Source organism: Aeromonas enterica, assembly GCF_054052465.1.
Window position 1 is genome coordinate 57,672 of sequence record NZ_JBSTYL010000010.1, and the last position, 57,671, is coordinate 115,342.

Sequence of the window (57,671 nt, forward strand, 5' to 3'; positions counted from 1 at the left end):
CAACGAGCTGACCATAGAGCACCTTGATCCGGTCTCCTACACCCCCGAGTACAAGTACTGCGCGGTGAAGATTGAGCGCATCGAGGATCAGCCTGAGGCGGAAGTGTACGTCCAGACTGAATACAGCGCGCTCAAGGCGAAATTGCGCAGCGCCGCCAAAGGGTAATCGTCGTTAAATAAAGTGGATCCAGGCTCTGTTCACAGGGCCCGGATCCCCTCATCCTTTTTTCAGCTGGCAGGTGTCCTTCATGAAAAATGAATTAACTCTCTCATTCGGGATCTTTTATGTTTCCGCTTATTTTCTGGTGATGTTATTGGGGCTGGTCTGCTTCTGGTGGCACGACGAGTTGATATTTCTGCTGGGGTTCGGTTTCTTCGGCTGTTTCATCGCCGCGCGCATCGCCATGGGCGCCGTGCTGGCGGCGCTGAGCGTGCAGGCGGCCTGGCTGATAGCCTTTATCTCCACCACCCTGGTCAACGGCCTGCTGATGGGGTTGCTGGCGCTGGTGATCCTGCTCACCCATCAGGCGGTGTCTGCAGAAATAGCCGACAATATCAGTGGGTTATTGATTGCATTCCAACTGCTGTCGGCTGGCTTCATCCTGGGTGGGCTCAAGCTCTACAACTACCAGATCATCTCCTCCTGATATGCGACAACGGACCTGCGCGGAAAAGGAGGCTATCCGGTCATTATGTGCCGTGAACCACGGCTATATTGGCGATATATTTCTATATGCTGGGAAATAGGTTTTGACGGGCAATGAATATTGCATGGCGCCGCTCTGGTTGTAATGGGGGTAGGGCTACCTTATTATGCGACGGGTAGTGATAGGCTATTTCAACGCATGTTAGTTTTTATAATTAAGCGTTAAGTTTTTAAAAATTAATTATAACATCTGACGGTTCTGGCTGACCTGTTGTCTACCGTCGTTGCTGACCGCAATGTGCCTGCAATCTTTTGCCCATATAGATGTAACGTGAGGCCAGAATGCTGAATGTGAGTGCCATCCCTCTGGACGAGATCTCTCCCATCTGGGATGACGGTTTCCTCCTGCTCTCCAAATCCCTGCTGTCGGCCGTGACACTCGATGATTTTATCCACAAACTCAACAAGATAGATGCCAGCTTTGGCGGGGTGACCCGGGTCAACCTGATCCTCAACATGGGGGCGGACGAAGAGGCCATCTTCTACTTCATGGGCGCGATCGGCCCAAAGCACTTGGTCTGCCCCAAGGCAGAGCTTCACTTTTCCCCTCGTCCCACCAGAGAAACCCAGGAACAGGCCATCATTCTCTCTGCCGCCCGCTTTGAGAATCGTTGCCCGGCCCTTGATAGCGAAGGGGTCTACGCGGGGTTGCGCTCCTACTGTCAGCTGCCCATCACCACAGCCCGCAGCCATCTTGGTGGGGTCGAATTTATCAACACCCAGCTCGACAGCTTCACCATGGAGACCCTGGCCAAGCTGACCCAGCTGGCAGCCATCGTCGCCATCGCGCTCGAAAACGTGCTCGACAAGGAGCGCACCCTGGAGCAGGCCAACTCCCTGCGTCTGGAGCGCGACAGCTGCAAGATCCTGGTGGATGTCACCAATGCGGTGATTAAATTGGTGCGCATCGCCGAGCTGCCGAGGAGCCTTTTCTCCATACTGCAGCACCACTTCTCCATCAGCAGTCTGTGTCTGGCGGAGTACAACGCCACCTCCGACAGCTTCAAGAGCTATCTGGTCAATCAGCAGGAGTGCGATCAGCCCGGCATCATCAACCACTCCTGTTTCGAGAAGAACTGTCTGCAGGGGGCGCTCGGTCACAGCGAGCCCTTCTTCATCTATCGGGAACAGGGTCACGGCTGCAATTCGAGCTGCCGCTTCAGCTCCCAGATACTGCCGGCCGATGCGGACAGCTCCTGCATACTGCCGCTGCGCTATCGGGGTAATCTGCTGGGGGTCTTGATCCTCTCCCACCCGCATGCCGACTTTTTTGCCGACATCGATATTTCCCTGCTGGAGCAGGTGGCGGCCCGCACCGCCATTGCCATGAACAATGTGCAGGCGCAGCAGGAGATCTCCAACACCACGGGTGCCCGCGAGAAGACCATTCGCATCAACGAGCCGCAGATGCAGGGGGAGTTCCCCCACATCATCTACCAGAGCGCGGTGATGGAGAGCGTGCTGGAGAAGGTGCGGCTGGTGGCCGAGAGCGACAGTACCGTGCTGATCCTGGGGGAAACCGGCACTGGCAAGGAGCTGATCGCCCAGGCCATTCATCAACTCAGCATGCGCAGCGACCACGAGATGGTGAAGGTGAACTGCGCCGCCATTCCCACCGGCCTCATCGAGAGCGATCTGTTCGGCCATGAGAAGGGGGCCTTCACCGGTGCCCTGGCCCAGCGCATCGGTCGCTTCGAGCGGGCCCACAAGGGCACATTGTTTCTGGACGAGGTGGGGGACATGCCGCTGGACCTGCAGCCCAAGCTATTGCGGGTATTGCAGGAACATGAGCTGGAGCGGGTGGGCAACAGCAACCCCATCGCCATCGACGTGCGGCTGGTGGCGGCCACCAACTGCGATCTGCTCTCCATGGTCAAGAACAAGCGCTTTAGAAGCGACCTCTACTACCGGCTCAACGTCTTTCCCATCGAGTTGCCGCCCCTGCGCGAGCGGCGCGAGGATATCCCGCTCCTGGTCAACTTCTTCATCAAGAAGATCGCCAAGCGGATGCGCCGCAACATCACCTCGATCCCGGCCGATGCCATGAAGATGCTGGTGTCGCTGCCCTGGTACGGCAACATCCGCGAGCTGGAAAACATCATAGAGCGCGCCGTGGTGATGACCCGGGGCCATGTACTCAACCTCTCGCCGGACGAGCTGATGCCGCTCAAGGGCTATCACAAGATAGAGACCCTGGTCTATGACGAGCCCGAGCAGGCCTTGTTCAAGGGGGGCGACGGCCAGAGCGGCGCGGTGGAGGACGAGCGCCAGACCATCATAGACACCTTGCGCGAATGCAACGGCATAGTCGCGGGGGATCGGGGCGCCGCCAACCGGCTCGGCATGAAACGCACCACCCTGTTGTCGAAGATGAAACGGCTCGGTATTTCGGCGAAAGCCCCCCAGACCCTCAATTAAGGGCTCCAAGATGTTGCTCGAACTCGATAGCGATACCCCGCAGGCGCTTAGCGCCCACCGGGAGGTGGTCCATTACCAGCGCGACGGCGTCACCACGGATAGCGCCATGCAGCTGCCCTGCGAAACCCCGGTGGCGCTGGTCTATAACGGCATAGCCCATAGCGTCATGATGTGTTCGGCCGCCGATCTGGAGGACTTTGCCATCGGCTTCTCGCTTTCCGAGGGGATCATCGATGCCCTGCGGGACATCCACGATATCGAGCAGGTCGATGGCTGTCAGGGCATAGAGCTGCATATCACCCTGGCCAATCGCTGCGTCCATCGCCTGAAAGAGAAGCGGCGTACCCTGGCGGGGCGCACGGGGTGCGGCATCTGCGGCAGCGAGAGCCTGGAGCAGGTGGTGCGCACTTTGCCCCGGCTGCCGGACAGCCAGCGCTTCGAGGTGATCCTGATCGACAAGGTGCTGGCGGCGCTGCGACCCTTGCAGTTGCTGGGGCAGAGCACGGGCGCCACCCATGCCGCCGTCCATGTGGATGGTGCGGGCAACATCCTGGCCATTCGCGAGGACGTGGGGCGCCATATCGCGCTCGACAAGTTGGTGGGCCATCTGCAGCGCAGCGGTCGGCGCGACGGTGCCATTCTGGTGACCAGCCGCGCCAGTTTCGAGATGGTACAAAAGTGCGCCAGCGCCGGCGTGGAGATCCTGCTCGCCATCTCGGCCGCCACCGAACTGGCGGTCGAGCAGGCGGAGCAGACCGGGCTCACCCTGGTGGGCTTTTGCCGCCCGGGCCGCGCCGAGATCTACAGCGGTCGTCAGCGCATCCTGCTGGGGTAGCGTAGCCTTGGTCACACCCTGATCCGATCGGCGATGTCATCGTGCCGGCAGGCACAAGGTCATTGGCGGACGGGGGGCGGCTCGGGTATAGTCCTGCGCCAACAAGATTGGTTCGGCCGGGCGAAGAGCAACCCGCACCCGCAAGGGCTGCCTGAGGTCGCCGTCCGCCGACACAGCGTCAAAGGATACTTAGCCCATGAAATTCAGCCCCTTGCTGGATGAGATGATGAAGGCCCTGCAGGTGCTGCCGGGGGTTGGTCCCAAGTCGGCCCAGCGCATGGCGTTCACCCTGCTCGAGCGCGAGCGCAGCGGCGGCTTGCGTCTGGCCCAGCTGCTCAACCGGGCGCTGACCGAGATAGGTCACTGCAGCCACTGCCGTACCTTCACCGAGAACACGCTTTGCGAGATCTGCGCCAATCCCAAGCGCGAAGAGAGCGGCCTGCTGTGCGTGGTGGAGAGTCCGGCGGATGTGGCCGCCATCGAGCACACGGGCCAGTTTTCCGGCCGTTACTTCGTGCTGATGGGGCACCTGTCACCCCTCGATGGCATAGGGCCGGAAGAGCTGGGGCTGGAGATACTGGAGCGACGGTTGAAAGACGAGGCGATCAGCGAGCTTATTCTGGCTACCAACCCCACCATCGAGGGGGATGCCACCGCTTGGTACATCGCCGACATGGCCCGCGCCGCCGGCGTCAAGGTGAGCCGGATTGCCCACGGGGTGCCGGTGGGTGGCGAGCTGGAGCTGGTGGACGGCACCACGCTCTCCCACTCCCTGATGGGGCGTCAGCCCCTGAATTGAGTCAGCGCCAGCCCCTCAATTGGGCCTGCGCTAGCAACTGAACTGAATCTGCGTCACAACTCAGCAGCAATACCAGAACCCGCCTCGGCGGGTTTTTGTTTGAGCGATGGGCGGTGCCTGGCTGAGTGCTGGCGCAAAAATCGCCATTCGCACCGTCAGCAGACTTTTCCCCCTTGAAATGGGGATCCCAGGCCCCATCTTGTATCAGGAATGTGTTCAACCCGAATCGCCTGAGGATAGTGTCGATGACCCAAAGCGTTCATGCCGAAACCCACGGGTTTCAGACTGAAGTCAAACAACTGCTGAGCCTGATGGCCCACAGCCTCTACTCCAACAAAGAAGTGTTCCTGCGCGAGCTGATCTCCAACGCCTCTGATGCGGCGGACAAGCTGCGCTTCAAGGCGCTTTCCGATGCCTCTTTGTTCGAAAACGACGGCCAGTTGCGCGTTCGCCTGGTGGTTGATAAAGAGAATCGGACCCTGACCATCTCTGACAACGGGATCGGTATGACCCGGGATCAGGTGATCGAGCATCTGGGCACCATCGCCAAGTCCGGCACTGCCGAGTTCTTCAAGAACTTGTCAGGTGATCAGGGCCGCGACTCCCAGCTGATCGGTCAGTTCGGGGTCGGTTTCTACTCCGCCTTCATCGTCGCCGACAAGGTGACTGTGGTTTCCCGCGCCGCCGGTACCACACCAGATCAGGGCGTGCAGTGGGAATCGGAAGGGGAAGGCTCCTTCACCGTGGCCGATGTGACCAAAGAGGGGCGTGGTACCGACGTCATCTTGCACCTGCGTGCGGAAGAGGAAGAGTTCCTTGATGACTGGCGCCTGCGCGCCGTGGTCGCCAAGTATTCCGACCACATCAGCGTGCCGGTGGAGATGTTCAAAGAGGGCACCCCGGATCGCGAAGAAGATGGCGAGACCGTCGTCGGCACGCCGGGCGAGTGGGAGCAGGTCAACCGCGCCACTGCGCTGTGGACCCGCAATCCGAAAGAGATCAAGGACGAGGAGTATCAGGAGTTCTACAAGCACGTCGCCCACGACTTCGAAGATCCGCTGCTCTGGGGTCACAACCGGGTGGAAGGGGCGCAGGAGTACACCAGCCTGCTCTACGTGCCGGCCCGCGCCCCCTTCGATCTCTACAACCGGGATCAGAAACACGGCCTCAAGCTCTACGTGCAGCGCGTCTTCATCATGGACGACGCCGAGCAGTTCATGCCGGCCTACCTGCGCTTCGTGAAAGGGGTGCTGGACTCCAACGATTTGCCGCTCAACGTCAGCCGTGAAATCCTGCAAGACAACAAGGTGACCGTCTCCCTGCGCAAGGCCTGCTCCAAGCGGGTGCTGACCATGCTGGCCAAGCTGGCCAAGGATGACAGCGAGAAGTACGCCAAGTTCTGGAGCGAATTCGGCAACGTGCTGAAAGAAGGCCCGGCCGAGGATCACGCCAACCGCGAAGAGATCGCCAAGCTGCTGCGCTTTGCCAGCACGGCGGGCGAGGGCGAAGCCCAGACCGTCTCTCTCGAGGATTACGTTGGCCGCATGAAGGAAGGCCAGCAGAAGATTTACTACATCACCGCCGACAGCTTTGCCGCCGCCAAGAACAGTCCGCACCTCGAGATCTTCCGCAAGAAGGGCGTCGAAGTGCTGCTGATGTGGGAGCGGGTGGACGAGTGGCTGATGAGCCACCTGACCGAGTTCGACGGCAAGCAACTGGTCTCGGTGACCCGTGGCGAGCTGGATCTCGGCGATCTGGAAGACGAAGCGTCCAAGCAGGCGCAAGAAGAGGCTGAAAAAGCCAACGCCGGTCTGGTGGAGCGAGTCAAGCAGAGCCTGGCCGATGCGGTGAAAGAGGTGCGTGTTACCCACCGTCTGACCGATTCACCGTCCTGCATCGTCACCGACGACCACGGCATGAGCACCCAGATGATCAAGCTGATGCGTGCCGCCGGCCAGCCGGTGCCGGAGCAGAAGTACATTCTGGAGCTCAACCCCGACCACGCGCTGGTGAAGAAGCTCGACACCATCGAAGACGAGGCACTGTTTGGCGAGTGGGTCACCCTGCTGCACGAACAGGCCCAGCTGGCAGAACAGGGCGGGCTGAATGATCCGGCGAGCTTCGTCTCCCGTATCAACCGTCTGTTACTCCAGGCATGATGTTTGGGCCCACTGCATGCAGTGGGCCTCTTTTATGTGGCGCTTGTCCTAAATAGGGGCAGGCGCCTCTCTTTGTTATTGGGGGGCGCTGCATTTTCACTCATTTTTCCAGGGTAGCGTTGCGGCTTGAGCCGCCTCGCCGCTGCGGGAATATGGTGAAAAATAAGCCACTCACACGGGGCAAGCTTGTGAAAATGAGCGAAACCGTGTAGTTTTTTGCCTTCTCAAGAATTGAATATCCAATCAATAGGAGCGTGTATGCGCATTGTTCTGTTGGGGGCTCCGGGTGCCGGCAAAGGTACTCAGGCTCAGTTCATCATGGAAAAACACGGTATTCCGCAGATCTCCACCGGCGACATGCTGCGTGCGGCGATCAAGGCGGGCACCGAGCTGGGCCTCAAGGCCAAAGCCGTGATGGACGCAGGTCAGCTCGTCTCTGACGACATCATCATCGGCCTGGTCAAAGAGCGTATCGCCCAACCGGATTGCGCCAACGGCTTCCTGCTGGATGGTTTCCCGCGCACCATTCCCCAGGCGCAAGCCATGAAGGATGCAGGTGTTGTAGTCGACTTCGTGCTGGAGTTCGACGTGCCGGACGAAGAGATCGTCAAGCGCATGAGCGGTCGTCGCGTTCACTCCGGCTCCGGCCGTACCTACCACGTGGTGTTCAACCCGCCGAAAGTGGAAGGCAAAGATGACGTGACCGGTGAAGATCTGGTGATCCGTGCCGACGACGAAGAGACCACAGTGCGCAAGCGTCTGGATGTGTACCATCAGCAGACTGCACCGCTCATCGGTTTCTACGGTAAAGAGGCGGAGGCGGGCAACACCCGTTACGTCAAGATCGACGGTACTCAGCCGGTGGATCTGGTCAGCAAGCAGCTGGCAACCATACTGGGCTAAGCCCGCCATTGGCCTTGCCGACGGCAATGGGCAATGCGCTTGAGACAAGGGCCCGGCATGGGCCCTTTCTTGCATTCAGACATAACAACAGAACGACAGGAAGCATACGTGACCACGAAAACCGGGATCTTGCTGGTCAATCTGGGTACCCCAGCCGCGCCCACCACGGCCGCCGTCAAGGCGTTTCTCTGCCAGTTTTTGCACGACCCGCGGGTTGTCGACCTGCCGCGCTACCTCTGGTGTCCACTGCTCCACTTCATCATCCTGCCGACGCGCTCCCCCAAGGTGGCCAAGCTCTATCAGCAGGTGTGGACCGAACAGGGCTCGCCGCTGATGGTGATCAGCAAACAGCAGCGTGCGGCGCTGGAGCAGGAACTCAAGCGGGAAGGAGTCGAGGTGCCGGTGGAGCTGGCCATGACCTATGGTTCGCCCTCCATGGACGATGGTTGGCAGGCGCTCAAGGCCAAGGGGGTCAACCGGGTCATCCTGCTGCCGCTCTATCCGCAATATTCGGTCAGCACCACGGCCTCCGTGTTCGATGCCTGGGCCAAGGCGATGAAGAAAGAGCGCAACCTGCCGGTGGTGCGGCTTATTCGTGATTACCATGCCCATCCCGAATACATTCAGGCGCTGGCCATGAGCGTGCGTCGCCATTGGGAGCAGCACGGTCAGGGCGAACACCTGCTGATGTCGTTTCACGGCATTCCGGAACGTTATGAGAGCGAAGGCGATCCCTATGGTCATCAGTGTCGGCGCACCGCCGCCCTGCTGGCCGAGGCGCTCGGGCTGGATGCCGGCCAGTGGACCGCCAGCTTCCAGTCCCGCTTTGGCAAGGAGGAGTGGCTCAAGCCCTACACGGACTTGACCATCGCCGGATTGCCGGCGACCGGCATCAAGCGGCTCGACGTGGTCTGCCCGGCCTTTGCCGCCGATTGCCTCGAAACCCTGGAAGAGATCGAAGTGCAAAACCGGGAGATCTTCATGGAGGCCGGTGGCGAGCAGTTTGAATACATACCGGCGCTCAACAGCGATCAGGCCCACATCCGCATGATGGTGTCCCTCATCTGCCGCGAGCTGGCATAAGGGTCTCTTTTCATTCGGCGCGTTGGTATGATGGTGTCTTTCATCTGCCGCGAACCGGCTTGCGCTTTCCCGCGTTCAAGATTCAAGGATAAGGAGTGTCATGATGATGCATATCACGCTGATTTACGCCGGCCTGCTGGGGCTTTTGTTCCTGCTGCTCTCCTTCTGGGTGGTCAAGCGCCGTGCCCAGTTCAAGGTGATGATAGGTGAAGGGGAGGCACCCGAGATGCGCTCCGCGATCCGCGCCCACGGCAACTTCGCCGAGTACGTGCCGCTGACCCTGCTGCTGATGGCCCTGTGTGAACTGGCGGGGGTCGGTGCCCTCTGGCTGCATCTTGGCGGTCTCTGCCTGTTGGTGGGCCGCATACTGCACGCCATCGGCATCCAGATCCCCAGGGCCCCCAACATACCACGGCTGTTTGGTACCCTGCTGTTCTGGCTGGCACTGGGACTCTTCTCCGTGCTGGCGCTGGTGCAGGGGCTCTCGTTCGGCTGATCTCATTGTCTTTGCTGACTGAAAAACCACCTCCCGGCGAGGTGGTTTTTTTATGAGTGCGGGATAAACGTTTTCCTCTGCAGCCCTTGTCTATACTGACGCCATATTTTAATCAGGCGACTTTTCGGCGCGGCGGATTGTGCTAAAATCCCGCCCCTCTTTCCCCCAGAGCACAGAACATTGCCATGAAATTTCCCGGTCAGCGCAAGTCCAAACACTACTTCCCGGTCGACAGGCGTGATCCCCTGATCCCGCAAAATCCCCTGCTTACCGAACTTGGCAAAGCCTATGTGGTGGGAATCGATCAGACCCTGGTGGACATCGAAGCCCATGTGGATGAGGACTTCCTGAACCGTTATGGCCTGAGCAAGGGCCACTCCGTGGTGATCAGTGACGACGTGGCCGAACGGGTCTACGAAGAGCTCAAGACCAACAACATGGTGGTGAGCGAGTTCGCCGGTGGCACCATAGGCAACACTATGCACAACTACTCGGTGCTGGCGGATTCCCACTCCATCCTGCTTGGTGTCATGAGCCAGGACATTCGCATCGGCAGCTACGCCTACCGCTATCTGTGCAATACCTCTTCCCGTGTCAACCTTGACTACCTGCAGCCGGTCAACGGCCCGGTCGGTCGCTGCTTCACCTTCATCACAGAGTGCGGCGAGCGCAGCTTTGGCATCAACGCCGGCAAGATGAACCAGCTGGATGTGCACCATGTGCCGGAAGAGGTGATCAAGGGGGCTTCCGCCCTGGTGATTACCGCCTATCTGGTGCGCGGTGACGATGGCGATCCCATGAAAGAGGCCGCCATGGCTGCCGTGCGTTACGCTCGCGAGGCCGGCGTGCCCGTGGTGCTGACCCTGGGTACTCGCTTCGTCATTGCCGAGAACCCCCAGTGGTGGCGTGACTTCATCGCCGAGAACGTGACTGTGCTGGCGATGAATGAAGATGAGGCCGAGGCCCTGACCGGCATCGCCGATCCCCTCGGCGCCGCCGACAAGGCGCTGGACTGGGCCGACATGGTGCTCTGCACTGCCGGCCCCATCGGTCTCTACATGGCGAGTTACACGGAGGAAGACTACAAGCGCGAGACCACTCATACCCTGCTGCCCGGTGTCATCCCCGAGTTCAACATGTATGAGTTCAGTCGCCCCATGGCTCGCGCCAAGTGCCGCAAGCCTGCACGGATCTACTCCCACATCTCTCCTTACATGGGTGGCCCCGAGAAGATCAAGAACACCAACGGGGCAGGGGATGGCGCGCTTTCTGCCGTGTTGCACGACATGGTGGCCAACGCCTATCACCGCATGAATGTGCCGAACTCCGCCAAGCACATGTCCGAGTTCCTGACCTATTCCTCCCTGGCCCAGGTGTGCAAGTACGCCAACCGGGTCAGCTATGAGGTGCTGGCCCAGAGCAGCCCGCGTCTCTCTCGCGGCCTGCCCGAGAAGGAAGACAGCCTGGAAGAGGTTTACTGGGAGCGTTGATCCAGGCCATGACAAACGCCTCCTTCGGGAGGCGTTTTATCAGGCAAAACACGGCATTGGGCAGTTTTTTATGCGAATAACCCCAAGATGCTTGAGTCCATGTCACTTTTGCGACACCATTTGGCCACCGCATTGCCACTCGGCACTGCCGTGGCCGCAGCACCCGATAAAGAGAGAGCCCCATGAGTAAGTTAACTGACAATCTTGACGCCAATTTCCAACTGTTCATCGAAGAAGTCCGCGAGTCGGGTCAGGTGTGGGGCTTGCGTTACGGTGAAGACTGGGTCGTCTGCCGCTCTGCCGAATTTGAAGATGCCGATGTGATGCCGCTCTGGTCAGCCGAGGGCGATGCCCGCCTGCATTGCGTGGACGAATGGGCCGACTACGAGCCGGAAGTGATCGAGCTGGAAGAGTTCCTCGATATCTGGATCAACGATCTGGACGAGGATGATGTGCTGATCGGCCCGAACTGGAATGCCGATCTGGAAGGCCAGGAGCTCGAGCCCATCGAGCTGGCCAAGGCACTGGTCGAACTGGACGCCTGAACCGTTCTGCATTGATGGCCACGGCCATCGGATGCCTGAAGAACCGATATCCGCGAGGATGTCGGTTTTTTTATGTCCAGCTTGCAGAATACTGAATGAAAAGGCGATTTGGCTTTGCACCTGTGGAGGGGATGGTCCATCATCAACCTTTTGCCGAGCGGGAGGCGCCATGTTTGTATTCGACGTAACCGGCATTGCTGGGGAGCGCGCCGAGATCCGGATCCAGGCGCTGGACTGGGGACAGACAGGCCCCGTCACCTTCAGCTGTGATGACGATCAACTGGCCGTGCTGCTGTTGACCGAGTGTCGCTGCGATGCGGTGGGTTTTTTCAATCTGCTGGCGGGTAGCAAGCCGCTCTATCTGGAGCAGTGGCTCTCCTATTTGCAGGAGACTGGCCGCATCGCCAAACAGAGCAGCCAGCTGGAGAGCCCGGCCCAAAGCGATTATCTCGCCAAAGCGGGCTTCGAGCATGAAGAGCTCAATGCCCTGCTGGGTCAGATCTATCAGGTGGCGGGGTTCAATCGCCTGCAGATCAACCGTTACCTCAAGAATCGCCACAATCCCACCACCCTGGCGACCCGTTACGATCAGAAGGAGCTGGAACGTTATCGCCAGCTCAACGACATCATTCTGACTCTGCTGAAGTTGAAGCGTCCCCAGTAAACAGGCCAAGCTGGCTGATATCCGGCCGCAACTGCTGGGGCTTGGCGATGAGATAGCCCTGCAACCCGTCCACGTACATCCCCTGCAGCAGCTGTTTCTGGCCAAGCTGCTCCACCCCCTCCGCTATCACCTGGCAGCCCATGCGGTGTGATACGTCCACTATCATCCGCACAAACTGCTGGTTGGTCAGATCCTGTTCCAGCCCTGTGATAAGGGCGGGATCCAGCTTGATGTAGTCGGGTTTTAGCTCGCGAAACAGGTTGAATGACCCTATCCCCTTGCCGAATTTGCAGATGGCGGAGCGACTGCCGTTGCGCCTGAGCAGCTCGAACACCCGTTTGGCCCCCGTCATGTTGCGCTCCAGATGCTCCTCATCCAGTTCGAACACCAGGTTGGCGCTGGTGTTGGGATCCTTGAGCAATTGTCGGTCGAGCCAGATCAGAAAAGTGCTGTTTTGCAACAGGTTGCTGGAGAGGTTGATGCCCCAGCGACTCTGGTTGGAGCCAAAGGCCCGGTACTGGCGCATGACATGAATGACCAGCATCTGCTCCAGCCGCATCACCATGTCCAGCCGCTGGGCCATGGCAAACAGGGTGTCGGTTGGCAGCACTGTGCCGTCGGCACCGCTAAAACGGGTGTAGATCTCGTTGTAGGCCAGCATGCTGCGGTGCATGGGCTGGATGGGTTGATAGGTAAAGCTGATGCGCTCCTGTTCCAGCAGATCATTGAGCACCAGCTTCCAGTGGTGCTGGCCCTGCAGTTCTACTACGTCATCGTCTTGTTGAATGGCCCAGCCGTTGACCGTCTCGGTCTGGGCGCGGGCCAGCGCCAGATCCGCCCGCGACAGAATCGCCTCTATCTTCTGCCCGCTGCTCAGGCGCGTCAGACCCGAGTAGGCGGCGCTCTCCAGCTCGTGTTGTTGTTGATAGTGATCGAAGGCGATTTTCAGATCCCGGCCGAGCAGGGGCGGCGGTATGTTGGCCACCGGCTGCACCAGCACGGCGAAGTCGGCCCCCGAGATGCGATAGATTTGATGACCCGGGAAGCGGCTGACCACCCGGGTGATGAGATTGGCGATATCCTTGATGTAGGCGTCCCCCGACTGGAAGCCGCGCTGGGCGTTGAGCTTGCCAAGTTCGGTGGCGCGGATCAGCACCAGGGTGGCGGTCTGGGTGTCCTGATCCCGCTGCAGCAGCTCCGTCATGTCGCGCCGGAACGCGTGGCGGTTCTGCAACTGGGTCAGTTCATCCTGGGTCGCCTGATTGTGCAGCTCGCTGATCTGGCGATGGGCGTCGAGCTCGGCTTCATTGAACCGGGTCAGCAGTTGTTGCAATGCTTCCTGGGCTGCCGGGCTCTCCAGACAGGCGGGATCGCGCAGTCGCAGTGCCTTGAGCCAGACTTGTTCCTGCTGTTCACGCTCGGCGTTGCGGGTGCGATAGGCCAGTGTGAACAGCAGGCCAAAGCCGAGCAGGGTAGTGCCGACGATGAGGATCAGGGTGAAGGGGGTTGCCTGTACGGCGAGCCAGATGCCTTGTAACAACAGCAGAGGAGCACAGGTGACGGCTGCGATCAGTAACAGGTTACTCCCGAGCTTGTTCAACATCTTGTCATCCTTGATGATGCGTGTGATGTTGAAATTCTAACCAAGCTCGGGATGTAAAGCATGGGATCCCGCTCAACTCCTGGAAAAGGGCCAATTGAAATCGGTTAAATGTGAGTGAAACCACTTTCATGGGCACTTAAAAAGGCGAAGATGGGTTGAAAATAGATCAAACAAGGCAGAGGTAAATCATGTTGTTAGAACCCGTAAATACTGCCAAAGCACGGCAATTATTGAATCAGAGTATGGCCTTGGTGCTCGCGGGGGGACGGGGCAGCCGCCTGAAGCAGTTGACAGACAACCGCGCCAAGCCTGCCGTCCATTTCGGCGGCAAGTTCCGCATCATCGACTTCGTGCTCTCCAACTGCATCAACTCGGGCATTCGCCGGGTGGGGGTGGTGACCCAGTACAAGTCCCACAGTCTGTTGCGCCACCTGCAATCGGGCTGGTCCTTCCTGCGCTACCAGATGAACGAATTCATCGACCTGTTGCCCGCCCAGCAAAGGGTGGACGAGGTGCACTGGTATCGCGGCACCGCCGATGCCATCTATCAGAACGTCGACATCATTCGCGACTACGGCCCCAAATACATAGTGGTGCTGGCGGGGGATCACATCTACAAGATGGATTACGCCGCCATGCTGCTCGATCACGTGCGTCTCGGTGCCAAGGTGACGGTGGCCTGCATCGAGGTGCCACGGGCGGAGGCCTCTGCCTTCGGGGTCATGGACATAGACGAGCAGCGCAAGATCCGCGCCTTCGTCGAAAAACCGGCCAACCCGCCGGCCATGCCGGGCCATGAGGACAGATCCCTGGCCTCCATGGGCATCTACATCTTCGAGGCGGAGTATCTCTATCAGCTGCTGGAAGAGGACATCCACAATCAGGAGTCCAAGCACGACTTCGGCATGGACGTGATCCCGCGCATCGTGGGAGAGGGCAAAGCCTTTGCCCATCCCTTCACCATGTCCTGTGTCGGTGCCAAGGAGGGGCAGAAACCCTACTGGCGCGACGTGGGGACCCTGGATTCGTTCTGGGAAGCCAACATGGATCTCGCCTCCGTGGTGCCCGAGCTCGACATCTATGACGAGAACTGGCCCATCTGGACCAGCCAGACCATGACGCCGCCTGCCAAGTTCGTGCAGGACAGAAACGGTCAGCACGGCATGACCATCAACTCCATGTTCGCGGGGGGATCCATCGTCAGCGGCTCCTTCGTGCTCAACTCTGTGCTGTTTACCCATGTGCGGGTGCACTCCTTCTGTACCCTGGATCAGGCCATCATATTCCCCGGGGTCGAGATAGGTGCCGGCTGTCGTCTGCGCCGGGTGGTGGTGGACAAGGGCTGCGTGCTGCCCGATGGATTGGTGGTGGGGGAGAACGCGGACGAGGATAGCCGCCGCTTCTATCGCTCCGAACAGGGGATCGTGCTGGTGACCAAGGAGATGCTGGCCAAGCTGGCGTGAGAGATAAGCGTGAAACTGTGTCAGACGTTGTAATGCAAAGGGAGCCGAATCGGCTCCCTTTCTTTATGGTGTGTCGTTGGATTTATCCGCTGACTCATTTCTCGCTGACGATGGCCTTGGCGGCCATCACCATGGCGGTGCCATGTTTGCCACCGGCGGCGGTGACTTGCGGCACGCCGTCTTCGTCCGTGTCGCCACCGGCTCCTTCGATGACGTTCTCACCGGAGTCGCCGATCCACTCGGCCATCTGCATGCCGCCATTGACCGTGCCACGGAACCAGCTCACGTAGCGCTGGGTCAGCTGGGCCAGTTCCAGCGCAGGGGCTTTCTCTGTCCCCTCGTTGCGCAGGTTCAGCATGGCGGAGCGCAGGGCACCAGAGATGGCGGCCTGGGTCCAGGGGGTGTATTCGCCCTGCTTGGCCGCAAGCCAGGTACCGGCCTTGGCATTGAAGTAGGCCTTGTCGGTGGCGATGAAGAGCTCGCGCGCGGCAGTGCGGTACTTGGCATCCGAGGTCGCCAGGAAGGCGGCCGTCAGACCCCGCACGGCGGCAAATTGCGCGTCGATGGACTGACCGGCATCCAGCTTGCCACCCAGGGTCAAACCGTCATGCACCAGACCGTTCTTGCCCTTGAGCTTGCCGAGGATGAAGTCGGCCTGCTGGCGAATGAGCACCAGTGCCTGCTGGCCTTGTGCGGTTTTCAGGTTCAGCTCGCCGTTGTCACCGGCGGCGTAGCCGACCGGCAGTGCATCCTGGGCACGCTGGAAGATCTGCAGGGCGACCAGGGCGTAAGCGGCGTCGAAGGTGGTGACGTGCTTGCCTTGTTTGCCTGCCTGCCAGCTGTCGACCAAAGTGCCGGCCTTGGGTTCGAAGTGCAGGGCGTTGAGGTTCTTGAACACCATGCCGGAGAGGTTCAGGGCCAGGGAGAAGGCGTCGTCGCCGACCACCTGCTTGGCGCTCTGACCCTGGGTGTTGGCGGCCGGGGCGGCAGCAAACGGGGCACCGTCAAACACGGCGTGGAAGGCCGGGTTCTGGTTGGTGTTGGCCGTGCGTTGATCGCTGAAGGCGTAGAACTCGGAGAGCGGCCACAGCATCATCCAGGCGTCGCGCAGCTGGGCTGAGCCATCCACCACCTCGAGCTTGCCGATGGCGCCCACCTCATTCTTGCTGGTTTCGGTCACTTTCACCTGATGGGGGAAGTAGACGATACCCTTGGACGGATCGTATTGCGGTGTGATCTTGGCACCCAGCTGCTTGCCATCGAAACCGAGCTGGCCCTGCATGATGGCCAGCTTGTCGATGGACTGCTCTGTCAGCATCATGCCGTTGAAGCCGTCGGCGGCAGAGACGCCCAGCTTGTGCTTGCCATCCTGATCCATGGTGGCGGACGCGGCTTCCACCTCTTCATCGCTCTCGGCCACGTGCATGCCGCCGAGGAAGTCCTGGGACCACATCACCTCTTTGAGCAGTATGCCGCCCACGGCTGCCGGGTTCAGCAGGTTGTCGGCACCGCTCCAGCGCAGGGTGGCGTAGTCGCGGAAGTAGGCCGGTACCTGGGTCTTGACGGTTTTCTCTGTGCCCTTGGCGGTCTTGATGGTGATCTGATCGCCGTTGACCGGGGTGGTGTTCACCGCTTGTGCAAACTCCGGATTGGCGGAGGCGTAGGGCAGGGAGAGGGGATACATGCCTTGCGGCACTTCATCGGCCGGGAAGCCGACGGCCTCGGCCATGGCCAGCACCCGCTTGCCGAGGTCGGCCAAGGTGCCACCGCGGGCCAGGTTTTGCGGCCCGTTCACCAGATGGGGGCCCATGCCGGATTGATAGTTGAGGGCGTACATGGCCTCTTCGGAATACTCATAGGATTCGATGCCGGCGGCGAAGTCGAACGGGGTCGGCTCATCGGCGCGGTTGGCGTCCAGCACATCCAGATCCAGTCCCAGCGCTTCAGCCAGCGGCTCGCCGGAGAGCTCGAACTCGGTATAGGCCAGCATGTTGGCGGCGGTGTTGAATGTCTTGTCTTCCACCTTGACGGCAGCCTGTACGGCGCCACTGAGCAGTGCGCAGGCGATCGCCTGGACCAGTACGGTTTTTCTCATGTCCCTTCTCACCATATGTTTGATTTTATTATGACGCTTCTCATGAATCTAAATGAGAATGGTGTGCATTATGAGGCAAAGGGAGGAGCTTGAGAAGAAAAAACCGTGCCCCTCGGGTTGAAGAGAAGAGGGGCGCGGTTGGGGGTCAGAGCAGCTTGAAGGGGATGACCAGCCGGCCGGGTTCCACCTTGAGGGCTTCCACCTTCTCCTTGATCCTGGCTTCGTTCTTGCGACTGCCGTCGAGCCGATAGACGGGGGTCTGGGAGAGGAAGAGGGAGAGCGACTGGTTGAAGGTGGGCAGCAGCGGGGTGAGGGCGGTGCCCACGTCGGCCGGCTCGGTCTTGACCGAGATGAGCTCGAGATCGCGCAGGTAGATGGCGCCCTGCTCGGCCACGTAGTCGGGGCGGGCGCTGAGGGAGAGGCGGATCTTCATCTGCTGGCTGCCAAGGGGGCTGCTGACCTGCAAATCACCGGCAGCATCCAGCTCGACCCGATCGGCGCGGGCGCGGCCAATGCGGCTCTGCATCTCGTCCAGGCGGATCTTGCTCGACATGATGCCGGGGATCCCCAGCTGTTTCTCGAAGGCGACCCTCTCTTTGAGGTATTGGTTGATTTCGCCTTCGCTGACGTTGTACTGGGTGAGCGAACAGGCTGCCAGCAGCAGACTGAGGGGGAGCAGAAGCAGGTGCTTTAACATCGACAGTTCCGTGAGTGAGATAAGTGACCAGAAAGATGGCGCCATCTTAGGGGGAAATGCCCCTGGCTGCCAGTTTGGGCACACAGTTCCCGTTTTTGTCGCAGCCTCATATGGGGTGTGGGCGGCGTCTTCATACGAGTAACCCCTTCGGTGCCTGGCATGGCAGGCCGCCAGTGGCGCGGCTTGCCCAATATCCACAGATAAGTTCCAGTTTTATCGGCATAAAAATCCCATTGACCGGGGGATTTCAAAGCGAGTATTTTACCGCCGCACAAATACAAATTGATAATCATTATCATTTTGAATCATATTTGAGGGTGTAACGTGGATACTCTTGTGATGGAAAATAGCGCGCCTGCCCAGGCTGCGTCTTCGCCCGAATTCTTGTTTACCTCGGGTCAGGGCACGCTCAGTGCCACTGACCTGGGCCTGCCTATCACCACCCCCGCCTGTGAATGGCCTTTGCTAGAACAACAGATTGCCGACGCGCTGGCAGCGGCCAGCGCTGCCGGCCAGAGCAACCCCCTGCTTATCGGTGCCTTCGCGTTCGACCCGGCGGAGGCCTCCTGCCTCTATGTGCCCGGCCGCTATGAGCGGGGCGATCGCCCTGTCCCGCTGGCACAGGCGCCGGCGACAGAGGCGATGGCAGGGCAGGCCGTCGAGGCCAACCGGGTCATCTCGGTGCAGAACACCCCGCCGGCTAGCGAATTCCAGGCCTCGGTCAGCGCGGCGCTGGATGCGTTTGCCGAGGGCCGGCTCGCCAAGGTGGTGCTGTCGCGCAAACTCACCCTTACCCTGCACCAGCCTGCCGATCCTAAGCAGGTGATGGCCCGTTTGATGGCCCAGAATCCCCACGCCTTCCACTTCTCCCTGCCGCTCGGCCAGGGCCGCCGCCTGCTTGGCGCCAGCCCGGAGCTGCTGCTGAGGGTCAGTGGGGGAGAGGTGTTCACCCATCCCTTGGCGGGCTCTGCCAAGCGCGGCGGCGAGCCGGCGCAGGACCGGCAGGTGGCCCGGGATCTGCTGGCCTCTCGCAAGGATCAGCATGAGCACCGCCTGGTGATCGACGAGATCCGCCGGGTGCTGACGCCCCACTGCCGCGAGCTGGCGATCCCCTCTCATCCCTCGCTGATGAGCACGGATACCCTTTGGCATCTGGGTACCCCCATCGCCGGCCGGCTGCACGGCGGCAAGGCATCGGTACTCTCCTTGGCCTGCCAGCTTCATCCCACTCCGGCCCTGTGCGGCTATCCCACCGATCTGGCTCGTCAGTTCATCCGCGAGCAGGAGCCCTTCCGGCGAGCCCTGTTCAGCGGCATCGTTGGCTGGTGCGACAGCCAGGGCAACGGCGAGTGGGCCGTGGTGATCCGCTGCGGCGTGCTCGATGGTAATCAGGTGGAGCTGTTTGCCGGCGCCGGTATCGTCGCTGGCTCGGATCCCGCCATGGAGTGGGTCGAGACCGGTACCAAGCTGGGGACCATGCTCAAAGCCCTGGGCCTGAGTCCGGAGGTGGCGCAATGACGCAGCCCAACCGCTTCCTGCCCTATACCCGCTGGCCCGACGCCTTGGCCCAGCTGTACCGCGCCAAGGGCTATTGGCGCGGCGAGCCGCTGACCGCCATGCTGGCGCGTCAGTGCGAGTTGGCCCCCGACGCCGAGGCGATCCTCTGCGGCGAGCGCCGCTTCAGCTATCGTGAGCTGGACGCCGCCTCGAGCCGGCTGGCCAGGCGTCTGGCCCACCACGACCTGGGGGGGGGCGATACCGCGCTGGTGCAGCTCCCCAACGTGGCTGAGTTCTATCTGGTGTTCTTCGCCCTGCTCAAGGCCGGCATCGCGCCGGTCAATGCGCTCTTTAGCCACAACCGGCTGGAGCTCCTCTCTTATGCCGAGCAGATCACACCCCGCCTCTTTATCGGCTCGCTGACCCATCCGCTGTTTGCGAGCAAGGATCGCGAGAGCGAGTTGCTGACAACCATCGGCGCCGAGCTGGTGCTGCTCGATGGCGACGCAGGAGAGCTGGGGCTGACCCGCTGGTTGGCGAAGGGGGCTGAGAGTGAGCTGGTGAAATCTGGCCCGACCCCGGCGGACGAGGTGGCCTTCTTCCAGCTCTCCGGTGGCAGCACCGGCACCCCCAAGCTCATTCCCCGCACCCATGACGATTACCTGTACAGCGTGCGCCGCAGCAATGAAATCTGTGAATTGGGGCCCCACACCCGCTATCTGTGTGCCCTGCCGGCACCCCACAACTTCCCCCTGAGCTCCCCTGGCGCCCTGGGGGTGTTCGAGGCGGGCGGTACCGTGGTGCTGGCGCCGGATCCCAGCCCCATCAGCTGTTTCCCGCTGATTGCCCGCCACCAGGCCAATCTCACCTCGCTGGTGCCGCCGGCGGTCTCGCTCTGGCTGCAGGCAGCGGAAGCGGATCCCGCTGCGCGCACTCAGCTCGAGAGTCTCGACTTGCTGCAAGTGGGCGGCGCCAAGCTGGGGGAGGCGGTGGCCAGCAAGATTGGGCCGCTGCTCGGCTGCCGGCTGCAGCAGGTGTTCGGCATGGCGGAGGGGCTGGTGAACTACACCCGGCTGGACGACCCCGACGAGAAGGTCATTCACACCCAGGGCCGCCCCATGAGCCCGGACGACGAGGTGCGCATCCTCGATGAGGCGGGCAACCCGGTCGCCCCCGGCGAGCCTGGCGCCCTGCACACCCGCGGCCCCTATACCTTCCGCGGCTACTACCAGAGCCCGGCCCACAACGCCCGGGTGTTCGATGCCGAGGGCTTCTACTGCTCCGGCGATCTGGTGGTCCAGGATGCCGATGGTTACCTCACTGTGGTGGGGCGGCAGAAGGATCAGATCAACCGGGGCGGCGAGAAGATCGCGGCGGAAGAGGTGGAAAACCAGCTGCTGCATCACCCGGCCATCACCCATGCGGCCCTGGTCTCCATGCCAGACAGCGCCATGGGGGAGAAGAGCTGCGCTTTCATCGTCAGCACGGATCCCGCCTTGAAGCCGCTGGCCTTGCGCAAGTTTCTGCGCGAGCGCGGGGTGGCGGACTTCAAGCTACCCGACCGTTTCGAAACCCTGGACGCCCTGCCCATGACGGCGGTGGGCAAGATTGACAAGCAGGGGCTGCGGGCGCGCATTGCGCACGCCATCGCCGCCAACCGGCCTCTACAGCATAAAAAATATTAAGGAATCATGACGTTATGGCTATCCCAACCCTGAACAATTACGCCATGCCCAGCCAGTGGAAGGCCAACAAGGTCGACTGGACCCTGGATCCCAAACGCGCAGCCCTGCTGATCCACGACATGCAGGAGTATTTCACCGCCTTCTACGGCGAAAACAGCCCTCTCATTGGCGAGCTTGTCGAGCGTCTGGCCGCGGTACGCAAACAGTGCAAGGCCCTCGGCATTCCGGTCTTCTACACCGCCCAGCCCAAGGATCAATCCCCCGAAGATCGCGCCCTGCTCAACGACATGTGGGGCCCGGGTCTGAACAAGAGTCCCGAGTTGCAACAGGTGGTGGCAGCGCTTCGCCCAGAGCGTGACGATATTGTGCTGGTCAAGTGGCGCTACAGCGCCTTCCAGCGCTCCGAGCTCGAGCAGATGCTCAAAGCGCTGGGGCGGGATCAGCTGATCATAGGCGGCATCTACGGCCATATCGGTTGCATGATGACCGCCTGCGACGCCTTCATGCGCGACATCCAGCCCTTCTTCCTGGCGGACGGGGTGGCAGACTTCTCCCTGGCCGACCACCAGATGGCGCTGGACTACGTGGCGACCCGCTGCGGCAAGGTGATCCCCTGCGAGGAGGTGCTGGCGCTCGCCCCGGCCTCCGCTTCTGCCGCCCAGACCAGTCCGCTTCTGACCAATCCGTTGCTGACGTATGAGGGGCTCAAGGCGCGGCTGCTGAGCCATATCGACGAGGACGAAGGGGAGTTTGACCCCGACGAGAACCTCATCGACTACGGCCTGGATTCGGTGCGGATCATGGCCCTGCTCACCGAGTGGCGCGCCGCCGGGGTGGAGCTCGGCTTCGTGGATCTCGCCAAGCTGCCGACCCTCAACGGTTGGTGGCGCCTCATCGAGGCCAAGCTGGCAGCCCAGGCGCTGGAGGTGACCCCATGAACCGCTTCCCCTTGACCATCCCCCAGAAGGGGCTCTGGTCCGGTCATCTGCTCAACGACGACAAGGCGATGTTCAACACCGCCGAGTGCATCGCCTTCGATGGCAAGGTCGAGGCAGCCGTACTGGTGGCCGCGCTCATCCGGGCTGTGGGTGAGTGCGAGGCGCTCAAGGGCCACTTCGAAGAGGATAAGGAGGCGGTCTGCTTCGTCTCGCATGAGCTGCCCCTGGCCTATGAAGAGGTCTCCCTCGAGCGCGATGACGAGGCGCTGGCCCGCGCCTGGGCCCGGGCCGATCTGCGCCGCCCGTTCGAGCTGACCCAAGAAGCGCCCTGCCGCTTTGCCCTGCTGCGCGGCCCCGGCCGCGATTACCTCTACAGCTGCGTGCACCACATCACCCTCGATGGCTTTGGCACCACCCTGCTGTTCCAGCGCATAGCCGAGCTGTATGCAGAGGGGCTGGCCGGTGAGATGGACTCCCCATCCCCCTTCGGCTCTCTGGCTGAGGTGCTGGCCGAAGAGGCGAGCCGCGAGCAGAGCGGCAAGAACGCCGCCGCCCGCGCCTTCTGGCAGGAGCAGCTGCAAGGCTGGCCCGAGGTGACATCCTTTGGCTCGTTACGGGCGCCGATTGCCGCCGACTTTATCCGCGAGAGCCGTCCGCTGCCGGCGGCGCTCTGGCAATCCCTGACCGGCTTTGCCGACGAGCACAAGCTGGGCTGGCCCGATCTGCTGCTGGCCGGCCTCTCTGCCCAACTGTCGCTTTCGAGCGGCCAGCGCCAGACTCTGCTCGGCCTGATGATGATGAACCGCATCGGCTCGGCGTCGCTGACCGTGCCCTGCATGCAGATGAACATCACCCCCCTTGCTCTGGAGCTTGAAGAGGGGCTGGATCTGGCGGGGGCGGCCAGCGCCGTGGCCAAGGCCAAGCGCGGGGTGCGCAAGCACCAGCACTACCGCTACGAGCTGCTGCGCCGCGACCTTGGCCTGGTGGGGGGAGACAAGCGGCTGTTCGGCCCGCTGGTCAACATCATGCCGTTCGATCATGCCCGCCGGTTTGGCCCCCTCGATGCCCATATCCTCAACATCAGCGCCGGGCCGGTGGAGGATCTCACCATCGAGGTGCAGGTCGGCGTCGATGGCCAGCCCAGACTGGATCTGGACGCCAACCCCGGCTGTTACCGGCAGGGGGATCTGGCAGCCATCGCCGATACCCTGTTTGCCCTGCTGGGGCGCTGGATGGCCGAGCCCGACCAGACCCTGGGGGCGCTCAAGGCCGACTGGCTGGCCGAGCAGCGGCTGGATGCGCTGATCACAGGACTCGCCCACGAAATGATCAAGGTGCGGCCGGTGCTGGATGCGCTCTGCCACTTCGCTGCCCAGACCCCGGACAAGGTTGCGCTGGAGCAGGGAGAGGCCCGCTTCAGCTACGAGGCGCTGCTGGCCAGATCCGAACAGATGGCAGCTGCCCTGCAGGCCGCAGGCGTCGCCCCCGGCGACAAGGTGGGGGTCATGCTGGCCCGCACCCCCCAGGCCATCTTCGCCCAGCTGGCGGTGCTGCTGGCGGGCGCCGTCTACGTGCCGCTCGATCCCGAGCAGCCGCTGGAGCGCCAGGGCCATATTCTGCGGCTGGGGGAGGTCAAGACCCTGATCACCCAGGCGGAGTACCGCCACAAGCTGGCCAGCCTGTTCGAGGGGCGCACCCTGCTGGCGGGGGATCTGGTGAGCATTGATCGGCTCAACCAGCCGGCCGCCGGTCGCGCCGTCGCCTACCTGATGTTCACCTCGGGCTCCACCGGTCTGCCCAAGGGGGTGGCAGTGAGCCACGGGGCGCTGGATCACTTCGCCGCCGCCGCCCGCTACCGTTATCACCTGGATGAAGACGCGCGGATGTTGCAATTCGCCCCCTTCAACTTCGACGCCAGCATCGAGGAGGTGTTCGCCACCCTGAGCGCCGGCGCCACCCTGGTGCTGCGCACCGACGCCCTGCTCGAATCCATGTCCGCCTTTGCGGCCGGGGTGGAGCAGATGGGGATCACCCACCTCGACCTGCCCACCGCGTTCTGGAACGAGTGGGTGGTGGCGCTGACGGCGGGTCAGGCCCACATTCCTGCCAATCTGGCCACCGTCATCATCGGCGGCGAGGCGGTCTACCCCGAGCAGCTGGCCCAGTGGCAGCGTCAGGGCCGCTCCGATGTGCGCCTCTTCAACACCTACGGTCCCACCGAGACCACCGTGGTGGTGACCACCCAGGAGCTGCAGCAGGAAGACCCGAGCCAGGCCCAGTTGCCCATCGGCCTGCCGCTGCCCGGCATGCAGGCGCTCATCCTGGGGGCAGGGGAGCAACCCGCCAGCGAGGGAGAGCTGGTGCTGCTCGGCCCGCAACTGGCCAACGGCTATGTGGGGGGCGTGCAAGGCAGCTTCGATACCTTGCGGGTTGGCGCGGAGCAGATGCCCGTCTATCGCACCGGCGATCGAGTGCGCTTGGTGGCCGGCCGGCTGGTCTACCTCGGTCGGCGCGACAACGAATTCAAGATAAGCGGCTATCGCATCCAGCCCGGCGAGGTGGAGGCCCAACTGCTGGCCCTGCCCGGGGTGAACGAGGCGTGCGTGCAGGGGGTGAACATCGGCAGCGTGCGCCGGCTGGTGGCCTTCGTGGCGGGGCCGGAGCGCGACAGCCGGGTCATCAAGGCGCAGCTGGCCAAGGTGCTGCCTGCCGCCATGATCCCCACCGACTATCGCCACTATGACCAGCTGCCCCGCACCGGCTCCAACAAGCTGGATCGCAAGGCCCTGCTGGCCGCCTATCAGGCGGGCGGCGAGGCTCTGACCCTGGGCAGCGAGACCGAGAACCGGGTCGGCGCCATCTGGCAGCAGATCCTGGGGCTCGCCACCATGGCGCCCGCCGACAACTTCTTCGAACTGGGGGGCCAGTCCCTGCAGACCATCCAGATCGTCAACCGGCTCGGCGCCGAGTTCGGGGTGCAGGTCAAGGTCTCCGATGTGTTCGATCACCCGCGCCTCGATGATTTCTGCCGTTTCCTCGACGGCCTGCTTGCCGAGGACGAAGAGAGCGTGGAGATGGTGTGGTGATGAGCAAGATGACGAAGGATCAGCAAAAAATGGCGTTTGATTTCACTGGCAAGCGGGTCTGGGTGACCGGGGCCGGGCGCGGCATCGGCCGCGAGGTGGCAACGCAGTTCGTGGCGGCCGGCGCCGCCGTGGTGGGGCTGGATCTGGTGTTTCCCGAAGCCGACTACCCCTATGCCACCCGGCTGCTCGATATTGGCGACTCGAAGGCGGTCAATGCCTGCTGCGCAGCGCTGCTGGCAGACGGCGGGCTCGATGTGCTGGTCAACGGGGCCGGGGTGCTGCGCCTCGGCCCCACCGACGCCCTGAGCGATGATGACTGGCACGACTGCATGACGGTCAACGCCAGTGGCGTCTTCTATCTGCTGCGGGCCCTGGTGCCCCACTTCAAGGGACAGCAGCGCGGTGCCATCGTCACCATCGGCTCCAACGCGGCCCATGTGCCGCGCATGCAGATGGCGGCCTATTGCGCCTCCAAGGCGGCGGTCACCAGCCTGACCCAGACGGTGGGGCTGGAGCTGGCCCCCTTCGGCGTGCGCGCCAACCTGGTGTCGCCGGGCTCGACGGATACCCCCATGCTGCGCGGCATGCTGCCGAACGAGGAGGCCATGGCCCGCACCATTGCCGGGTTGCCGGAGCAGTTCAAGCTCGGCATCCCCCTGCGCAAGGTAGCCACCCCGGCGGAGATCGCCCATACCGTCCTCTTCCTGGCCTCGGATCTGGCCAGCCACATCACGCTGCAGGATCTGGTCGTCGATGGCGGCGCCACCCTGAGTGCCTGAGGCTTGAGAAACAGATGAACAATATGATTTTGCTGTTGAAACGGCTGGACGGTCAGAGAGTCAAGCTCGCCCTGAATGAGAAGGGGCAGGACGGTTTTTCTTCCTATCGCGCCACACCGGCTGTCTGAGGTACAGATGAACAATATGATTTTGCTGTTGAAACAGCTGGAACGGCAGGGCGTCAAGCTGGCGCTGAACGACAAGGGCCAGCTTATCTCCCAGTCGAGCAAGGAGGCGGTGACGCCGGCCATCGGCGCCACCATCAAGGCCCACAAGGATGAGTTGGTGCGCTGCCTGGCGGCCCGCGCCGCCTTCGAGGCACCCATCGCCGCCGAGGGCGCCCGGCAGGGGCCGCTCTCCTCGTCCCAGAGCGGGCTCTGGTTTATCGAGCAGTACGAAGAGGCCTCCCACCTCTACAACATGCCGGTCTACTTCAGGGTGAGCGGCGAGCTGGACACGGCGGCGCTGGAGTTTGCCTTCGATCACCTGTTTGCCCGCCACCCCAGCATGCGCACCCGCTTCATCAAGGACGAGGCGGGCAGGGGGGCGCAGGAGATACTGCCGCACGTGCCCTTCAAGCTGCATATCGAGGACGTGAGCGCAGAGCCCATTGCCGAGCGCGAGGTCTATGTGGCCCGCCGGGTGCGCGAGGAGATAGGGCGCCCCTTCTCCCTGACCCAGGGGGAGCTGAGCCGGGTGCACCTTATCCGGCTTGGCAGCCGCGAGCACGTGCTGCTGATCACCCAGCACCACATCATTTCCGACGGCTGGTCGGTCAAGAACATGTTCGCGGATCTCAAGCGCGCCTTTCTTGCCCATCAGAACCGCGAGCCCCTGCAGGTGAGCGAGCTGCCGCTCACCTACATCGACTATGCCCGCTGGTTCAACTCGGACCGTTTCCTCGATTATCACGCCGAGTTCAAGCCGTTCTGGGTCGACCGGCTCGGTGGCAGCCCCGAGGTGCACGGCCTGCCGCTCGACAAGCCGCGCCCGGCCCATCAGGACAGCGGCGGCGAGCTGGTCTTCTCCACCATTGACAACGATCTGTGGGAAAGCTTCAAGCGCCTCTGTCAGCGCCACAGCACCTCCAACTTCATCGGTCTGCACGCCCTGTTTGCCCTGCTGATGGTGCGCCAGAGCGGCGAGAAGGAGGTGGTGATCGGCACCCCGCTCGCCTATCGCGAGCGCCACGAGATCGAGTCGCTGGTGGGCTTTTTCGTCAATACGCTGGTGCTGCGCACTCAACTCAGCGGCAAGCCCAGCTTTGTCGACTATCTGCAGCAGTGCCGGGAGGAGGATCTGGCGGCCTTCGATCACCAGCTCTACCGTTTCGAGGCGCTGGCCGAGGCCATCGGCGCCGATCGCACCACCGCCATCAACCCCATCTTCCAGATCATGCTGGTCTATCAGGCCAAGGTGGACTTCAACGATCTCATCCCCGGCTGCCAGCTGGTGGAGGAGACCTCGCCTGTGCTGCCGGCCAAGACCGACATCTCGGTCAAAGTGACCGAGCTGATGGACTCCGTCCGGGTAGACTGGCTGTTCGCCACCGCCCTGTTCGAGCGAGAGACCATCCAGGCCTACGCAGATCGCCTGCTGCACCTGATGCGCGCTGTGGTGGCGGCCCCCGAGACCGACATCTGGCAGTTGCCGCTGGAGGCGGGCACCGACCAGGCCGCCCTGGCCGCACAGCTTGCCGACCTGCCGAGAGACTACCCGAGCCGTGACACCCTGCTCTGTCATATCGAGCGGCGGGCCACGCAGTTGCCGGACGCGCTGGCGGTCAGCGACGGTGCGCAATCGTTGACCTATGGCGAGCTGGAGGTGCGTGCCAACCGGCTGGCCCACTGGCTGCTGGCTCAGGGCGTCACCCCGGGCGCCGCCATCGGCATCCAGGCCAGACGCGATGTCGCCTTCGTGGTTGCCCTGCTCGCCTGCTGGAAGGCGGGGGCGGCCTATGTGCCCCTCGACCCTGCCTATCCCGCCGAGCGGCTGGCCCATATCCTGAGCGACGCCAGTATTGCGCTGGTGCTCGGGGGAGAGCCGGATGCTCGGCTTGCCGAGGCCATCAAGGGCACAGATGCCGGTTACCACAACCTGCACCAGCTGGCGCTGGACAAGATGCCAACCAGCACGCCCGCACTGCCCCGGGACGCCGCCATGCTGGCCCAGATCATCTACACCTCCGGCAGCACCGGCCTGCCCAAGGGAGTCATGGTGGAGCAGGGTAGCCTGGTCAACCTGATGGCGGATCACGGTGAGCGCATCGCCCTTGGGAAGGGGGGGGCCATGTTCAACTGCATGTCCCTCTCGTTTGATGCGGGCAACATGACCGCCTTGCTGCCCCTGTACTGCGGCGCGGCCCTGCACTTCGGCGAGCCGGGTGAAGGGGTGATCGGTGCCGCGATCGATTGTGGTGCCAGCCATATGATTTTGCCCACGGCGCTGTTGGCAAACCTGTTGCCACCGACGGATCTCGGCTCCCTCAAGGCCATCGGTTTTGGCGGCGAGGCGTGCCCGAGCAGCCTGGTGGAGCGTTGGGGAGAGCGGGTGGCCCTCTTCAACATGTACGGCCCGACCGAGTGTACCGTCACCGCGCTCTGCGCGCGGCTCACCCCGGGGGCGCCCATCACCATAGGTCGCCCCGTCAACCACCTGAAGGCGCTGATCCTGGACGAGGCGGGCAACCTCTGCCCGGTGGGGGTCCCCGGCGAGCTCTGCCTGGCAGGGCTGGGGCTGGCCCGCGGCTACCTCAATCTGCCGGCGCGCACCCAGGAGGCCTTTATCGAGCTGGCGCTGGCGGATCGACCCCATCGCCTCTATCGCACCGGCGATCGGGCCCTGCTGCGCCGCGATGGCAACATCCAGTATCTGGGCCGGATAGACGAGCAGATCAAGCTGCGCGGCTATCGCATCGAGCCGGGGGAGATAGAGACCCGGCTTGCCGAATTGTGCCCGGTCATCCGCCAAATCAAGGTGGTGGTGCAGGAGGGGCGCCTGCTGGCGTATGCCTGTTTGCAGGCCGGGGCAAGGGAGCCCGACGGCGACGCCCTGCTGCAGCGAGCCGGCGAGTGCCTGCCCGAATACATGGTGCCGGCGCGCCTCTGCTGGCTGCCCGAGATGCCGCTCACTCCCAACGGCAAGCTGGACTTGCGCCGCCTGCCCGCCATCGTCTGGCAGCAGAGCAAGGGCGAGCCGCAAAACGAACTGGAGCAGACCGTGCTGGCCATCTGGCAAGGGGTGCTCAAGCAACCGCTCGGGGTGGAGGATGACTTCTTCCGTCTGGGCGGTGACTCCATCCTCAGCATCCAGCTCACCACCCGGTTGCGGGATGCGGGGTTGCACTGCAGCGTCAAGGATGTGTTCGAGGCCAAGACGGTGCGCCGCCTCTGCCGCCAGCTCGGCCAGCAGCAAGCCGTCAGCCACAGGAGCGAGCAGGGCAGCCTGACCGGTGAGTTCCCGCTCCATCCCATCCAGCACTGGTTCTTCGAGCAGGGCTTTGCCAAGTCCGGTCACTGGAACCAGGGGGTGATCCTGCGCCTGCCGGCAGGGGTGGACGATGAGGCCCTGCGTGGCTGGCTGGATACCCTGCGCCAGCATCACGACGCCCTGCGCCTGGCGGTGACTCCGGCCGGTCAGCGCTACCTGGCCGAACTGCCATTGCCGCCGCTGCCGACCCTGGATGCCGGCAGCCTCGATGAGGCCGAGCTGCAGGCCCGCCTGACCGAGCTGCAGGGGGATCTCGATCCCGCCAGCGGCCATACCCTGGCCTGGGCCCGTCTGCACAATCTCTCCCTGGAGGGTGAGCGCGAGACGGTGGAGGGGCTCTTCCTTGCCTTCCATCACCTGGTCATCGATGCGGTCTCCTGGCGTATTCTGGCCGAGGATCTGGCACGGGTGAGCAGGGGCGACCCGCTGCCCGCCAAGGGCAGCAGCTATCGCCAGTGGGGCGAGGGGCTCGCGGCCTACGCCAAACGGGAAGAGGAGCAGCTTGGCTTTTGGCTGGCTCAGGGGGAGGGCAGCCAGGGTCACCTGCTGGAAGCGGCGCGCGCCGAAGATGGCCGCGCCCCCGCCAGCCTGCTGCAACTGAGTCAGGAGACCACGGCTCGTCTTATCGACACCGCCAATCAGGCCTTCTTCACCCGGGTGCCCGATCTGCTGCTGGCCGCCCTGACTCGCACCTTGAGCGAGCTGGGTTATGGTGCCCGCCACTGCGTGATGCTGGAAGGGCACGGCCGCGAGGCCATCGATGCTGAACTGGACGTGAGCCGTACCCTGGGCTGGTTCACCAGCACCTATCCGCTGGCGCTGGCGGATGCCGGGGCGTGGGATGCGCTGGTCTGCGCCACCAAGGAGCAGCTGCGCGCCGTGCCGGACAAGGGGGTGGGCTTCAACGCCCTGCGGCTGCACCACCCTCGTGGCTGGGTACTGCCCGAAGCCCTGATCGTCTTCAACTACCTGGGGGTCAGCCATCAGGGCGAGGCTGCTCAGCCCTGGCAGCCCCTGCCGTTGGCGCCGGGGGCACCCACGTCCCCTGACAACCTGCCGAGGGAGCTGGTCAGTCTGCACGGGGGCGTGTTTGATGGCCGCCTCACCCTGCGCCAGGTCGGCGCCCTCAACCAGCAAGGGAGCGACGCCCTGATGGCACGGCTGGCGGACAACCTGACGGCGCTGGTGGAACACTGCTGCAACCTGAAGGCCCCCCGCCACACCCCGAGCGACTTCCCGGGGCTTGGCCTCTCGCAAGCCGCGCTCGATCGGGTGCTGAGCGGGCGCGAGGTGGAGACTCTGCTGCCCATGACTTCCTTGCAGCAGAGCATGTTCCATCACAGGGCGTTGCTGCCCCGAGATCACGCCTATCACCTGCAGACCGAGTTTGACTATCATCAGCCGCTGGACGTGGCGGTCTACCGTCAGGCCTGGCAGGGGCAGATAGCCCTTTGGCCGGCCCTTCGCAGCGAACTGGTGCTGGCGGACGGGGTCGCGCTGCAGCGCATCCTCAAGCGTGCCGAGTTGCCATTCCACTATGAGGACTTGTCTGAAGTGGGAAATGCAGAGGCACGGGTCCAGGCCTATCGCGAGCAGGATCTGGCCCGCCCGATCCCGCTCGAGCAGGCGCCCCTGCTGCGCCTTGCCTGCTTCAAACTGGCCCCCGATCACCACAAGGTGATCTTCAGCGCCCATCACGGCGTGCTGGATGGCTGGAGTGGCCCCGTGTTGCTGGGGTCCTTGCATCGCGGCTATCAGGCGCTGATGAACGGCCTGTTGCCCCAGCGCGATCCGGATACCGCCTGGCTCGAATTTGGCCGCCATATCGCGATCCAAACCCGCAGCGCCGACGCCTACTGGCAGGGGCGCGGCGAGCTCTTGGCAACGCCTAACGATCTCGCCTGCCTGTTCGGGGTGACGTTGGACGCGTGCTCAAGCGGGCGCCATACCCAGCAGCGACCGGCGGTGTGCGCCACGGTGTTGACGGCCGAGGTGGCGACCTTGCTCGCGCGCCGTGCCCGTGACCTTGGCGTGACTGCGGGCCTGTTGGCCCAATATGCCTGGCACCGTCTGCTGGCACGCCGCTGTAGCGATGCCGTCACCCTGGTGGGCAACGTGACCCCGGGCCGGGATTACCCCATTGAGGGGATCACCGCGAGCGTCGGGCTCTACATCAACAGCCTGCCGTTGGCGTTGGAGTGGCGCACTGAGGCGACCCTGGCCGAGCATATCGCCCGGTTGCAGGCCGACCTGATGGCGCTCAATGAGCACGGCACCCAATCGCTGGCGGCACTGACCAAAGGCCGGGCGCGTCTGTTCCAGAGCCTGTTCGTGTTCGAGAACTACCCCATGCCGGCGGCCCCTGCCGCCCCCGAACCCCACCAGCTGGTGCCAAAGTTTGGCACCGTGGTGGAGAAGGTGGAACTGCCGCTTTCCTTGGTGGTCAGCAGCCGGGGCGAGACGCTCCAGCTGCGCCTCGAGTTCGACGGCGAGCAGATCCCCGAGGTCCAGGCCGAGGCGGTGCTGGCTGCCTGGCTGGCCGAGCTTGGCTGGCTGGCGCAAGCGGATCTGAACCAGCCGGCCAGAGTGGCGGCGACTGCGCTGGCCCCGGCACAAGCGGTAGTCACACCAGCGACTGTCACACAAGTGGCCGCCACCAAGGCTGAGCCCGGCCTGGCTCAGCCCCCGGCCGAGGCCCGCGCGCTGGTGGCGCTGTGGGAGCGCCAGTGCGGCGTGCCCGGCATCTGGCAGCAGACCCTGTGTGAACTCGGGGTGGATTCGGTGCAGCAGCTCGCCCTGCTGGCGACCCTCAACGAGGCGTTTGGCCAGGATCGGGCGCCGCTTACCCTGCAGACGCTCAAGACCCATCCATCCCCCAGCCGGCTCTATCGGCACTGGCTGGTGCGCCAAACGGAGGCCGCGCTATGACAGTGACCATCAAGCATGAGGCTCCGCTCATGCAAACCCGGCCTGCCCCCCGTGAGGGGGCGGCCAACCTGGGCGCGCGGCTGGCGGCATGTCTGGCCGCCACCCCGCTGGCCCCTGCCATCGGTGTGGGCATGGCAGAGAGCCGTGACGGTGCAACCGCAGGGCAGTGGCTCAGCTACGGCGCGCTCAATGATCGGGTGGCCCAGATTGCCGCCCGCCTGAAGGGGCTGGCGGTGGGGGAGCGGGTCGGCCTCTATCTCTCCCGCAGCCCCGATCTGGTGGCCAGCCTGCTGGCCTGCCTGCGCCTCGGCCTCACCTTAGTGCCCCTTGAGCCGGATTTTCCGGTGGAGCGGCTGCAGGGGATCGCCCGTCAGGCGCGCCTGTCGGCAGTGATCTGCGACGGCGACAGGCCGGTGCCCGCCTTCGGTTGTCCGCTGCGCACCCTCGACGGGCCCGCAGCGGCAGGGCCTGTTTCCTGGCCCCAGGTGGATGACGCCCTGGCCGCCTACATGATGTTCACCTCGGGATCCACCGGTGAGCCCAAGGGGGTGGTCATCAGCCGGCGGGCCTTGCTCTGCTTCCTCGACGGGATCCGCGAGCGGCTCGGGCTATCACCTAACTGCCACTGGCTCTTCATCACCACCCCGGCCTTCGACATCTCCCTGCTGGAGATGCTGGGGCCGCTCTGGGGCGGTGGCCGGCTGACGGTGGCCGGTGGCGAGCACAACAAGGATCCGTTGGGAATGATGGCGCTGCTCGAGGCGGATCCTTCCATCAACTGGCTGCAGGCCACCCCGGCCTGCTGGCGCATGCTGCTCAAGGCGGGCTGGCAGGGACGAAATACCCTCACCGCCCTGTGCGGCGGTGAGGCGCTGGACTCAGGTCTGGCCGAGCAGCTCTGTGCCCGTACCCGGCGGCTGTGGAACTGCTACGGGCCGACCGAGGCCACCGTCTGGTCGCTGGTGAGCGAGGTGTGCTGGCCACCGGCGAAGGGGCAGATCACCATTAGCCACAGCCTGCCCGGCTATCGCCACTGGGTGCTGGACGAGGCGGGGTTGCCGGTATCAGAGGGGGAGTGCGGGGAGCTTTGCATCGAGAGCCCGGCCCTGTGCGAGGGCTACTGGCGCAAGCCGGCCTTGACCAGCGCCGCCTTCCTGCGCCTTGCCACCCATCGCCTCTATCGCACCGGCGATCGGGTACGGCGGCTGGGGGCGGACAGCTTCCTCTATCTGGGACGGCGCGACGATCAGGTCAAGCTGCGCGGTTTTCGCATCGAGTTGGGGGAGGTGGAGGCGGGCCTTCGCCGCCAACCCGGGGTGCAGGAGGCTGCGGTGCGTCTGGTGGGCGAGGGGGACGAGGCCATGCTGGTGGGCTACGTGGAGGCGAAAAGCGGAGTGACCCTCAACCGGCTTGCCCTGCGCAAGGGGCTGCAGGCGACGCTGCCGCACTACATGGTGCCGGCACGGCTCATCCTGCTGGATGCCCTGCCCAAGACCGGCAGCGGCAAGCTGGACAGAAAGGCGCTGCCGTTACCCGAGTAAGCTCTCTGTCCGAGTGCCTTGATAAACAAAGAAGCCCGCATCATGCGGGCTTCTTTATTTGCCATATGAGCGCGGGCTTATTGGGTGATGGGGGCCGCGTCCGGTTTGGCGAGCAGCTGCTCGACGTCGTCGATCACCTTGAGCGCCGCCTGGGGGCCGCCGGTGGAGGTCCACAGGGAGCCGTCCACGGCGCCAAAGCGCTTGCCCTTGATGGCGTTCAGTTGCTGGAAGGCCGGGGTCTGCTCGGCCTGCTTCATGGCATCCACCGCATCGCCGCTCGCGCTCAGGGTACCTATCACCAGCCAGTCACCGTCCAGCAGGTTGAGGGATTCGAGGCTCAGGGCCGGGGAGTGGGGGGTCTTGTCGCCGATCTGGTGGGTCGGACGGGCCAGCCCCATCTCTTCCACCACGCTGCTGGCGAAGGTGCCGCCGTGCATGTAGCTCGGGCCCTTCGGGTTCCAGCGCACTATGCTCAGGCGCTCGCCCTGATGCATGGCAAGCTTGCTGCGGGCTTCTTGCAGGCGGGCGTCATACTGGGCGAGGAAGGTCTTGGCTTCGGCATCCCGGTTCAGCACGTGGGCGCTGCGATTGAAGATCTCCTTCCAGGAATCACCCCAGTTGCCGGTGACCACTGTGGGGGCTATCTCTTGCAGCAGGGTCAGCAGTTCGGGTTTGGTCTGGCCGGTCAGGATGAGATCCGGCTCCAGATCGATCAGCCGCTCCAGATTGGGGTTGTCCAGATCGCCGACCACGGCGATATCCTTGCCGGCCTTGGTCAGCAGGTAACGGGGTAATGTGCCCTGACCGCGACCGTTGACGGTGCCGACCGGCTGCAACCCCAGGGTCAGGGCAGTATCCAGATCGATTTCGCTCAGCACCACCACCCGCTTGGGCTGGGCGGGCACGAGCAGGGTCTTGCCATCGGCATCGGTCACCTGACGGGTCTCGGTGCCGGCCTGGGCCTGAAAACCGACCAGGCTGGCCAGCATCAGCACGGCGGCCAGGGGGGAGGAGATCTTCATCGTTACATCCTTCTTGGTGAAATCAGCGAAAAACCGGGCCCCAAACGGGCGGACTTATACTATCACAAATTCAAATGATAAGAATTGTCATTTGCGTTTGTGGTGCTGGGAGGGAGTGATTTGCTACCATGGCCGCTCTCGAACCAAGGGCTTTTTCGATGCCAATCGCTCCCCTGGCTGCCGGATCCCGAGGCAGCTTTATCCTGCAGGCCGACTGCCTGCCGCTGCCCGGTTTCGCGCCGCTGTCGCTGCAGCAGGTCTGCTTCGATCCCGCCGCTTTCACTCCGGCTTGCTATGAGCAAGCCCGGATCCTGCTGCCCGCCAGCTTGCAGCGTGCGGCCCCCAAGCGGTTGGGGGAGTTTCTGGCCGGCCGGCTGGCGGCGCGCCGGGCCTTGCACCCCTTTGGTCTGGGCCAGCAGCAGGTGAGCATAGGGGCGGCTCGCGAACCCTGCTGGCCTGCGGGGTTTGAGGGCAGCATCAGCCACAGCCTGTTGCAGGGGCGCGGCATGGCGCTGTGTGCGGTACGCCCCGGTCGGGCGGGGATGGGGCTGGATCTGGAGGGCTGGCTGGCAGAGGGGCAGGCGAGCGAGCTCTGGCCCGGCATTGCCAGTGGGGAGGAGTGGGCCCGGCTGGCGGCCGCTGCCCGCGCCGTTGGCCTGAGCAGGAGTGAGGCGCTCACCTTGATCTTTTCGGCCAAGGAGAGCCTGTTCAAGGCGCTCTATCCCAGGGTGGGGCGCTATTTTGACTTTCTCGATGCCCGCTGGCTGACCATGACGGAGCAGACCCTCACCCTCGAACTGGTGGGCGGGTTGACCCCGGATCTGCCCGCCGGTTGGCGCTGCACTGTGTACTGGCAGCCAATGTACTGGCAGGCACTGCATTGGCAAACAAGGCACTGGCAAACACTGCCGGGCGGGGTACTTACCAGCCTGCTGCTGTGAGTGGCGGTGCGCCGAGCTGCAAACATAAAAAACCGCCTCTCGGCGGCTTTTTGATGGGGCTCAGGCCGGCTGGCGCATGGCAAAGGCGTGCGGCCTGCGGCGCGGCACTATGATGGGGGCGCCGTCGCCGGGGGCGTGCAGTATGTCCACGTCGGTCTGGTAGAGGCGGTCGATGAGGGACTTGGTCACTACCTCGCGGGCTGGCCCCATGGCCTGGATGCCGCCATCTCCCAGTGCGATCAGCTCGTCGCAGTAGCGGGCGGCGGTGGCGAGATCGTGGATGACGATGAGCACCGTCTTGCCCTCGGCGGTGATCTGGTGGATGGCCTCCATCACCTCGGTCTGGTGACCGATGTCGAGGGCGCTGGTGGGCTCATCGAGCAATATGATGTCTGCGTCCTGGGCCAGCACCATGGCCAGCCACACCCGCTGGGCCTGGCCACCGGACAGCGAATTGGCGCTCTGCGCCAAGATGTCGCCAAGCTGCATCCGCTCGCAGGCCCAGCGCACCATGCGGGCATCCTCTTCACTCCATTGATTGAACCAGCCCTGATGGGGATGGCGGCCGTACTGCACCAGCTGTTCGACCTGAATGCCGGCGGGCACTAGGGGGCGCTGGGGCAGGTAGGCGAGCTCCCGGGCCAGCGCTTTCATGCCGTAACTCTCCAGCGGTTTGCCCTTGAGCAATATCTCACCGGATTGGGGCTGCTCCTGGCCAGCCAGCAGCTTTAGCAGGGTGGATTTGCCACCGCCATTGGGGCCGACTATGCCGACCAGCTTGCCCTTGGGAATGGTAAAGGAGATGTCGTTGAAGACGGGCTTTTGCTGATAGCCGAAGTGGAGGCGATTTAGGGTGAGGGTCATCAGTCGGTTCTCTGTCTGTCTTTGATCAGAATAAACAGCAGCAGTATGCCGCCAAGAATACGGGTCATGATGCCGGTGGCGACCTCATGGGGGCTGGCCAGCACCCGCACCAGGGTGTCGCTCGCCAGCAGCAGCAGGGCGCCGCATAGGGCGGCAATCCACAGCGGCACTATGCGATCCCGGCTCATCCAGGAGGCGAGTATGGGGGCGGCCATGGCGATGAACACCACAGGACCGCCGATGGCGGTGCCAAGGGCCGCCACGACGATGGCCTGGGCCAGCACGCCGAGCTGCACCCGGTTGACGTTCACCCCCAGGCTCTGTGCTGTGACAGGGCCCAGACGCAGCACGCCCAGGGCGCGGGAGAGATAAATGATCCAGGGGCAGACCAGCAGGATCAGGATCCCCACCGGCACGACTGTGCCGTAGCCCTGACCGACGAAGTTGCCCATGTTCCACAGGTAGAGGCTGGTGAGGTGCACCAGCGACTGGGTGGACATGACGAACTGGCCGATGGCGTTCATCAGCTCGGAGACGCCGATGCCGATCACCACGAACAGATACCCCTGCTCCCCCGGCTTGTTGCACAGGGCGTAGAGCACGGCGGCGGCAAACAGGGCGCCGAGCGGCGCGGCCCACCAGGGCCAGCTGCCCAGGGTGAGGTAGAGGGAGAAGGCGATGATGGCAAGCGATGCCCCCTCGTTGACCCCTATCATGTCCGGGGTGGCGAGGCGGTTGCGAATGAGGGTCTGCACCAGACAGCCGGAGAGGCCCATGGCGGCGCCCGCCACCAAGACGGCGACGATGCGCGGCAGCCGGATCTTGAAGACAGTCACCTCATCGAGCCGGCTCCCCTCACCAAGCAGGGTCTGCACCACCCCCAGCATGGTGAGCTTGCTTGAACCCAGGGTCAGCGCCAGCAGGGAGAGCAGCACCAGGGCCACCAGGAGCCCCAGCGTGATAAGCCAGGCACGGCGGTGCAGCAGCAGGGTGCGGTCACCCAGTCGCAGGCAGAGGGTGCCGGAGGGGAGGGAAGCGTTCAGCGGTGTATTCATTGGATTGTTCATGAGGCAGGGCGACCTTATTTGACGGCCAGCAGGGAGCGGAAGCCGCCGCTGCGCACCACCATGATGAGCACGGGGGCACCGATCAGCGCCAGGATCACCCCGTTGGGCAGCTCGAACGGCTGGATCAGCCAGCGGGCCAGGATGTCGGCGCCGAGCAGGAACAGCACGCCAAACAGGGCGGAGAAACGCACCTGGATGGCGAGGCGCACCGGCTCCACCAGGCGGGCGCAGTAGGCGGCCAGGAAACCGACGAAGCCGATGGGGCCGGCGATGGCGATGGCGCAGGCGGTGAACAGGGTGGCGGCCAGCAGCACGCCGATCCGCACCCGGGTCGGCCGTATGCCGAGGGCCTGGGCCTGGTTGTCCCCCATCTGCATCAGGGTGAGCTGGCGGCACAGGGCCAGTGTCAGCAGCAGACCGGCCAGAGCGAAGGGCACCACGGTGAGCACGGCGTCGAGATCCGAGGCCGCCAGCGACCCCAGGTTCCAGAAGCGGAACTGCTCCAGCACCACCTTGTTGGAGAGCAGCAGGAAGTTGGAGAGGCCGCCGAAGGTGGCGGAGAGGGCGACCCCCACCAGGATGAGCTTGAGCGGATTGGAGCGACCCACCATGAGGCCGAGACCCAGTACGATGAGGTTGCCAAGCAGGGCACCCATGCCGGACCAGAGCAGGTAACCGTAGGCCGATTCGACGCCGAAATAGGTCAGCCCTATCACCAGGGCGAACACGGCGCCGGCGTTGACGCCGAGCAGGCCGGGCTCGGCCAGCGGATTGCGGGTGGCGCTTTGCAACATGGAGGCCGCCAGCGCGAGACAGACGCCCACCACCAGGGCACACAGGGTGCGGGGCAGACGCAGGGTATAAATGATCATGGCGAGTTTTTCGTCGGCCATGAGGGCGGGATCGCCCAGCAGAAATCCGGCGACCTCACGGCCACCATAGACACCGGCACCGGTGGCCAGTGACAGACAGATCAGCAGGAACAGGAGAACAACTCCCAGCCAGAACAGCGGTGTTTGGTGTCTGAGCACCCGGCTACTCCTTATTGTCGAGCGATAAAAACGGAAAAAGGGAGCCCTGGACAGGGCTCCCGAACGGGGGATTACAGCTTGTAATCCACGCCGGCGTAGACGGTGCGACCTTCTAGGATGAAGTCGGCGTCGGTGGCGACCTGGTCACGCTCTGTATTGGTCAGATTGGTGATGCCGAGTTTGAAATCGAGCGCCGGGGTCACCTTCCACTTGGTGTTGACGTCCAGGGTCTGGTAGTGCTCGGACTTCAACGCCTGGGAGTTGTGCATCGGCACCTTGATGAACTGGCTGCCCACGTATTGCCAGGCCAGGTTGGTGCTGACGATCTCGGTGGCTTGCCAATCCAGGCTGAGGTTGCCTGTGTGATCCGGGGTCTTGGCCAGATCCTCGCCCGTGCTCTTGTCTTCGGAATCCAGCAGGCTCCAGTTACCGGTCAACTTGACATTGTCCAGTACGTCGACCCAGCCGGTCAGCTCCAGCCCTTTCACCCGCGCCTTCTTGACGTTGAGGTAGGTCATGACGCTCGGACGGTAGCCCGGGCCCCACTGATCGCTCTGGATCAGATCCTCGATGTCGTTGTGGAAGCCGGTCACACCTGCGCCGAAGCGAGCGCTCTCGTAGGCGGTGCCCAGCTCATAGCTGACGGCGGTTTCCGGTTTCAGGTTCGGGTTGCCGACCACCTTGCAGGCGCCACGGCAGGCGGTGGTGGCGAAGCCTTCGCTGGACTGGGCCAGGGTCGGTGCCTTGAACGCCTTGCCGGCGCCACCCTTGATCACCCACTCGTCGGTCAGTTTGTAGAGCGCATAGGCGCGCGGGCTGAACTCGTTGCCATAAGTTTCGTGGTGGTCGAGTCGGCCGGAGAGGGTCAGTGCCAGATCCCCCAGGCTGAACTCGTCCTGCAGATAGAGGGCGCTCTGGCTCGCATCCACGCTGCCGTTGGTGATGCTGCGGCTGTGCTCCAGCTCGGTCTTGCGCAACTCGGCACCCGAGGTCAGCAGGTGATCCCCCAGATAGCCGCTCAGCTGGCCATCGACCGTGTTGTTGGTCTGGGTGACATCGGCGGCGCCGCCATTGAGCTGGGAGTCATCCATCAGATCCGTCTGCTCGAAGTAGTAGCGGGCGCGGCTGTCGAAGTGCTCCCAACGGCCGTTGTGGGTGACTCCCAGGCTCAGGCGATCGAGCTTTTGCACGTTGTGCGGAGTGGCCGGTGCGGTCGGGGCACGGGGCACGTTGTTGAAGTAGCTGTCCATGTCGTTCTGGTTGTAGCCCAGATCGAAATCGATATCCTGGTTGTCACTGACCAGCCACTTCAGGCTGGAGAGCATGTTGACCACTTCCCGTTTTTCCAGCGCATCGGCATCCGGGTTGTTGGACTGATCGCTGTGCCAGCGGTCACGCTGATAACCTTCGACCACTACGCTGCCGAGCAGCTTGTTGTCGATGAGGGCACCGGAGACAAAGGCGCTGCCCTGATTGGCATCGCCACCGTCGCCCTTGGTGGGCATGGTGTGGGTGTAACCGACGGCTGCTTCCGTCTTCTCCTTGGCCTGGCGCAGGATCACGTTGACCACGCCGCCGAGGGCGTCGGCACCGTACAGGGAGGAGACGGGGCCACGGATCACTTCGATGCGCTCTATGGCCGCCATGGGGATGGAGCTCAAGTCGAAGTCATTGCCAAACGAGCTGCCCAGGGTCTCGCGGGCATTGACCCGTTTGCCGTTGATCAGCAGCAGGGTGTAGTCGCCGCCCATGCCACGGATCTTGATCTCGCTGCGACCTGTGGGGTTGGTGCCTATGATGTTGACGCCGGGCACATGCTTGAGGGCATCGCCTATGTTGTTGGCGTTCATCTTGTCCAGATCGGCGCGGGTCACCACAGAGACGCTGGCCGGGGCGGAGAGCTCAGTGTGCTGGGTCTGGGTGGCGGTGACCACCATGGTCTCGTTGGCTTTGGGCAACTCAGCCTGGGCCAGGCCCGGCAGGGCAAACAGGCCGAGGGAGAGCAAAATCGGGTTCAAGCGAAATACGCCAGGCTGCAACTGCATAGTCAAAACTCCATGAATAAAACAGAGGTTATGGGGTCCGGCTCTGGGGCCGGTAGCTCACTGACTTCCTTGTCTGGCGGCGCCAGACTCGGGGTTATTGTTATTCCTTGTCTGCGCCAGCCCCTTGAGCAGGAGCCAGACACCGCCGCAGGCCAGCAGGCCACAGCCAATATTGATCCAGGCGAGCCCCGCAAAGCCGTGCAGGGCGCCAGTGTCATCCGAGAAGAGATACTTGGCCGAGAGCAGGCTGCCGAGACCCGCCGCCACATTGGTCACCGTGCCCTGAAAAGACATGAAGGCGGCGCGCTGATGGGGGGCCGGAATAGCCGCCGTGATGGCAAGCGTGGTACTGGCGCGGGCCGAGCTCAGCGCCATGAAAAGGGTAAACAGCAGGTAGACGGGCACACCGACCGGAGCCGCGAAGCCGAGCAGGGTGATCAGGGCCAGCAACAAGCTGGTGATCAGGATGGCGGCCAGCGCCCGGCCCTGATCGATCCAGCTGCCGCACAGCCGCATGGTCGCCATGCTGGCGAGACCGCCACACAGATAGAGGGCGGCGATCTGCTCGCGCGGGAAATCTAGGTTGAACTGGAAGTAGTTGGCAAAGTGCGGGATCAGCAGGAAGTGACCGAACATCTGCAAACAGAGAATGAGCAGGGCGCCCTGGCAGAGCGGCGATCCCAGCAGCTGGCGCAAGCCGCTGCCGTGAGGGGCCCGGCTGACCGGCAGGGAGGGCAGCAGGATGGCGCAGAGCAGGGCCAGCAGCAGGCCGCCAGCGCCAAACAGCAGGAAGGGGCTCTGCCAGTCGAGCCACTGGGCCAGTACCAGGGCGATGGGCACCACCAAAATGGCGGCCAGCGAGAAGGCCATGCCCACGTAGGCGAGGCGGCGGCCCCGTTCGGCCGGGGGAACCAGGTCCAGCACGGCGGCCATCAGGATGGCGGAGAGGGGGCCAGCCACGCAGCCCGACAGAATGAACAGCATCAGCAGTTGCTGGCTGTTTTGCACCAGGGCGCAGGCCATCAGCAGCAGAAAACGCAGGGTGAGCAGCACCAGCAGGGCGGGTTTGCGGTTGACACGATCGAGCCAGGGAGCGGCGATGAGGCCCATCAGGGCCGAGCCCAGAGTGGCACCACCGCTGAAATAACCCGTCTGTTCCGGTTGCATGCCGAGGCTGATGACCAGATCCGGCCCGAGCGGCATCACCATCATCATGCTGCCCATGGAGAGCATGTTGATCAGCATCGCCAGATGGATGATGGCAGGGGTGGTGGTGGCGGTAACAGGCTTCATCAGCGGCTGGCTCGAAAAAATGAGTCCGAATTGTATCCGAGCGATTTTTCCGTGACAACAAATGGTAATCATTTTTATTTGTATTATTTGATCTATCTCCGTCCTTTCGGCTCGCAGGCCGTCAAGGGGGGCGCTCCGGCCCATGCCGCCATTGCCCCTGGGGTGCAAAGTCATTGAAAAGCAAGGCAGATGGATCATGATGGTGATAGCCAGACTGGCAGAGACGGTGATCCGGGCTCCCGGACAGGAGATAGAGAGATGAGAAGGTGGCGTTGGAGCGGGATCTTGTGGCTGTGCGGGCTCTGGTGCCTGCCGCTGCGGGCCGAGGTCAAGGTGATCCCGGTATTCGAGGCCCAGGCGGCGGTGCAGACCCTCAAGGAGATCTACCCGGAGCTTGGGGTGAGTGCCATGGGCAATCAACTGGTGTTGAGCGGCAGTGCGGCCCAGCTGCAAGAGGCCGAAGCGACCCTGGCCAAACTCAACCAGCCACCCCAGAGTCTGCTTATCGAATGGCGGGTGGATGGCGCCTCAAGCGGTCAGCAGATAGAAGCGGGTATCGGTGGTGATGCGGCCAAACGGCAATGGCTGCTGGAGGGCAATGCCCGGCAATACCAGCGCAGCCAGAACGACAGCTGGCAGGTGCGCGGCCTGTCGGGGCGGCCCGTGTTGCTGCAGATGGGCTCCTACCAGCCGGTCACCTTCTATCAGTGGCGCGGTGGCCAGGTGGTGGGGCTGATGCCGCTCATCAACGGTCTCTACGCCACCGCCACCCTGATAGGGGACAGGGTGCAGATAGCGCTCAGCAGCGAACAGGCCAGGCTGGAGCAGGGCACCATCAGCACGGGGCAGAACGCCACCGAGGTGAGCGGTACCCCGGGTCAGTGGCTGACGGTGGGGGAGTTATCCACCAGCTCGGCCCAGCAAGGAAACAGTCTTGGCACTCAGTTGCAGGGGGGGGGGCGCGGCAGCCAGAGCGATCGCCAGACCCTGCAGATCCGGGTCACTCGTCAATGAGTGACCCTGCATGCTCAGTGAGGTTGATCGGCGGCGTATTCGCGGATCTGGCGGCTGCGCAGCAGATACCAGAGTGCCCAGAGGCTGCCGATCAGCACCAGGGCGGTGGGCCAGCTGAACGACCATTTCTGCAGGTTGAGGCTGTGCAGCTGCATCACCAGGCCGCTGACGGTGGAGCAGAGCAAGAGGCCGCGGCTGTGGCGCCTGAGCCGGGCGCGCACGCTGTTGGTCTGCTGATAGGTGCCGCCAAAGGCGAGCAGTGCCAGCATGGCGGGCACGTCGGTCAGCAGGCTGATGTAGAGGCTGATCTTGTCTGGATAGAAGAGGGTCAGGATCTCGCTGCCGCTCTCGCGGGTGACACCGGCCATCAGAAACAGCCAGACCGAGCGGGTCAGCAAGAGGGCGATGGGCCAAAACCAGAGGGGAGGGCGCAACTGGCCGTGATCGTCATATCTGTGTTCGGGGTAGAGGGTCATGGTCGCCCGTTGCTTGGGTTGTGCAAGTGATGAAGAGGATATGGGGTAGGGGGGCGCCCTTTGCAAGGCGTGTCGGGTGACACGAATTAATCGGGGGGCCAGTGCCCCCCAATCCATCGTCTTTTTTTATCGCACTTTTTATCGCACTTTCTGGCGGCGTTTACAGCCAGCCTTTGCGCTTGAAGAAGAGGCCTGTGCCGAGCGATGACATCACCATCAACACCAGCGAGAGCGGATAGCCATACTCCCAGGCGAGCTCGGGCATGCGCCCAAAGTTCATGCCGTAGATGCTGGCGATAAGCGTCGGTGGCAGGAAGATCACCGCAGCTACCGAGAAGATCTTGATCACCTTGTTCTGCTCCAGATTGGTCACCCCCATGGAGGCCTCCAGCTGGAAGTTGATCTTGTCGAACAGGAACTGGGTGTGGGGCAAGAGGGACTCCACGTCGTGCAGCATTTCGTCGATCCACTTGTTCTGCTCGTTGCTCATGCGCTGGCGCAGGCTGCGCTTGAGAAAACGCAAGGCGCGACGGGTATCGTGCAGGGAGAGACGGATCTGGCCGTTGGCCTCTTCCTGCGCCATCAACTCCTTGAGCATGGGGTTGATCTGATCCGGCTCGAAGATCTGATCGGCGGTGTTTTCCAACGTTTTGTAACCGTCTTCGATGAGATCGGAGAGGTACTCCACCTTGAGGTTTTGCACCTCCAGCAGAATGTCGAGGGCATCCTCCACCTCCAGCCTGTCCTGACGCATGTAATGGCGCAGCAGGCGCACCAGGCCGATGTCATCCTCGCGGATGCTGATCAGCAGGTTGTTGCGCAGGGTAAAGGAGACGTGGACACCCTTGGTATCACGGCCGATCCGCTGGGGGAACAAAGAGTGAATGTGCAGACCATCGGTATCCCAGTAGAAACGGGCGGATGCTTCGATGTCGTCCAGCTCTTCCTTGTCGGGAACCTCTTCCAGGAACAGGCCCGTCAACCATTCTCGCTCCGCCGTGTCCGGCTTGTAGGCATCCAGCCAGACGGTGTTGTCAGGCACTATGTCGTCAGGCCCGAGCGTGACTATGTCCAGTACCTTGTTATTGAGAATGTAGGCGGTGATCATCTGTCCCCCCTTAAAAAGTCATGGATAATCAGGGATGGTTGCACAGGTCATGCGGCCTAGATCGCATAGAAAGCGACCCCGTGGACAAACAAAACGGGCCGATGGAAAACCTGAATGCGGCGAACTATACAGGGGCGGGACGCGCTTGTCAGGGCCTATTCATCCGAGGTTCAGCCTGTTTGCTCAAAAAAACAGCGAGGTCGGATCAGCGGATCTGGCTGTGAAAGTGACCGCCTGTTGACTGCTGCATTGTGCCGAGTACCCGTCTGGGGGGATAGGCCTCACCGATTGGGATAGTGGGCCCGGGCCCTTCCCGCGGTAGTGTCCAGACGATGTGCTGGGGCTGCACATCTTTGATGTCACCACATCTTGGTATCGCAGCACTTCATCACATATTGGGGTAGTTGGGTCCGGATCCTCCTTGCGGTGGCGTCCAGACGATGTGCTGGGGCTGCGCATCTTTAATGTCACCACATCTTGGTATCGCAGCACGTCATCACATATTGGGGTAGTTGGGTCCGGATCCTCCTTGCGGTGGCGTCCAGATGATGTTCTGGCTGGGATCCTTGATGTCGCAGGTCTTGCAGTGAATGCAGTTGGCCGCGTTGATCTGCAAGCAAGGCTGGCTCTCGCTTTCCACTATCTCGAACACCCCGGCCGGGCAGTAACGCTGGGCGGGCTCGGCCCAGGTGGGCAGGTTGACCGCGACCGGGATACTTGCATCCTGCAACTTGAGGTGGCAGGGCTGATCCTCATCGTGACTGGTGTTGGCGAGATAAACAGAAGAGAGCTTGTCAAAGCTGAGTTTGCCATCGGGCTTGGGATAATCGATGGGATCGCAGCGGCTGGCCATGCGCAGCTGGCGGTAGTCCGGCTCCTTGTCCAGCAGGGTTAACGGTGAGGAGCGAGCAAACAGCCGCTGCTCCAGCCAGTTGAAGGCGCCGCCGAGCCAGGGACCCCAGCGGTGCAGGGCTGCGCCGAAGTTGCGCGCCGTTTTCAGCTCAAAGGCCAGCCAGCTCTGTTGCAGCGCATCGCCGTACTCGGCCAGATCCCGGCCACCCTCATCGCCGCCACGCAGACTCATGGCGACGGTTTTCGCCGCCAGCATGCCCGATTTCATGGCGGTGTGAATGCCCTTGATACGGGAAAAGTCCAAGGTGCCGGCATCGCAGCCGATCAGCAGACCGCCGGGAAAGTGCATGCGCGGCAGCGAGTGCCAGCCGCCCTTGGTGATGGCGCGGGCACCGTAGCTGATGCGCTCGCCTCCCTGCAGGGTCTGTGCGATGAGGGGATGGTGCTTGAGGCGCTGGAACTCGTCGAACGGGCTGAGCCAGGGGTTGCTGTAGTTGAGATCGACGATGAGCCCGACCGCTACCTGATTGCCCTCCATATGATAGAGGTAGAAGCCACCCTGGCTCTTGCTGGCTCGGCGTTCGACCAGCGGCCAGCCGCTGCCATGGAGCACCCGGCCCGGCTTGGCCTGATCCGCTGGCACCTGCCACAGCTCCTTGAAGCCGATGGCATAATGTTGCGGCTGGGCGCTGTTTTCCAGATTGAACTCGGCGATCAACTGTTTGCCTAGATGGCCGCGGGCCCCTTCGGCAAACAGGGTGTAGCGGCCATAGAGCGCCATGCCGGGCACGTGATCCGCCCTGGGATTGCCGGCTCTGTCCAGCCCGAGATCGCCGGTGATCACACCCCGCACCCGTCCCGCTTCCATGATGAGCTCGCTTGCGGTAAAACCCGGGTAGATTTCGACTCCCAGCTGCTCGGCCTGCTGACCGAGCCAGCGGCAGAGGTTGCCCAGGCTGAGAATATGACTGCCATCGTTGTGCATGCGCGGCGGCACGGCCCAGCGGGGCAGTTGCAGGGCGCGGTTGTCGTTTTGCAACAGATGAACCCGATCATCGTTGACGGGAATGCCAAGGGGCGCCTGCTGCCAGCGGTCCGGCAACAGCTCCTTGAGGGCTATGGGGTCGAACAGGGCGCCGGAGAGCAGATGGGCGCCGACTTCCGCTCCCTTCTCCAGCAGACAGACCGAGAGATCGGCATTGTGCTGCTTCAGGGCGATGGCGGCACTGAGCCCTGCTGGGCCGCCACCGACGATGACGACATCAAATTCCATTGCTTCGCGTTCCATCTTGCCTCTGCGCTTGACTTGGCCTAGGGTAGTGCTGGTAGTTTACGTAAACGTAAAGCAATTGTAAGCAAAAAAATGCGAGGGCTCGTCAATGGATTCACTCAATCGAAGCGAGGGATGCGCGTCATGAAGCTGCTGGTCGCGATCAAGCGGGTACTGGATTACAACGTCAAGATCCGGGTCAAGAGCGATGGCTCCGACGTGGAGCTCGCCAATGTGAAGATGGGGATCAACCCGTTTTGTGAAATTGCGGTGGAGGAGGGGGTGAGGCTGCGTGAAGCCGGTATCGCGACTGAGCTGGTGGTGGTGACCTTCGGGCCTGAGGCGGCGGTCGAGCAGTTGCGCCATGCCCTGGCGCTGGGGGCGGATCGGGCCCGCCATTATGTGACCGATGAGACGCTCACTCCACTTACCGTGGCACGCGCCCTGCAACAGGTGTGCGAGCAGGAGCAGCCCGATCTGGTGCTGCTCGGCAAGCAGTCCATCGATTCTGACAACAACCAGGCGGGCCAGATGCTCGCAGCCCTCACCGACTGGCCGTTGGCCACCTTCGCCTCCGCCATCAAGCTGGTGGACGGCGAGCTACAGGTGACCCGCGAGATAGACGGCGGCCTGGAGACCCTCGGCATGCCGCTGCCTGCCGTAGTGACGGTGGATCTGCGCCTGAACGAACCTCGCTTTGCCTCGCTGCCCAACATAATGAAAGCCAAGCGCAAGCCGCTTGAGAGTGTCCCCTTCGCCGCCCTCGGCATCGAACCCGCCGGCCATACCCGGCTGCTCGGGGTGATGGCGCCAGCCGTGCGCCGTGCCGGCGTCAGAGTCGGCTCGGTGGACGAGCTGCTGGACAAACTCAAGCACGAAGCCAAGGTACTGCCATGAGCGCATCGATGATGGCGAAACATATTGGGTGCCTGCCCCAGGCTGGGATGAGGGCTGGCACGATGAAAAGCGTTGTTAACAATAGGGTGTTGTCATGAGCGTACTGGTTATTGCTGAACATCATCAGGGCAGGCTTGCCGACAACGTGGCCCAGCTGGTCACGGCGGCGGGCCAGCTTGGCGGCGAGGTGCACCTGTTGCTGCTGGGTCAGGGACTGACCGAAGCGGGTGAACAGGCCGCCAGCCTGCAAGGGGTGGACAGGGTGCTGCTGGCCGAGCATCCCATGCTGGCGGAAGGGCTCAACGACGGCGTCGATCCCCTGCTCGCCCACATCGCACGGGATTATCAGCACTGCCTGATGGCCGCCAGCACCCAGGGCAAGGATCTGCTGCCACGGGTGGCGGCCAGGCTCGGGGTCGAGATGCTCTCCGAGGTGACCGGCATAGAGAGCGGTGATACCTTCCTGCGCCCCATCTACGCGGGCAATGCCGTTGCCCGGGTGGCGAGCAGTGCCCCCATCAAGGTGCTCACCATCAGGCCGACCGCCTTTGCCAAGGCCGAATTCGGGACTGGGCAGGGCACTGTCGAGCGACTGCCGGTGGCCGATGTGGCCTGCCGCACCCGGCTGATCGAGCGGCGCGCCGTGCGATCCGCCAGGCCCGAGCTTGCGGCTGCGCGGGTGGTGGTCTCGGGCGGACGGGCGCTTGGCTCCAAGGCACAGTTTGCCCTGATCGAGGCGCTGGCCGACAAGCTGGGCGGCGCGGTCGGGGCGTCGCGGGCGGCGGTGGATGCGGGTTATGTAGCCAACGATCTGCAGGTGGGCCAGACCGGCAAGGTGGTCGCTCCCGAGCTCTATATTGCGGTTGGCATCTCGGGGGCCATCCAGCATCTGGCGGGGATGAAGGAGTCGAAGGTGATCGTGGCCATCAACAAGGATGGCGAGGCCCCCATCTTTCAGGTGGCCGACTACGGTCTGGTGGGGGATCTGTTCACCCTGCTGCCCGAGCTCACCGCCAAGCTGTGAATTTGTTGAAAAGGGGCCTTGTCCGTCATTGATGCGGCCTGTCCCCCATTTCCATGCATGTTCCCTGCAAGCCCTGACCCGTTCAGGGCTTTCTTCATCATGGCCTGAGCCGGGCCGGGCGACAAAAGGTTGAGCCAGCTCCCAAAAAGCCTTTGATCCTGGGGCGGCTCTTGTGTAAAACCAGACAAGTCATCGATTACTCTCATCCACTCACGGAAAGCGTCATGAGCAAACAGATTTACAACTTCTGCGCCGGCCCCGCCATGTTGCCGGTTGAAGTCATGGAGCGCGCCCAGCGCGAATTTTGTAATTTTCAGGGGCTGGGAGCCTCGGTCATGGAGCTCTCCCACCGCGGCAAGCCCTATATGGCGGTCGCCGCCAAGGCGGAAGCCGATCTGCGCGAACTGCTGGCGGTACCGGACAACTACAAGGTGCTCTTCATGCACGGTGGTGGTCGTGGCCAATTCTCTGCCGTGCCCATGAATCTGCTCGGCGGCGCCAATAAAAAGGCCGATTATCTGCTGACCGGGGTCTGGGCCCAGAGCGCCGTGGATGAAGCCCACAAGTACGGTGACATCCAGACCTTCCCTGGGGTCGCCAAGAACGCCCAGGGGATCTCCCACCTGTTGCCGACCCCGGCGTTTCGCGCCGATGCGGCCTTTGTGCACTACTGCCCGAACGAAACCATAGACGGCATAGAGATGTTCGACATCCCGGCCACCGGCGATGTGCCTCTGGTGGCGGATCTCTCCTCCACAATCCTCTCTCGTCCCATCGACGTGAGCCGTTTCGGTATCATCTACGCTGGCGCCCAGAAGAACATAGGCCCGTCGGGGCTGGCCATCGCCATCGTACGTGACGACCTGCTGAACCAGGCGAGAGCCGACGTGCCCTCGATTTTTGACTACCAACTCACCGCCAAGAATGACTCCATGTTCAACACGCCGCCCACCTATGCCTGGTATCTGGCCGGTCTGGTGTTCGAGTGGCTCAAAGAGCAGGGCGGGCTTGAGGCGATGGAAGCGCGCAACAAGGAGAAGGCCGATTTCCTCTACGGCTACCTCGACCAGTCGAGCTTCTATGGCAACAAGGTGGATGCCAGCTGCCGTTCCCGCATGAACATCCCGTTCCAGCTGAAAAACGAGGCGCTGGACGCACAGTTCCTGGCCGAGTCGGAGGCCGCCGGTCTGCTGGCGCTCAAGGGACACCGCATCGTCGGTGGCATGCGTGCCAGCCTCTACAACGCCATGCCGCTGGAAGGGGTCAAGGCGCTGGTGAGCTTTATGGATGGCTTTGCCAAGCGTCACGGCTGAGGCGTTTTTCCCCATTGCAAACGCCGGGGACTCCCCGGCGTCTGTTTTTTCAGTGGATCCTGATCGACCGCGGGTCTGGCCCGTTTTTGTGCCACGCGCGGTCTTGCCGAGCAAGGCGCGGGCTGCTAACGTCCGGTCAGGTGAATTATTTGAGACAGTACAGGAAGTCTATGAATTCGTTGCGTTTGGAACCCATTTCTACTGTGGCCGGTGAGGTCAATCTGCCCGGCTCCAAGAGCGTGTCCAACCGGGCCCTGCTGCTGGCAGCCTTGGCCCGTGGTACCACCCGGCTCACCAACCTGCTCGACAGCGATGACATTCGTCATATGCTGGCGGCACTGACCCAGCTCGGGGTCAAGTACAAGCTCTCCGCCGACAAGACAGAGTGCACAGTGCACGGTCTTGGCCGCAGTTTCGCGGTGAAAGAGCCGGTCAATCTGTTCCTCGGCAACGCCGGTACCGCCATGCGCCCGCTGTGCGCCGCGCTGTGTCTGGGGTCTGGTGAATATACCCTGGGCGGCGAACCACGCATGGAAGAGCGTCCCATCGGCCATCTGGTGGATGCCCTGCGCGAAGCGGGTGCCCATATCCAGTACTTGAAAAAAGACGGCTACCCGCCGCTGGTGGTGGATGCCAAGGGCTTGTGGGGCGGTGATGTGCACGTCGACGGCTCCGTCTCCAGCCAGTTTTTGACGGCGTTTTTGATGGCGGCGCCCATGGCGGCTGGCGACACCCGCATCCACATCAAGGGGGAGCTGGTCTCCAAGCCCTACATCGACATCACGCTGCACATCATGAAGCAGTTCGGGGTGGTCATCGAGCACGACAACTACAAGCTGTTCTACATCAAGGGCAACCAGAGCTACGTCAGCCCGGGTGACTTCCTGGTGGAAGGGGATGCCTCCAGCGCCTCCTATTTCCTCGCGGCCGGGGCCATCAAGGGCAAGATGCGCGTGACCGGCATCGGCAAGCACAGCATCCAGGGCGACATCCACTTCGCCGACGTGCTGGAGAAAATGGGTGCGCGCATCACCTGGGGTGATGACTTCATCGAGGCCGAGCAGGCCCCGCTGCACGGCATCGACATGGACATGAACCACATTCCCGATGCGGCCATGACCATAGCGGTTGCGGCGTTGTTTGCTAAGGGGCCCACCTCCATTCGCAACATCTACAACTGGCGGGTGAAGGAGACGGATCGTCTGCACGCCATGGCCACCGAGCTGCGCAAGCTGGGGGTTGAAGTGGAGGAGGGGCACGACTTCATTACCGTGACACCGCCGGCCAGCCTCAAGCACGCGGCCATCGACACTTACAACGATCACCGCATCGCCATGTGCTTCTCGCTGGTGGCGCTGTCGGATACCGCCGTCACCATCAATGATCCGGGCTGTACCTCCAAGACCTTCCCGGACTACTTCGATAAACTGGCCAGCGTCAGTCAGGCCGTTTGACCCTGTCGGGCCCGCCTTGGTGCGGGCCTTTTCATCTCTGCCCCGCTTGTCTGCCCCGTTTTTGCTCTGTTCAACCCACTCGTTCCAGATCGCTAGCAGTAATATCCAAACTTGCAAGACACGATCATAAAATTCCTGATGAGATAATGTAATTTTCTATTTACACCGTCCCGGCTGCGGGCTAGATTGAAGTTTCTTTATCGCAGTCATCTAGCAGGAAGCCTTGTCATGCAGCATCAAACCGACGACGTTCGTATCAGTGAAATCAAAGAGTTATTACCCCCGGTTGCGGTGCTTGAGAAGTTTCCGGCCACCGAGACCGCATCAAATACCGTATTCGAATCCCGCCAGGCCATTCACCGCATTCTGGCTGGTGAAGATGAGCGCCTGCTGGTGGTGATCGGTCCCTGCTCCATCCACGACCCCGTGGCCGCGCTGGAATATGGCAAGCGCCTCAAGACCTTGCGTGACGAGCTGAAAGGTCAGCTGGAGATCGTGATGCGAGTTTACTTCGAGAAGCCGCGTACCACGGTGGGCTGGAAGGGGCTGATCAACGACCCCTACCTCGACAACACCTGCCAGATCAACGACGGCCTGCGCATTGGTCGCAAGCTGCTGCTGGATCTCAACGACATGGGGCTGCCGACCGCCTCCGAGTTCCTCGACATGATCACCCCGCAATACGTGGCGGATCTGATGAGCTGGGGCGCCATCGGTGCCCGTACCACAGAATCCCAGGTGCACCGTGAGCTGGCCTCCGGTCTCTCCTGCCCGGTGGGCTTCAAGAACGGCACGGATGGCACCATCAAGGTGGCCATCGATGCCATCGGCGCCGCCAGCGCGCCGCATCACTTCCTGTCGGTCACCAAGTACGGCCACTCCGCCATCGTCGCCACCCGGGGCAACCCGGACTGTCACATCATTCTGCGTGGCGGCCGCGAGCCGAACTACAGCGCAGCGCATGTTGACGAGGTGGTGAAGGGACTGGACAAGGCCGGTCTGCCGCAGAAGGTGATGATAGATTTCAGCCACGCCAACAGCAGCAAGCAGTTCAAGAACCAGATGCTGGTGGCCGAGGATGTGGCCGGTCAGCTGCGTGCTGGCAGCAAGGCGGTGTTCGGCGTCATGGTGGAGAGCCACCTGGTGGAAGGGCGCCAGGATCTGGTGGAAGGGTGCGAGCTCACCGTCGGTCAGAGCATCACTGATGCCTGCATCGGCTGGGCCGATACCGAAGTCCTGCTGCGCACGCTGGCCGATGCGGTGGCCACTCGCAACGCGGGCTGATCCTGTCCCGACTGACTGCCTGCGGCAGCGGCAAGACAATAAAAAGCGCGACCTCGGGTCGCGCTTTTTTGTTGGGGCGTTGCACCTTACCAGCGGTAGGTCTTGAGCAACTGCTCCAGCTTCTGGCACTGCTCCACCAGCTGGATGCTGGCGAGGTTGGCAGCGTGCGCCTGACCCAGGGTGTCGTTGGAGGTGTTGCGAATGTCGCTCACCGAGCTGTCCACCTCGCTGCAGACCCTGTCCTGCTCCTCGGCGGATTGCGCCATCTGGGCGTTGAGATCGTTGATGCTGGCGATGCGACCTATGATGTTCTGCATGGCGGCCAGGGTCGCCTCTGTCTTGTGGATGCTCTCGTCCGCCTTGGATTTTGCATCCCCGATCACCACAACGGCGCTTTGGGCCTCTTTCTGCAGGGCGGCGATCATCTGGGAGATCTCCTCGCTGGCGGCGCGACTGCGGTTGGAGAGGGCCCGTACCTCGTCGGCCACCACCGCAAACCCGCGACCCTGCTCGCCGGCGCGGGCCGCCTCGATGGCAGCGTTGAGGGCCAGCAGGTTGGTCTGATCCGCAATCCCCTTGATCACCTCCAGCACACCATCGACGGCCAGGCAGCGGTTGTCGAGCTGCTGGATCACCCGATCGACCCGTTCAATTTCTGCCGACATCTCGCCCATGTCGGTGATGGAGTGCTGGGCGAGACGGCTGGTGTTGGCCGCATCCTGGTTGGTGAGGGCGGAGAGTTCTGCGCTGTGACGGGCGTGCTCGCGCACCTCGTGGGAGCTGGCGGCCAATTCGCTGACGGCGGCGGCAACCTGAGTGGTCATGCTCTCCTGCTGACGGGCCGAGCCTTCGGTCTGGGTGGCGACCTGCCGGATCTGGTTCGACTCCTGATAGAGCTGCTGAGTCGCATGCTCCACCTCCTGCAGGCTGTGGCGAAAACCCTGCACCATGTCGCTGACGGCGCGGGTCATCTGGCCCAGCTCATCCTGGCTCGGGTTGAGCAGAGGGAGGGAGAGATCCCGCTCCTTGGCCATGCGAGTCATGGTCAGTTGCAGGTGCCGTACCGGTCGCTTGATGTAGCGCTGCAGCACCCAGCCAAGCAGGCCGAAACCGAGCCCGAATACCGCCACCAGGCTGCCGCTCAGGATCAGGTTGTTGTGGCGAATTTCGCCAAAGGTGTGGCTGAGATCATAACTGATCCGCACTGCCCCCATCACAGTGCCTTCCGGTACCTGGTGACAGGTGGTGCACTGGGTGCCGCGGTACTCTTTGTAAGCCTTGAAGGGCTTGACCAGAGTGAGCCGGTTGCCCTGCTGTTCGAGTATGGTCTCCCCTTGCCCGATGGCGCGCTGATCCCAGTTATCCTGTGCCTGCTGATCCGGATGACCCGGCCCGAACAGATTGGTCACTGCGGGGGCTCGGATCAGGCGAGCCTCGACGATCCCGGCCTCGCTCTTGAGCTTGGTCTGCACGATTTGCCGGTTGGCGATGGCTCCCGTCATCATCATGACGTTGAGCTGATCCATGTAGGTGTTGGCGGCGCTCTCGACCTTTTCACCGGCCAGCCGGATGGCGAGATCCCGTTGCAGCCAGGCGGAGAGTTCGAAGCTGAGCGCAAAGGTACAGGCTATCACCAGGGTGAGGGGGAGAAAGATTTTCCAGTTCAGTGACAGATTTTGCATCGTTTGCAGGGTCCATGCGCAGGTGGGCGAGCGTCAACGCGGGGCGACTCTTCCCCTGCTCGCTCGTCAGGGCGGGGGAGATGGTTCTCTATCGGCACACCCTACCCCATCTTGAGTAAATTATCTGTTAACTGGATCCATGATAGAAGTTAATCTGGAGTAGCAAGCGTGCTTTGTATGCGTTTGGCTTGATCCAGCACAAACTTGATATTAATTGATAGTGGTTATCATTTGCATTATTTCCATGTGGTAACCCAGCCAGTGATGACACAACAACTGACCCCGACCATGACCGGACTTGACACGCCGGATCCCCTCAAATTTGCCTTCGGTGCCAAGACCTCTGCCCATGCCAGCCGGGGTGGCCTTCGTCCCTTCACGCTCGATCATGCAGGCTGGCAAGCCTGGTGGCAGCAAGGGAGCGAGGCCGGGGAACGGGCGCTCTACATCCATATTCCGTTTTGCCGCAAGCGCTGCAGCTTCTGCAATTTCTTCGAAAATGGCGCCAATCCGGCGCGCATGAGCCGTTACATGACGGCCCTGTGCGACAGCCTGAAGCAGGCGGCGGATACCCCCTTTGGGCAGAGCAAGCCCTGCTCGGCCGTCTATGTGGGAGGCGGCACGCCGACTGACATGGCGGTCGAAGATCTGGCGCGATTGGCCAGGGCTATCCAGAGTTTTCCGCTGACCGCCGATGCCGAGGTGACTCTGGAGGGGCGGCTCAATGGCTTTGATGATGCCAAGTGGCAGACCGCGCTGGCGGGTGGCTTCAACCGCTTCTCGTTCGGGGTGCAGAGCTTTGATACCCGGGTGCGTCAGCAAGCGGCCCGCTTCGATGACAGGCAGACTCTGCTGGCCCGTCTGGCCGAGCTGACCCGGGATGATGCCGCCGTGATAGTGGCGGATCTCATCTTCGGCCTGCCGGGGCAGGATGATGCCGTGTGGCGCCAGGATATCGCGGACGTGATGGCAAGCGGGGTGCACGGCGTGGATCTCTATCAGCTGATCGCCATGGCGGGCACCAACCTGGAACGGGCCGAGGCGAGCGGCAAGCAGGGCTGGACGGCCGATGGTCAGCAGCGGGCCGGCATGTATGCCTATGGCGCCCAGACGCTGGAGCAGGGCGGCTGGCAGCGGCTCTCCTGCAGCCACTGGCGGCGTGGCAATGCCGAGCAGAGCCGCTACAACCAGATGGCCAAGCGCGGCGCCGAGATCCTCCCCTTCGGGGCGGGGGCCGGAGGCAGCGTGCACGGCCACGGTCTCATGTATGGCCGGGATCTTGCCCTCTGGCACGAGGCGCTGGCAGGCGGTGTGCGGGCGCCTGGCATGGTGATGGAGAAGAACCCCAATGCCCTCATGGACGGCCTGCTGCGCGGTGCCCTCGACAGCGGCTGGTTGACGCTGGACCGTCTGCCTGCATCGCTGCGGGCCCACCTGTTGCCGCTGTTTGAGGCCTGGCAGCGGCACGGGTTGGCGACGCTCACGCCGGCGCGGCTTGAGCTGACCCTGGCGGGGCGTTTCTGGAACGTCAATCTGCAGGCAGGCTTGTTCGAGTACTTGCAACTCAATCCGCTGGCGGGATCTGATGCGGCGCTGGCCGACATGGTGCGCCATTCGCTGGTGTGACGGACAGGCGGCAACGACAGGGAAGGGGATGAAACGGGGGCGCAGCAAAGCGCCCCCGTGTTCAGTTATCGGTTGTGCACCTCTTCCACCCGCACCTGCAGATGCCCCTCTGCAAGTGTGGTGACCAGAGTTTGCCCGGCGTTCACCTGAGCGGCGCGGCTGATCACCTCACCGCTCTGGGTGCGGGTGATGGAGTAGCCCCGCCCCAAGGTGGCGAGCGGGCTCACACCGTCGAGGCGGGCAGTGAGCATGGCGAGGCGGTGGCTGGCCAGATCCTGGCGTTTGGCGATCAGCGCATAGAGCCGCTCCTCGGCCAGCTGGTGGCGACGCTTGCCGGCGGCCAGCAACCGCTCCGGGCTCTTGCCTTGCAGGCGCAGCTCCAGGTTGGCGAGGCGCCGCTCCCCCTGATGCAGCCGTTGATTCATCAGCTGTTGCAAGCGGGCGGAGAGCTCGTCGAGGCGCTGGGATTGCTGCTCCAGCCGCCGTTTCGGATCCTGATGGTCGAGCCGTTTTTGCAGCAGCGCGAAGCCGTGGCGGGCGGCAGTCTGATGGCGGCCTATGCCCTGTGCCAGCCGTTGCCACAGATGGGCGAGGCGCTGGATGCGGGCCTGGTTGTCCGGCGCCACCAGTTCGGCAGCGGCGGAAGGGGTAGGGGCGCGCAAGTCGGCGGCAAAGTCGCTGATGGTGACATCCACCTCGTGACCCACAGCGCTGATGACGGGGATGGCTGAGTTGGCAATGGCGCGGGCCACCGCTTCTTCGTTGAAGCACCAGAGATCTTCCAGCGAGCCGCCGCCGCGACCGACGATCAGCACGTCCACCTCGGCGCGGCGGTTGGCCAGGGCAATGGCCGCCACTATCTGGCCGATGGCGGCGCTGCCCTGCACCTGGGTCGGGTAGATGAAGACGGGCAGATCCGGGGCGCGGCGCTTGAGCACGGTCAACATGTCGTGCAGGGCGGCGCCGGTGGCGGAGGTGACCAGCCCCACGGCTCGCGGTTCGCGGGGCAGGGGGCGCTTGCGGCCCTCGTCAAACAGCCCTTCTGCACCGAGGCGACGCTTGAGCTCCTCGAAGCGCAGGGCCAGCACGCCATCACCGGCGGGCTGCATCGATTCGATGATGAGTTGATAGTCGCCACGCGGCTCGTAGAGGGAGACCCGTGCCTGCACCAGCACCTGCATGCCATCCTGCGGGCGAAATGCCACCCGCCGGTTGTTGCCCTTGAACATGGCGCAGCGCACCTGGGCACCGAGATCTTTGAGCGAAAAGTACCAGTGGCCCGAGCTTGGCATCGCTAGGTTGGAGAGCTCCCCGGTCAGCCAAACCAGGCCGAGATCCTGTTCCAGGATCATGCGCACTGCGCTATTGAGGCGGGTGACGGTAAAGACCTGTTGTTGCTGGCTAGATGGATTGAGGCGATTCAAGGAGGATCCTGCTGCTGTGCCCCGGACAAGGGGAGAAAACAATGGCGCCATCTTAGCGCAGTTCGGCGAAAGAGCCGAGTCCGGG

At 63.0% G+C, this 57,671-nt stretch carries 43 protein-coding genes (1 of these 43 only partly in view); 28 read left to right on the forward strand and 15 right to left on the reverse strand.

All coding sequences use genetic code 11. The features are described from left to right. From fdhF to ACW5XD_RS12605, 12 genes are all read left to right on the forward strand, one after another. Positions 1–166: the 3' end of a formate dehydrogenase subunit alpha gene (gene fdhF / locus ACW5XD_RS12550; protein ID WP_456495167.1), read on the forward strand. The gene continues 1,979 nt to the left of window position 1, outside the view; only the last 166 of its 2,145 coding nucleotides appear in the window; its start codon lies off the left edge, out of view; it ends in the stop codon at positions 164–166. A gap of 82 nt (positions 167–248) precedes the next feature. Next, the gene (locus ACW5XD_RS12555; protein ID WP_456495168.1) at positions 249–647 is read left to right on the forward strand and encodes a hypothetical protein; all 399 of its coding nucleotides are present in this window, start codon (positions 249–251) and stop codon (positions 645–647) included. 341 nt (positions 648–988) lie between these two features. Further along, positions 989–3,124, forward strand: a complete 2,136-nt coding sequence (locus ACW5XD_RS12560; RefSeq protein ID WP_456495169.1) for a sigma 54-interacting transcriptional regulator — start codon at positions 989–991, stop codon at positions 3,122–3,124. A 10-nt stretch (positions 3,125–3,134) separates the two neighbouring features. Beyond that, the gene (fdhD, locus tag ACW5XD_RS12565) at positions 3,135–3,959 is read left to right on the forward strand and encodes a formate dehydrogenase accessory sulfurtransferase FdhD (RefSeq protein WP_456495170.1); all 825 of its coding nucleotides are present in this window, start codon (positions 3,135–3,137) and stop codon (positions 3,957–3,959) included. Between the two features lie 196 nt (positions 3,960–4,155). Beyond that, entirely contained in the window at positions 4,156–4,758 is a 603-nt protein-coding gene (recR, locus tag ACW5XD_RS12570; RefSeq protein ID WP_456495171.1) for a recombination mediator RecR, read from the forward strand. A 245-nt stretch (positions 4,759–5,003) separates the two neighbouring features. Then, complete coding sequence (htpG, locus tag ACW5XD_RS12575) at positions 5,004–6,917, forward strand: molecular chaperone HtpG (protein ID WP_456495172.1); 1,914 nt, start codon at positions 5,004–5,006, stop codon at positions 6,915–6,917. A 258-nt stretch (positions 6,918–7,175) separates the two neighbouring features. Next, a complete protein-coding gene (gene adk, locus ACW5XD_RS12580; protein WP_456495173.1) occupies positions 7,176–7,820 on the forward strand; it encodes an adenylate kinase in 645 nt (214 codons plus the stop codon). A 108-nt stretch (positions 7,821–7,928) separates the two neighbouring features. Then, positions 7,929–8,903, forward strand: a complete 975-nt coding sequence (gene hemH, locus ACW5XD_RS12585; protein WP_456495174.1) for a ferrochelatase — start codon at positions 7,929–7,931, stop codon at positions 8,901–8,903. Between the two features lie 103 nt (positions 8,904–9,006). Beyond that, entirely contained in the window at positions 9,007–9,399 is a 393-nt protein-coding gene (locus tag ACW5XD_RS12590) for an MAPEG family protein (protein ID WP_456495230.1), read from the forward strand. Between the two features lie 185 nt (positions 9,400–9,584). Beyond that, complete coding sequence (locus ACW5XD_RS12595) at positions 9,585–10,889, forward strand: inosine/guanosine kinase (RefSeq protein ID WP_456495175.1); 1,305 nt, start codon at positions 9,585–9,587, stop codon at positions 10,887–10,889. Between the two features lie 182 nt (positions 10,890–11,071). Beyond that, on the forward strand, positions 11,072–11,434 hold the full coding sequence (locus ACW5XD_RS12600; protein WP_029302851.1) for a DUF2750 domain-containing protein: 363 nt from the start codon (positions 11,072–11,074) through the stop codon (positions 11,432–11,434). A gap of 169 nt (positions 11,435–11,603) precedes the next feature. Continuing rightward, complete coding sequence (locus tag ACW5XD_RS12605) at positions 11,604–12,098, forward strand: hypothetical protein (protein ID WP_456495176.1); 495 nt, start codon at positions 11,604–11,606, stop codon at positions 12,096–12,098. Here ACW5XD_RS12605 and ACW5XD_RS12610 read toward each other — a convergent pair. Continuing rightward, on the reverse strand, positions 12,061–13,701 hold the full coding sequence (locus ACW5XD_RS12610; protein WP_456495177.1) for an EAL domain-containing protein: 1,641 nt from the start codon (positions 13,699–13,701) through the stop codon (positions 12,061–12,063). The two genes, ACW5XD_RS12605 and ACW5XD_RS12610, sit on opposite strands and share 38 nt — an antisense overlap. A gap of 188 nt (positions 13,702–13,889) precedes the next feature. On the opposite strand from ACW5XD_RS12610, the gene glgC reads away from it, so the two are divergent. Continuing rightward, the gene (gene glgC / locus ACW5XD_RS12615; RefSeq protein WP_043555434.1) at positions 13,890–15,164 is read left to right on the forward strand and encodes a glucose-1-phosphate adenylyltransferase; all 1,275 of its coding nucleotides are present in this window, start codon (positions 13,890–13,892) and stop codon (positions 15,162–15,164) included. Between the two features lie 94 nt (positions 15,165–15,258). On the opposite strand, the gene ACW5XD_RS12620 is transcribed toward glgC, so the two are convergent. Together ACW5XD_RS12620 and ACW5XD_RS12625 are read right to left on the reverse strand one after the other, a co-directional pair. Then, on the reverse strand, positions 15,259–17,259 hold the full coding sequence (locus tag ACW5XD_RS12620) for a hypothetical protein (protein WP_456495178.1): 2,001 nt from the start codon (positions 17,257–17,259) through the stop codon (positions 15,259–15,261). Positions 17,260–17,404: 145 nt separating this feature from the next. Then, the gene (locus tag ACW5XD_RS12625) at positions 17,405–17,956 is read right to left on the reverse strand and encodes a lipoprotein (RefSeq protein WP_456495179.1); all 552 of its coding nucleotides are present in this window, start codon (positions 17,954–17,956) and stop codon (positions 17,405–17,407) included. A gap of 324 nt (positions 17,957–18,280) precedes the next feature. On the opposite strand from ACW5XD_RS12625, the gene amoC reads away from it, so the two are divergent. The 7 genes from amoC (at position 18,281) to amoH (ending at position 33,899) form a co-directional block, all read left to right on the forward strand. After that, the gene (gene amoC, locus ACW5XD_RS12630) at positions 18,281–19,474 is read left to right on the forward strand and encodes an amonabactin biosynthesis isochorismate synthase AmoC (protein ID WP_456495180.1); all 1,194 of its coding nucleotides are present in this window, start codon (positions 18,281–18,283) and stop codon (positions 19,472–19,474) included. After that, on the forward strand, positions 19,471–21,138 hold the full coding sequence (amoE, locus tag ACW5XD_RS12635; RefSeq protein WP_456495181.1) for an amonabactin biosynthesis (2,3-dihydroxybenzoyl)adenylate synthase AmoE: 1,668 nt from the start codon (positions 19,471–19,473) through the stop codon (positions 21,136–21,138). Before amoC ends, amoE begins: the two co-directional genes overlap by 4 nt. A gap of 14 nt (positions 21,139–21,152) precedes the next feature. Then, entirely contained in the window at positions 21,153–22,076 is a 924-nt protein-coding gene (gene amoB / locus ACW5XD_RS12640) for an amonabactin biosynthesis bifunctional protein AmoB (protein ID WP_456495182.1), read from the forward strand. Continuing rightward, positions 22,073–25,162 (forward strand): amonabactin biosynthesis non-ribosomal peptide synthetase AmoF, encoded by a 3,090-nt coding sequence (gene amoF, locus ACW5XD_RS12645; protein ID WP_456495183.1) that lies wholly within the window; start codon positions 22,073–22,075, stop codon positions 25,160–25,162. Before amoB ends, amoF begins: the two co-directional genes overlap by 4 nt. 29 nt (positions 25,163–25,191) lie before the next feature. Continuing rightward, positions 25,192–25,941 (forward strand): amonabactin biosynthesis protein AmoA, encoded by a 750-nt coding sequence (amoA, locus tag ACW5XD_RS12650; protein ID WP_456495231.1) that lies wholly within the window; start codon positions 25,192–25,194, stop codon positions 25,939–25,941. Between the two features lie 135 nt (positions 25,942–26,076). Further along, entirely contained in the window at positions 26,077–32,358 is a 6,282-nt protein-coding gene (gene amoG, locus ACW5XD_RS12655; protein WP_456495184.1) for an amonabactin biosynthesis non-ribosomal peptide synthetase AmoG, read from the forward strand. Next, positions 32,355–33,899 carry an amonabactin biosynthesis glycine adenylation protein AmoH gene (amoH, locus tag ACW5XD_RS12660; protein ID WP_456495185.1) on the forward strand — a complete coding sequence of 515 codons (1,545 nt, stop codon included), beginning with the start codon at positions 32,355–32,357 and terminating at the stop codon, positions 33,897–33,899. Before amoG ends, amoH begins: the two co-directional genes overlap by 4 nt. Before the next feature lie 77 nt (positions 33,900–33,976). Here amoH and ACW5XD_RS12665 read toward each other — a convergent pair whose 3' ends face one another. After that, on the reverse strand, positions 33,977–34,921 hold the full coding sequence (locus ACW5XD_RS12665) for an amonabactin ABC transporter substrate-binding protein (RefSeq protein ID WP_456495186.1): 945 nt from the start codon (positions 34,919–34,921) through the stop codon (positions 33,977–33,979). A 158-nt stretch (positions 34,922–35,079) separates the two neighbouring features. Here ACW5XD_RS12665 and amoD point away from each other — a divergent pair, with 158 nt between their 5' ends. Beyond that, the gene (amoD, locus tag ACW5XD_RS12670) at positions 35,080–35,862 is read left to right on the forward strand and encodes an amonabactin biosynthesis phosphopantetheinyl transferase AmoD (RefSeq protein WP_456495187.1); all 783 of its coding nucleotides are present in this window, start codon (positions 35,080–35,082) and stop codon (positions 35,860–35,862) included. Between the two features lie 60 nt (positions 35,863–35,922). On the opposite strand, the gene ACW5XD_RS12675 is transcribed toward amoD, so the two are convergent. The 5 genes from ACW5XD_RS12675 to ACW5XD_RS12695 all read right to left on the reverse strand — a co-directional run bounded on the left by ACW5XD_RS12675 (position 35,923) and on the right by ACW5XD_RS12695 (position 42,162). Continuing rightward, a complete protein-coding gene (locus tag ACW5XD_RS12675; protein ID WP_456495188.1) occupies positions 35,923–36,726 on the reverse strand; it encodes an amonabactin ABC transporter ATP-binding protein in 804 nt (267 codons plus the stop codon). Then, positions 36,726–37,793 carry an amonabactin ABC transporter permease subunit 1 gene (locus ACW5XD_RS12680; RefSeq protein ID WP_456495189.1) on the reverse strand — a complete coding sequence of 356 codons (1,068 nt, stop codon included), beginning with the start codon at positions 37,791–37,793 and terminating at the stop codon, positions 36,726–36,728. Before ACW5XD_RS12680 ends, ACW5XD_RS12675 begins: the two co-directional genes overlap by 1 nt. A gap of 14 nt (positions 37,794–37,807) precedes the next feature. After that, entirely contained in the window at positions 37,808–38,824 is a 1,017-nt protein-coding gene (locus tag ACW5XD_RS12685; RefSeq protein ID WP_456495190.1) for an amonabactin ABC transporter permease subunit 2, read from the reverse strand. Between the two features lie 71 nt (positions 38,825–38,895). Next, on the reverse strand, positions 38,896–40,869 hold the full coding sequence (locus ACW5XD_RS12690) for a siderophore amonabactin TonB-dependent receptor (protein ID WP_456495191.1): 1,974 nt from the start codon (positions 40,867–40,869) through the stop codon (positions 38,896–38,898). Between the two features lie 57 nt (positions 40,870–40,926). After that, complete coding sequence (locus tag ACW5XD_RS12695) at positions 40,927–42,162, reverse strand: siderophore amonabactin export MFS transporter (protein ID WP_456495192.1); 1,236 nt, start codon at positions 42,160–42,162, stop codon at positions 40,927–40,929. 258 nt (positions 42,163–42,420) lie between these two features. Between ACW5XD_RS12695 and ACW5XD_RS12700 the strand changes: the two genes are divergently transcribed. Then, positions 42,421–43,176, forward strand: a complete 756-nt coding sequence (locus ACW5XD_RS12700) for a hypothetical protein (RefSeq protein ID WP_456495193.1) — start codon at positions 42,421–42,423, stop codon at positions 43,174–43,176. A gap of 14 nt (positions 43,177–43,190) precedes the next feature. On the opposite strand, the gene ACW5XD_RS12705 is transcribed toward ACW5XD_RS12700, so the two are convergent. The 4 genes from ACW5XD_RS12705 to ACW5XD_RS12720 all read right to left on the reverse strand — a co-directional run bounded on the left by ACW5XD_RS12705 (position 43,191) and on the right by ACW5XD_RS12720 (position 46,900). Beyond that, positions 43,191–43,652, reverse strand: coding sequence for a DUF2919 domain-containing protein (locus ACW5XD_RS12705; protein ID WP_456495194.1), 462 nt, complete (start codon positions 43,650–43,652; stop codon positions 43,191–43,193). Positions 43,653–43,812: 160 nt separating this feature from the next. Next, the gene (gene corA / locus ACW5XD_RS12710; protein WP_011705843.1) at positions 43,813–44,760 is read right to left on the reverse strand and encodes a magnesium/cobalt transporter CorA; all 948 of its coding nucleotides are present in this window, start codon (positions 44,758–44,760) and stop codon (positions 43,813–43,815) included. 388 nt (positions 44,761–45,148) lie between these two features. After that, positions 45,149–45,244: a 4Fe-4S dicluster domain-containing protein gene (locus tag ACW5XD_RS12715; protein WP_456495232.1), complete on the reverse strand. Its 96-nt coding sequence runs from the start codon at positions 45,242–45,244 to the stop codon at positions 45,149–45,151. Positions 45,245–45,256: 12 nt separating this feature from the next. Beyond that, the gene (locus ACW5XD_RS12720) at positions 45,257–46,900 is read right to left on the reverse strand and encodes an electron transfer flavoprotein-ubiquinone oxidoreductase (protein ID WP_456495195.1); all 1,644 of its coding nucleotides are present in this window, start codon (positions 46,898–46,900) and stop codon (positions 45,257–45,259) included. A gap of 126 nt (positions 46,901–47,026) precedes the next feature. Here ACW5XD_RS12720 and ACW5XD_RS12725 point away from each other — a divergent pair, with 126 nt between their 5' ends. From ACW5XD_RS12725 to aroG, 5 genes are all read left to right on the forward strand, one after another. Then, positions 47,027–47,779 (forward strand): electron transfer flavoprotein subunit beta/FixA family protein, encoded by a 753-nt coding sequence (locus tag ACW5XD_RS12725; protein ID WP_456495196.1) that lies wholly within the window; start codon positions 47,027–47,029, stop codon positions 47,777–47,779. A gap of 94 nt (positions 47,780–47,873) precedes the next feature. Next, complete coding sequence (locus ACW5XD_RS12730; RefSeq protein WP_456495197.1) at positions 47,874–48,803, forward strand: electron transfer flavoprotein subunit alpha/FixB family protein; 930 nt, start codon at positions 47,874–47,876, stop codon at positions 48,801–48,803. 224 nt (positions 48,804–49,027) lie between these two features. Beyond that, positions 49,028–50,116 carry a 3-phosphoserine/phosphohydroxythreonine transaminase gene (serC, locus tag ACW5XD_RS12735; RefSeq protein WP_456495198.1) on the forward strand — a complete coding sequence of 363 codons (1,089 nt, stop codon included), beginning with the start codon at positions 49,028–49,030 and terminating at the stop codon, positions 50,114–50,116. A 170-nt stretch (positions 50,117–50,286) separates the two neighbouring features. Beyond that, positions 50,287–51,570 (forward strand): 3-phosphoshikimate 1-carboxyvinyltransferase, encoded by a 1,284-nt coding sequence (gene aroA / locus ACW5XD_RS12740; RefSeq protein WP_456495199.1) that lies wholly within the window; start codon positions 50,287–50,289, stop codon positions 51,568–51,570. Positions 51,571–51,798: 228 nt separating this feature from the next. Next, positions 51,799–52,854 (forward strand): 3-deoxy-7-phosphoheptulonate synthase AroG, encoded by a 1,056-nt coding sequence (gene aroG / locus ACW5XD_RS12745; RefSeq protein WP_456495200.1) that lies wholly within the window; start codon positions 51,799–51,801, stop codon positions 52,852–52,854. A gap of 86 nt (positions 52,855–52,940) precedes the next feature. On the opposite strand, the gene ACW5XD_RS12750 is transcribed toward aroG, so the two are convergent. Then, positions 52,941–54,536 (reverse strand): methyl-accepting chemotaxis protein, encoded by a 1,596-nt coding sequence (locus ACW5XD_RS12750; protein ID WP_456495201.1) that lies wholly within the window; start codon positions 54,534–54,536, stop codon positions 52,941–52,943. 264 nt (positions 54,537–54,800) lie between these two features. Here ACW5XD_RS12750 and hutW point away from each other — a divergent pair, with 264 nt between their 5' ends. After that, positions 54,801–56,162 (forward strand): heme anaerobic degradation radical SAM methyltransferase ChuW/HutW, encoded by a 1,362-nt coding sequence (hutW, locus tag ACW5XD_RS12755; RefSeq protein WP_456495202.1) that lies wholly within the window; start codon positions 54,801–54,803, stop codon positions 56,160–56,162. Positions 56,163–56,227: 65 nt separating this feature from the next. Here the strand turns inward: hutW and xseA are convergent, their stop codons facing one another. Beyond that, complete coding sequence (xseA, locus tag ACW5XD_RS12760; RefSeq protein WP_456495203.1) at positions 56,228–57,586, reverse strand: exodeoxyribonuclease VII large subunit; 1,359 nt, start codon at positions 57,584–57,586, stop codon at positions 56,228–56,230. Between the last annotated feature and the right edge of the window lie 85 nt (positions 57,587–57,671).

Coding starts and splice junctions, on each gene's coding strand:
- ACW5XD_RS12595 (WP_456495175.1), top strand. CDS start 9,585: ATGAAATTTCCCGGTCAGCGCAAGTCCAAACACTACTTCCCGGTCGAC.
- ACW5XD_RS12750 (WP_456495201.1), bottom strand. CDS start 54,536: ATGCAAAATCTGTCACTGAACTGGAAAATCTTTCTCCCCCTCACCCTG.
- ACW5XD_RS12730 (WP_456495197.1), top strand. CDS start 47,874: ATGAGCGTACTGGTTATTGCTGAACATCATCAGGGCAGGCTTGCCGAC.
- ACW5XD_RS12720 (WP_456495195.1), bottom strand. CDS start 46,900: ATGGAACGCGAAGCAATGGAATTTGATGTCGTCATCGTCGGTGGCGGC.
- ACW5XD_RS12725 (WP_456495196.1), top strand. CDS start 47,027: ATGAAGCTGCTGGTCGCGATCAAGCGGGTACTGGATTACAACGTCAAG.
- amoF (WP_456495183.1), top strand. CDS start 22,073: ATGAACCGCTTCCCCTTGACCATCCCCCAGAAGGGGCTCTGGTCCGGT.
- ACW5XD_RS12675 (WP_456495188.1), bottom strand. CDS start 36,726: ATGACCCTCACCCTAAATCGCCTCCACTTCGGCTATCAGCAAAAGCCC.
- recR (WP_456495171.1), top strand. CDS start 4,156: ATGAAATTCAGCCCCTTGCTGGATGAGATGATGAAGGCCCTGCAGGTG.
- amoE (WP_456495181.1), top strand. CDS start 19,471: ATGACGCAGCCCAACCGCTTCCTGCCCTATACCCGCTGGCCCGACGCC.
- ACW5XD_RS12600 (WP_029302851.1), top strand. CDS start 11,072: ATGAGTAAGTTAACTGACAATCTTGACGCCAATTTCCAACTGTTCATC.
- corA (WP_011705843.1), bottom strand. CDS start 44,760: ATGATCACCGCCTACATTCTCAATAACAAGGTACTGGACATAGTCACG.
- hutW (WP_456495202.1), top strand. CDS start 54,801: ATGACACAACAACTGACCCCGACCATGACCGGACTTGACACGCCGGAT.
- ACW5XD_RS12590 (WP_456495230.1), top strand. CDS start 9,007: ATGATGCATATCACGCTGATTTACGCCGGCCTGCTGGGGCTTTTGTTC.
- htpG (WP_456495172.1), top strand. CDS start 5,004: ATGACCCAAAGCGTTCATGCCGAAACCCACGGGTTTCAGACTGAAGTC.
- amoD (WP_456495187.1), top strand. CDS start 35,080: ATGCCAATCGCTCCCCTGGCTGCCGGATCCCGAGGCAGCTTTATCCTG.
- ACW5XD_RS12610 (WP_456495177.1), bottom strand. CDS start 13,701: ATGTTGAACAAGCTCGGGAGTAACCTGTTACTGATCGCAGCCGTCACC.
- amoG (WP_456495184.1), top strand. CDS start 26,077: ATGAACAATATGATTTTGCTGTTGAAACAGCTGGAACGGCAGGGCGTC.
- fdhD (WP_456495170.1), top strand. CDS start 3,135: ATGTTGCTCGAACTCGATAGCGATACCCCGCAGGCGCTTAGCGCCCAC.
- aroA (WP_456495199.1), top strand. CDS start 50,287: ATGAATTCGTTGCGTTTGGAACCCATTTCTACTGTGGCCGGTGAGGTC.
- ACW5XD_RS12665 (WP_456495186.1), bottom strand. CDS start 34,921: ATGAAGATCTCCTCCCCCCTGGCCGCCGTGCTGATGCTGGCCAGCCTG.
- ACW5XD_RS12690 (WP_456495191.1), bottom strand. CDS start 40,869: ATGCAGTTGCAGCCTGGCGTATTTCGCTTGAACCCGATTTTGCTCTCC.
- glgC (WP_043555434.1), top strand. CDS start 13,890: ATGTTGTTAGAACCCGTAAATACTGCCAAAGCACGGCAATTATTGAAT.
- ACW5XD_RS12560 (WP_456495169.1), top strand. CDS start 989: ATGCTGAATGTGAGTGCCATCCCTCTGGACGAGATCTCTCCCATCTGG.
- ACW5XD_RS12625 (WP_456495179.1), bottom strand. CDS start 17,956: ATGTTAAAGCACCTGCTTCTGCTCCCCCTCAGTCTGCTGCTGGCAGCC.
- ACW5XD_RS12555 (WP_456495168.1), top strand. CDS start 249: ATGAAAAATGAATTAACTCTCTCATTCGGGATCTTTTATGTTTCCGCT.
- amoB (WP_456495182.1), top strand. CDS start 21,153: ATGGCTATCCCAACCCTGAACAATTACGCCATGCCCAGCCAGTGGAAG.
- aroG (WP_456495200.1), top strand. CDS start 51,799: ATGCAGCATCAAACCGACGACGTTCGTATCAGTGAAATCAAAGAGTTA.
- ACW5XD_RS12695 (WP_456495192.1), bottom strand. CDS start 42,162: ATGAAGCCTGTTACCGCCACCACCACCCCTGCCATCATCCATCTGGCG.
- ACW5XD_RS12605 (WP_456495176.1), top strand. CDS start 11,604: ATGTTTGTATTCGACGTAACCGGCATTGCTGGGGAGCGCGCCGAGATC.
- ACW5XD_RS12705 (WP_456495194.1), bottom strand. CDS start 43,652: ATGACCCTCTACCCCGAACACAGATATGACGATCACGGCCAGTTGCGC.
- ACW5XD_RS12680 (WP_456495189.1), bottom strand. CDS start 37,793: ATGAACAATCCAATGAATACACCGCTGAACGCTTCCCTCCCCTCCGGC.
- ACW5XD_RS12620 (WP_456495178.1), bottom strand. CDS start 17,259: ATGAGAAAAACCGTACTGGTCCAGGCGATCGCCTGCGCACTGCTCAGT.
- adk (WP_456495173.1), top strand. CDS start 7,176: ATGCGCATTGTTCTGTTGGGGGCTCCGGGTGCCGGCAAAGGTACTCAG.
- serC (WP_456495198.1), top strand. CDS start 49,028: ATGAGCAAACAGATTTACAACTTCTGCGCCGGCCCCGCCATGTTGCCG.
- amoA (WP_456495231.1), top strand. CDS start 25,192: ATGGCGTTTGATTTCACTGGCAAGCGGGTCTGGGTGACCGGGGCCGGG.
- ACW5XD_RS12700 (WP_456495193.1), top strand. CDS start 42,421: ATGAGAAGGTGGCGTTGGAGCGGGATCTTGTGGCTGTGCGGGCTCTGG.
- amoH (WP_456495185.1), top strand. CDS start 32,355: ATGACAGTGACCATCAAGCATGAGGCTCCGCTCATGCAAACCCGGCCT.